Below are 55,788 nucleotides of genomic sequence, written 5' to 3' on the forward strand. Positions count from 1 at the left end.
AGCTCGCGTTGCTCGCCGACGGCGTGCCGCCGAATAAGCTCTATCCGCTCGATCTCGACCGTGCGTTCAAGAAGCTCGACACGATCAAGAGCGACATCGTCTGGTGGAGCGGCGGCGCCCAATCGCAGCAGCTGCTCGCATCGGGCGAGGCACCGATCGGCATGTTCTGGAATGGACGTTTGCATGCGCTCGAGCAAACTGGCGTTCCCGTTGGCATCTCCTGGAATCAAAACCTGACGGCCGCGGATATGCTCGTGATTCCGAAGGGCGCGAAGCATCGCGATGAGGCCATGAAGTACCTGGCCACCGCGACGAGCGCACAGGCACAGGCCAAGTTCGCCGAGGATACGGGCTACGCGCCGGTCAATGTGAAAGCGCCAGAGCTGATGCCCGCGGCGGCCGCCAAGACGCTGCCCGACCAGTACAAGACCTCGCAGATCAATCTCGACATGAAGTACTGGGCGGAGCACCGCGACGAGATTGCGAAGCGCTGGTACGCATGGCAATCGAAGTGAGCGTGTCGCCGGCGTCTCCAGACAGGCGCCGCAAAGTTCAGATTGGGAGTCACCATGCCTGACGTTCTGAGTTCCGTTGCGCATCCGGCGGCGCCGGCCGCGCGGCGGCGACGCGATTGGCGCAGCCTGCGTCTGCTCGCGCCGGCGCTGCTGCTGCTCGCGATCTTCTTCTTGCTGCCGGTGCTTTCGCTGCTGTTGCGCAGCGTGCTCGAACCGACGCCCGGGCTTCAGAACTACGCACAACTGCTGGGCTCGACGACGTATCTGCGCGTGTTCGGCAACACTTTTCTCGTGGCGACCGTGGTGACGGTGGTCACCGTTGCGATCGGTTTCCCCACCGCTTGGTTGCTCGCGATCGCGCCGCGAAGGGTGAGCTCCGTCCTCTTCGCGATCTTGCTGCTGTCCATGTGGACCAATCTGCTGGCCCGCACGTTTGCATGGATGGTGCTGCTGCAAGCGACCGGGCCTATCAACCGGCTGTTGATGGCGCTCGGTTTGATCACCGAGCCGATCGCGCTCGTCAACAATCTCGTCGGCGTCACGATCGGCATGACATACATCATGCTGCCGTTTCTAGTGATGCCGCTGCATGCGACGCTGCGCAGCATCGATCCGTCGACGCTGCGGGCGGCGGCGATCTGCGGCGCGAGTCGCTGGCAAGCGTTCTGGCGCGTGCTGGTGCCGCTCGCACTTCCGGGCGTCGCGTCGGGCGCTTTGATGGTGTTCGTCATGGCGCTCGGCTACTTCGTCACGCCCGCGCTGCTCGGCGGGCCTTCGTACATGATGCTCGCCGAGCTGATCGCGCAGCTCGTGCAGGAGTTGTTGAACTGGGGGCTCGCGGGCGCAGCCGCGCTCGTGCTGCTCGCCGTGACGCTTGGGCTGTATGCGCTGCAACTGCGGTTCACCGGTGGTGCGCGTGCCAGTCTTGGAGACTAGGAATGAAACGACCCCCACGCTCACTATCGTTCGCTGCCTCCTCCCACACGGGGACGGGAGGCTGACATGCTACTCGATTTCGACCGCCTGGGCGCGCTGCGCTGGGGGCTGATGGCCGTCGGCGCGGCCGTCGCCGTGTTCTTGCTGATGCCGATCGCATTTATCGTCGCATTGTCCTTCGGCGATTCGCAATGGCTGATCTTTCCGCCGCCCGGCTGGACGTTGGAATGGTATCGGCAGCTTTTCACCGATACAGGATGGATAGACTCGCTATTGACGAGCGCGAAGCTCGCCGTGATCGTCACGGCGTTGTCGGTCGTGATCGGTTTGCTCGCATCGCTCGCACTCGTGCGCGGAAAGTTCAGCGGGCGCGGTGCGTTGCAGGCGTTCTTTCTTACGCCGATGGTGCTGCCCGTCGTCGTGCTGGCCGTTGCGTTGTACGCCTTTACGCTGCGCATCGGCTTGAACGGCACGATGACGGGCTTCGTGATCGGTCATCTCATCATCGCGTTGCCGTTCTCGATCATTTCCATCAGCAACTCCCTCGTGAGTTTCGACACGGCGCTCGAGGACGCGGCGCTCGTCTGTGGGGCGTCGCCGCTTCAGGTGAAGCTGCGCGTGACCCTGCCCGCCATCAAGCTCGGGCTGTTCGCCGCCGCGATCTTCTCGTTTCTCGCATCATGGGACGAGGTGGTGATCTCGATTTTCATGGCGAGCCCGACATTGCAGACCTTGCCCGTGCGAATCTGGACCACGCTGCGGCAGGACCTGACGCCGGTCATCGCGGCGGCGTCTTCGCTGCTCGTCGGCTTGACGACGGTATTGATGTTGGCGGGCGCGGTACTGCGCCGTGCCCGATAAAGAGGTGGATGAGCCATGACTGCCGCATTTCTTCAAATTCAGCGCCTGCGCAAAACGTACGGGGACGTCGTAGCCATCGACCAAGTCTCTCTGGACGTGCGCAGGGGCGAGTTCATGACTTTCCTCGGGCCGTCCGGCTCGGGCAAGAGCACGACGCTCTACATCGTCGCGGGCTTTCAGGAGCCGAGCGAAGGGCGCGTATTGCTCGACGGCAAGTCGTTGCTGTCTGTCGCCCCCAACAAGCGCAACATCGGCATGGTGTTCCAGCGCTACACACTCTTCCCGCACCTGAGCGTCGGAGAGAACGTCGCGTTTCCGTTGCGCGTGCGTCGGCGTCCCGACGGCGAAATCAAGGCGAAGGTCGAGCAGATGCTGAAGCTCGTGCATCTGTCGGACTGCCGCGATCGCATGCCGGCGCAGTTGTCGGGCGGTCAACAGCAACGCGTCGCGATCGCGCGGGCATTGGCCTACGACCCGCCCGTGCTCTTGATGGACGAACCGCTTTCCGCGCTCGACAAAAAGCTGCGCGAGGAAATTCAGCTCGAACTGCGCCGTATCCATCATGAGACGGGCGTGACGATTCTCTATGTGACGCACGACCAGGAAGAAGCGCTGCGCCTGTCGGATCGCATCGCCGTATTCAACAAAGGGCGAATCGAACAAGTCGGCACCGGAGAAGAGCTCTATGCCAATCCTGCATCGCGCTTCGTCGCGAGCTTCATCGGTAATTCGAATTTTTTGCCTATCCGCGTGACTTCGGACAGCGAGGGCGGCACAAAGGGCGTATTCCCGAGCGGCCATGTGGTGACGACCGGCCATCTTTCTCCGGTGCTCGCGGCGGGGCTCGACGGCACGCTCATGATTCGCCCGGAGCAGATGCGCATTCGCGCGTTGCAAAGCGTGCACGGTAGGGAAGGGCTGCCGGTGACGGTGCGCGACATCACCTATCTCGGCGATGCGATGCACTACGCCGTGGCGACGCCCTGGCAACAGGAGATTTCGATTCGTATGCCGGCCGCCCATCGTCACGACAGCGGGTTGTCGATCGGCACGCAAGCGCTCGTCGAATGGGACGCGCGCGACGGCCGCCTTTTTGCATAAGCATGGCAACGGAATGAGCGGCGTCCTCCCTTCGCCTGGCCGCTCGACTGCGGCGATGTCCGCATCGATCGTGGCAAGACCGATTTTTGTAGTGCCATAGGAAGTTCAACGAAAAGACTGATTGTGAGTTTGGAGCTTTGGATGAAAACATATCGTGGAAATAAATTAGTAGTCCTAACCGGCGTGTGCGCGGTTTTTGGAATCATGATGCCCGGCATCGCCGCCGCACAGTCGTCCGTGGCGCTGTACGGGGTCATCGACGAGGGTATCGATTACGTCAACAACAGCGGCGGCCACTCGCTTTGGCGGATGCGCGACGGAACCTACGACGGCATGTACGGCAGCCGCTGGGGTCTCAAGGGAAGCGAGGATCTTGGCAATGGCCTGAGCGCGATCTTCAAGCTAGAAGCGGGGTTCAGCCTGGAGAACGGTCAGATGCGTCAGGGCGGCAGAGAGTTCGGACGGCAGGCGTACGTCGGGCTTTCCAAGCAGGGGCTCGGCACCGTGACCCTCGGCCGGCAGTATGACTCCGTCGTCGACTATGTTCAGCCGGTCACGGCCGTGGGCCAATTCGGCGGGCCGTTCGTGCGCGGCGGAGACATCGACAACACCGACAACTCGTTCCGTGTCGACAACGCCATCAAGTACGCGAGCCCGTCGATCGTGGGCTTCACGTTCGGCGGGATGTACTCGTTCACGAATTCGACCGCGCCGGGCGCGGGCACCACGGGCATGTGGAGCCTGGGCGCCGCTTATGCGCACGGTGGATTCAACGCGGGCGCCGCCTATTTTTATGCGAAAAACCCGGCGAGCCTCTTCACTGACGGCGATTTCATAGGGAATACGACCGGCGCCGCAATCGGCGCTAGCGGGCCGTTCAGCTACGTTGGCAATCCGCATAATGAACGCATCATCGGGATCGGCGCAGACTACGCCTTCGGCGCGGCAACGGCGGGCGTCGACTACACCAACACGAAGTTCGAGGATGCGAACGGCACGACCAGCGACGTCAGGTTCAGCAACTACGAGGTGTGGGGCTCGTACAGCCTCACGCCGAGCGCGACGGTCGCCGCCGCATACGCCTATACCGACGGCAAGGTGGATTACAACGGCAGCAAGCCCAAGTACCATCAGTTCTCGCTCATGAGCAGCTATTCGCTGTCGAAGCGCACCACGTTGTATGCGATGGGCGCATTACAGCAGGCGGCAGGGGACGCCAAGCGAGCCGATATCTTCGATTTCTCCATCGCCGACGCATCGTCGACCAACCGACAATTGATGTTCCGTGTCGGCGTCCTCCATAAGTTCTAGTCGGCAAAAAAGGGCGATGAAAAGCCTGCCACCCACCGCGAAAGGGCGCTTCGGCGCCCTTCGTCATTTGGAACGGGGCGTTCTCGCCGGCCAGCCTCGTTGCATTTATCCGGAATGCTTCCGCTGGGCGACGACGCGCGACGCGAGCGGGTCCAAAACTTGCTCCATCACGAACGCTCCACCCTGCCAGACTTCGTTAGCGGACGTTTTTGCCACAATGCCAAAACATTGTCTTTCCCCCAGGACCCTTGAAACTGCTGGGAGCGATCGATGAGCACTGACGCGGCAAGCACGCGGATCGCGCGAACCGGTGTGCCCGGGCTCGACGATGTGTTGATGGGAGGACTCACCGAAGGAAACCTTTTTCTGCTGGAGGGCACTCCCGGGACGGGCAAAACGACGATCGCGCTTCGTTTTCTGATCACCGGTGCGCAGGCGGGCGAGCCGGGCCTCTACATCACGTTGTCCGAGACGGAAAAGGAGTTGCGCAACGGCGCGGCCTCGCACGGATGGGTTCTCGACGACAACATCGTGGTGTTCGAGGTCGTCCCTCCCGAGAGCCTGCTCGATGCCGATCAACACCAGACTCTGCTGTATTCGTCCGACCTCGAACTGGGGGAGACCACCAAGCTCATTCTCGGCGCGTTCGAACGCGCCCGGCCGAAGCGGGTTGTCCTCGACAGCCTGTCGGAGATCCGCCTGCTCGCCCAGAGCTCCCTTCGCTACCGTCGGCAAGTCCTGGCCTTGAAGCACTACTTTTCCCGGTACGGTGCAACGGTCCTCCTGATCGACGACCTGAGCTCGGAGGCAGCCGATAAAACGGTTCATAGCATCGCTCATGGCGTGATCAAATTGGAAGAGCTTTCACCCGACTACGGGGCGCAGCGGCGCCGGCTCAAGGTCTCGAAATATCGCGGCCGGGCTTTTCGCGGCGGATATCACGATTTCGCGATTCGAGCGGGGGGCGTTTCGGTATTTCCGCGTCTCGTCGCCGCGGAGCACCGCAGGCGGCTTGCGCGCGCCGATGTCAGCAGTGGCGTCGCGGAGCTCGATTCGCTACTCGGCGGCGGCGTCGAGCAGGGCTCCAGCACATTGATCCTCGGGCCGGCCGGAGCCGGCAAATCCACCTTTGCGCTGCAGTTCGCATCCGCTGCACTGAAGCGTGGCGAGAAAGCGGCGTTGTTCGTCTTCGACGAAGAACTCGGCTTGCTGCTGGATCGCACACAAAAAATGGGGTTCGAATTCGACGCCGCGTCCGAGGCGGGCAATCTTTACCTCGAGCAGATCGATGCGGCCGAGTTGTCTCCTGGCGAGTTTGCGCAGCGGGTCCGCGCCGTCGTGGACGACGCGCAGCTGAGAACGGTGGTGATCGACAGTCTCAATGGTTATCAGGCGGCCATGCCGCAGGAAAACGCGCTCGTGCTTCACATCCACGAGTTGCTGCAATATTTGAATCGGCAAGGCGCGACGACGTTTCTGACGGTCGCTCAGCACGGTTTGGTCGGCGATATGCGGGCTCCCGTGGAAGTCACTTACCTTGCGGACACCGTCATTCTTCTGCGTTACTTCGAGGCGCTCGGTCGGGTCCGGCGTGCCGTATCGGTCATCAAGAAGCGCATGGGGCGCCACGAAGAAACGATCCGTGAGTTCCGCATCGGCCAGGCGGGGCTGACGGTGGGGGCACCCCTCGACGGGTTCCAGGGGGTACTGCACGGCGTGCCGACTTTTGTCGGAACGACCGGACCACTGCTCAAGTCTGTCGCCACCGGCAATGACAACGCCGATTGAAATCGATGGAAGAGCTTTGATCCTGGCGCCACACGGGCGAGACGCCGAGATCGCGGCTGCGCTGTTGCGGCAGTCGGGGACGGAGTCAATCATATGCAGCGATCTCACGCACCTTTCAGCGCTTCTGGGCGATGACATCGGATGCGCTGTCCTGACCCAGGAAGCGCTGTGCGATGCGGACCTGGCCGCGGCGACGGCCTGGGTGGCGAGACAGCCGCCCTGGTCGGATCTTCCGTTCATCGTGCTCACGCAGCGCGGAGGCCTTTCCGATCGAATCGCCGACGCGCAACGCCTATCGGAAGCGCTCGGTAACGTCATCTTTTTGGAACGCCCGTTTCACCCGATGACGTTCGTGAGCGTGGTACAAAACGCACGACGGGGCCGTTACCGGCAATATGAAGCCCGTTCCCGCATGGAGGCGTTGCACGAAAGCGAGGCGCGACTGCGGCGCCTGAACGAGACGCTCGAGGCAAAGGTGGTCGAGCGGACGGCTCAGCTCGAGCGCGCACATGAAGCGGTGCTCGAGGAGATGCAGCAACGCGAGCGCACCGAAGAGGCGCTGCGCCAGGTCCAAAAAATGGAAATGATCGGGCAGCTGACGGGCGGCGTAGCACATGACTTCAACAACCTGCTCATGGCGGTCATGGGCAACCTCGAGCTGCTGCGCAAGCAAGCCTCCAACGAAAGGATCGTGCGACTGATCGATGGCGCGCTCCGGGGTGCCCAGCGCGGCGCATCGTTGACTCAGCGTCTACTTGCATTCACGCGACAGCAAGACCTCAGGATTGAACCGACTCACCTGTCCCATCTCGTTCGCGGAATGATCGATCTGCTGGAGCGCTCCGTGGGGGCGAGCATCGAACTGAAGTTCGAGTTGCCTGAAGATCTGCCGCTTACGCTCGTGGATGCCAACCAGATCGAGCTCGCGGTTCTCAATCTCGTGGTCAATGCGCGTGACGCCATGCCCGATGGCGGAGCGGTCTCGATAGCCGTCGACGCGGTTCACTCGTCAAAATGCGCGGACCTCGAGGGCGGCGACTATGTGCGCCTCACCGTTAGCGATACAGGCCACGGAATGGATGCGAAGACGCTCTCGCGCGCGACGGAGCCTTTTTTTACGACCAAGGAAGTCGGCAAGGGAACGGGCCTTGGGCTCTCCATGATTCATGGGTTGGCTCTGCAATTGAACGGCGCGTTGCGGCTCAGTAGCGCGGCTGGCCGCGGCACGCAGGCCGAGTTATGGCTGCCCGTGACTTCGCAAGCGCTGTCGGTGCCGGCGACCGCGGACGCGGAATCACCGGTAATCGAACCGGCAGTTACCGCGCGAGCCACGATCCTGCTCGTCGACGACGATGCCCTGATCTCGACGAGCACCGCATACCTTCTCGAGGACATGGGGCATGAAGTCATCGAAGTCAATTCGGGCGCCGATGCGCTCAGTGTGCTCGAGCAAGGGCGCAACGTGGATCTCCTGATAACCGACTATGCGATGCCCAAAATGACCGGCGCGCAGTTGGCGCGCGCCGCGCGAGAACTGAGGCCAGGCCTCCCGATCCTCATCGCCACCGGATACGCCGATCTGCCGCAGGCGATGAGCATGGATATTCCACGACTAAGAAAACCGTATCAACAGAAGCAACTTGTGGCGGAAATAGCGAAAGCACTTGGCGGTGCTCGATCCAGCGCCGTTGACGAGCGCCAACAGTCGCCGAGCGGGTAGCGGTTACCGTTGAGTCGACGCCGGGCGCGCGGCCGCGGCGAGCCTTACGCATGTCGCGCCTCGCGCCGCGCGAAACTGATTCCGAGCACGAGAAAAATGACGACGCCCGTCGCAACCTGCTGCCAGTAGAAGTTCCAGCCGATTAAAAGCAGCCCGTTCGCGACCAGGCTCAAGAGCAGCACGCCGAGCAGCGTGCCTGCGACATTTGGCCGGCCCGACACCGACAGTGTCGTGCCGATGAAAGTCGCGCCAATCGCATTCATGAGGTAGCCGTTGCCCGCCTGCGGCACATAGGCTTTCACCGTCGACGAGAGCAGCAGCCCCACCACGCCATAAAGCAGCGCACTGGCGATGAACGTTACGCTGACGATCGCCGGCACGGGGAGGCCCGAGTAGCGAGCAACGCCCGGTTGAGCACCGAGCGCCGCAATCTGGCGGCCGAAAACCGAATGCGAGAGGACGACGTGCAGGGCGAGCGCGAGCCCCCCAACGATCCATAACGGCACGGGGATATGCGCGATTTCTCCGTGAGCGAGCGCGCCGAAAAGCGGCGGCACTGCCACGTTGAGCAGATAGACCGGCTGGCCGCCGTCGGTCGCGAGCTGCTGAACGGTCTGCCCGATGAAAAGCGTGCCGAGGGTCGCGAGAAACGGCGCGATGCCGATGCGCGCAACCAGCACCGCGTTCAGTGTGCCCGTGACGAATGCGGCGGCGAGGCCGCCGAGCGCCGCCAGCCCCAGATTCGCGTGATGTGCGCACAGCAGCACGAACACGAGGCTCGCGACATCGATCGACGTGCCGATCGACAGATCCACCGCGCCGAGCGATACGGCGAGTGTCATGCCGAGTGCGGCAATCGTCAGCAGTGCAAAATTGTTGAGCAGCACGTCCGCGACGTTGCCGGGGCGCGCGAAACCCGGCGCAAATGCCGCGAAGAATGCGATGACGGCGAGCAGCGCGGCGATGAGCCCGAAGCGTCGCAGCTTCGAGAGACGCGCCATAAGTCGTCGGATGAAGCGGGGTTTGTCAGAGTCAGTCATAGACGTTGCTCCCGGCGCGCCTGCGTCGCACGATCGCGGTCGTCGCGACCACGAACAGGATCAGCGCGCCCTCGACGCCGTTGACGTAATAGCTCGACACGTTGTCGAGCTGAAAGCCGTTGACGATCGCGCCCACGAACAGCACCGCGCACAGTGTGCCCGGGATCGTCGGCACGAGCCGCCGCGAAAATACGATGCCGAGCAGTGCCGCCGCGACTACCGCGAGCAGATTGTCGCCGGAGCCGGGGGCGCTGCCGCTCAGCAGCGCAGTCGACGCAAGCGCGGCCAGCGCTGCCGCGATGCCGCTCAGCAGGTAGCTCGCGGCCAGATAGCGCCGCGTGCGCAAGCCGGCCGCTTGCGCGGCATCGCGATGCGCGCCCACCGCCGCGAGCCGCAGGCCGAACGGCGTGTAGTGCACGAGCAAGGTAAAGAGAGTCGCGGCAAGCAACAGCTCATACGCGAGGTGCGGGACGCCGAAAGAGCCAGCGTCGAGTAGCCAGTTCGTCAGCGTCCCGCTCGCCGATATGGAAGTGTTTTGTGTGAGCACGAGTTCCAAGCCGGCGGCAATATTCATCGTCGTCAGCGTCGCGAGCAGCGGCACGATGCGCAGCACGATGACCGCAATCGCGTTGAGCGCGCCGATCGCTGCGCCTGCTGCGAGCGTGAATAAGACAGACAGGGCAGGGCCGCACCCACTGCGCTGCGTCACGGCATAGACGGCTGCGCAGAAACCGAGGTTCGCGGCAACCGAGAGGTCCAGCCCGCCGCGGATCGGATCCGGGCCGCCCGCGATCAGCACGATAGTCAAGCCGAAGCCGAGCAGGCCGACCACGATCGACTGCTGCAGTACGTTCGCGAGGTTGGCAATGGTCAGGAAGAGTGGTGAAGTCAGGGCGAACACGGCCAACACCAAGGCGAACCCGAGGGCGGCACCGCTGCGCAGCATTACGCCACCTCCCTTACGCGTTCCTCGACAGCCTCACGGGCACCGGTCGCCCACGCGAGCACGGATTGCGTGTTCGTCTCGCGCGACACGAGCTCACGCACGATGCGCCCGCGCTTCATCACCAGCACGCGATCAGTGACGCCGAGCAACTCGATGAGATCGCTCGAAAACAGGAGCACGCAAGCGCCGTTTTCCACCAACTCGTCGAGCAGCCGATAGATTTCTCCTTTGGCGCCGACGTCGACGCCAACGGTCGGCTCGTCGAGCAGATAGATCGACGACGAACGGCTCAGCCACTTCGCGAGCGCGACCTTCTGCTGATTGCCGCCCGATAGAGACCGCACCGGGGTTTCGGCGCCAGGTGTGCGGATCCGGAGCGCCGCGACGAGCCGCTTCACGAGATCCGTCTCGCGCCGCCGCGCCAGCAGACCGAAGCGGCTCACGCGCCGAAGGCTTGCAAGCGACGTGTTCTCGCGCACCGAGAGCGCCGTCGCAACACCATGCGTGCGCCGGTCCTCCGGTACGAATGCAATGCCGTTGCGCACCGCGTCGAGCGGCCGGCGCAATCGCACCGGGCGGCCGGCGATGCCGATCGCGCCCGCGGCGCCGCGCTCGAGGCCGAATAGCGCGCGCAGCACGGCCTTGCCGCCGGAGCCGAGCAAGCCGGTGATGCCGACTACTTCGCCGCGCCGCACGTCGAACGAGACGTTTTCGAAACGGCCCGGCGCGGTGAGATCGCGCACGGTGAGCGCCAGGTCGCCGGGTGTGCGCGTCGAGCTCCGCGTGTGCGTGACGACGGGCGCGCCGATCATCGCCTCGACGAGTGCCTCGATCGGTGTCGCGCGCGCATCGAGGTGCGCAACATCGAGACCGTCGCGCAACACGCTCACCTTGTCGCAAATCTGCGCGATCTCGTTCAGGTAGTGCGACACATAGACGACCGTCATACCCCGAGCGCGCAGCGTGTCGATCGTGGCGAGCAGGCGATCCACTTCGCGTGCGACGAGCGCGGCCGTCGGCTCATCGAACACGAGGATGCGCGGCGCGCGCGCCAGCGCACGCGTGATCTGGACGATCTGTTGTTCGGCCACGCTGAGCTCGCCGATGAGCCGGTTCGGCGCAAGCTCGATCCCGAAGTGCTCGCGCAGCGCATCGCGTGCCTGCTGCTTCAGGCGGCGCGCGTCGATCAGCCGCAGAGGCCCGACGACACGCGGTCCGAGCGCCGGTTCGTTGCCGAGCGCGAGCGCTTCGGCGACCGTGGATGTCGGTGACAGCAGGCGTTCTTGATGAATGAACGCGATCTCGGCCGGCGCAACGCCACCGGGCTGAGGCACGCCATGCACCATGACCGTTCCCGCATCGGCGGCGTGGATGCCCGCGAGGATCTTGATCAGCGTCGACTTGCCTGCGCCGTTTTGGCCGATGAGACCATGGACCGTGCCCGGTGCGATCTCGAGCGACGCTCCGCGCAGTGCCGGCACGCCGTCGAAATGCTTGACGATGCCGGAGAGCGCGAGCGCTGCCGGGGTGGCGACTGCACTCATTGCGACGCGATCTGCCCGAGCGTTTGCTGCAGCGATGCCGCGTTGTCCTTCGTGACGAGAATCGACGGCACGTAGGTGTACGGCGGCAGATCGCGCTTGCCGGCGAGATAGCGCGCGACGTTGTCGACGGCGGTCTTGCCGATCAGCGCGGGTTGCTGCGCGACGACGGCGGCCGCGCTTGATTTCGGGTCTTTGACGAGCGTCACGACGTCGGGGCTGCCGTCCACGGCATAGGTCTTGATTTCGCTGCGATGCGCGGCGTCGACGGCCTGCGTGGCGCCGACCTGCGGCACGTCCCACGCCGCCCAAATCGCGGCGACCTGTCCCTTCGGATACTTGGCGAGAAGCTGACTCACCTGCGCATAAGCGCTTTGCACGGTATTCGGGATCACGTCTCGCAACTCAGGCTCGATGATATGGACCTTCGGGTAGTACTTGAGCACGGCTTTCAACTGATCGTAACGGATCGCGCAGACAGGCACGCCATAAAAGCCGTTGAAGACGAGGATGTTGCCTTCGCCGTGGATATCGTTGACGAGCTTGAGAGCCAGTTGCTCGCCGATGAAGAAGTTATCGGATGTCGTGTCGTTGAGGCTGGACGGTGACGCGGTATCGATCGTGAAGAGCGGGATGCCTGCCTGACGGATTTTCTGCAGCCACGGTTCCAGCACCGATGCCGTGCCGAGCTGCTCGACGATCGCATCCGGCTTTTGAGCGATCAGCGTCTGGATCTGCGCGATCTGGCGGTTGTCGTTGCGGCCCGCGTCGAGCGCGATCGGTGTGCCTCCGAGTCGCTTGACTTCATCGATCGCGCCTTGGTATGCCTTGAGGTCCCAGTAATGGTCGGTGCCGGCGGCGGTAATGCCGATTCGCTTACCTTTGAGCGAGGGAATGTTGCTGTCGCTGCCGTTCGCGTCGTCAGGTCCTTGCGCGTGACCGGCCGTAGCAAAACCGGCTAGTGCGATTGCCAGCGCTGCGACTGCGACGAGCGGCGAAAAAATGTGTCCGCGCATGCGCGGAACCGAGGCGAGCATTCGGTGGACCATGATGTGGTGAAAGTAAAGACGCTGTGGTTGTGAAAGAAGGGTCATTCCGCTGTGACTTTACTCAACAATGCCCGCCGACCGAAACAATGGATTTTCGCTATCGATATTGCTTGCGACGCAATTAGCAAATTACCGCGGGGCTGAAATCGATTCGTTGTCCGAATGAATAACCATCTTCCGAAGCCTCATTTGGCCTCGCCAAGGATCGCTGATAGTTTGTGCAAATCATCACCGAGGCGGAGTTTTGCATGGCAGTAATCGACGAACTCATTTCCCCGCATGACGATGCGCCGGCGGCGAACGCCACGCGCATCATTGCAAGCGACGAAGAGGCGGTCGCCGTCGCGCACGACCTTGCGAAGCGCCTCGCTGAAGAGGCCGGGCTGCGCGATCGCGAGCGGCGGTTGCCGCGCAAGGAGGTCGAGTGGTTCTCGCAGTCGGGTCTCTGGGCCATCACCGTGCCGAAAGCCTATGGGGGCGCGGGCGTATCGTTCGTCACATTGACCGAGGTGGTAAAGATCGTTGCCGCGGCGGATCCATCGCTCGGACAGCTGCCGCAGAATCACTTCGGCCTCGTCGACGTGATCGCTTTGACGGGGACAGCCGACCAGAAGCGATTTTTTTTCGCGGAAGTGCTCGCGGGCAAACGCTTCGGCAACGGCTTCTCCGAGAAGGGCACGAAGCATGTGCTAGATCTGAAGACACGCGTGACGCGCGATGGTGACGGCTACTTGGTCGAAGGGACAAAGTTCTATTCGACGGGAGCGCTGTTCGCGCATTACGTTCCGGTGCTCGGCCTCGATGAAGCCAGCAAGGGCTGGCTTGCTTATGTCCCCAAGGGCACGCCGGGGCTGTCGGTGATCGACGACTGGTCGGGCTTTGGTCAGCGCACCACCGCAAGCGGCACCGTGGTGCTCGAAAAGGTGCGCGTGCCTGCGTCGCACGTATTTCCCGCTCATCGGGTATCGGATCTGCCGACGCTGAATGGGCCGATCTCGCAGATCATCCAGGCGGCGGTCGATGCGGGCATTGCGCACGCGGCGCTCGCGGACACACTGCGTTTCGTGCGTGAGCGCGCGCGTCCGTGGATCGACAGCAACGTCGAGCGCGCCGCCGACGATCCGCTCACCGTGCGAGAGATCGGTCGCCTGCATATCCAATTGCACGCGGCGGATGCGCTGCTCGAACGCGCCGCACGCGTGCTCGACGAGATTGCGGCCAAGCCGGAAACGAGCGAGGACGACATCGCGCGGGCGTCGGTTGCGGTCGGCGAGGCGAAAGTGCTGACCACCGAAATCGCGCTCCTCGCGGGGGAGAAGCTGTTCGAGCTTGCCGGCACACAGGCGACGCTTTCCGAGCACAATCTCGACCGCCACTGGCGCAATGCACGTACGCATACGCTGCACGATCCCGTGCGCTGGAAATACCACCTCGTCGGCAACTACTACTTGAACGGCGTGAAGCCCGCGCGCCATCCCTGGAATTGAGGCACGCGTCATGACGAGACAGATCCGCCTCAACGCGTTCGACATGAACTGCGTCGGGCACCAGTCGCCCGGGTTGTGGGCCCATCCGCGCGATAGCTCATGGCGCTACCGCGAGCTCGGCTATTGGACCGATCTCGCCAAGCTGCTCGAGCGCGGCAAGTTCGACGGGCTATTCATTGCCGATGTACTCGGCATCTACGACGTCTATCAGGGCAGCGGTGAAGCGGCGATCCGCCAGGCCGCACAGGTGCCCGTCAACGATCCCATCCTGCTCGTCTCGGCGATGGCGCACGTCACCGAGCATCTCGGCTTTGGCGTGACGTGTTCGCTCTCGTACGAGCATCCCTATCCGTTCGCGCGCCGAATGTCGACGCTCGATCACCTGACCAGCGGCCGGATCGGCTGGAACATCGTCACGTCGTATCTCGACAGCGCCGCGCGCAACGTCGGCCTGCCCGCGCAGGCGAACCACGACGAACGATATGCGCTCGCCGACGAATACCTCGAGGTCTGCTACAAGCTGTGGGAAGCATCGTGGGAAGACGACGCCGTCGTGCGCGATGCGGCGCGGCACGTGTTCACCGAACCGTCGAAAGTGCATCCGATCGGCCATCGCGGCCGCTATTTCGACGTGCCCGGCATTCATCTCAGCGAGCCGTCGCCGCAACGCACGCCGGTGCTGTACCAGGCGGGCGCATCGAAGCGCGGCAAGGATTTCGCTGCGCAGCACGCCGAATGCATCTTCATTGCTGCGCCATCGCGCGTCATCCTGAAGGCGTTCGTCGCGGACATCCGCGCGCGCGTGAAGCGCTTCGGCCGCGACCCGCACGACGTGTTGATCTTCAACCTGCACACCGTGATCACGGGTGCAACCGAGGCCGAGGCGCACGCCAAGCATGCCGACTATCGGCGCTATGCGAGCGACGAGGGTGCGCTCGCGCTGATGTCCGGCTGGACCGGCATCGACCTATCGAAGTACGACCTCGACGAACCGCTCCGGTACGTCGAGAGCAACGCGGTACAGTCGGCCGTCGAAGCGTTGTCGAGCGCGGACCCGACACGTGCGTGGACCGTGCGAGAGATCGCGAAGTGGGGCGGCATAGGCGGGCTAGGGCCGCTCACTGTCGGCGATCCGGTACAGGTGGCGGACGAGCTGCAGTCGTGGGTCGAGGAAACCGACGTGGATGGCTTCAACCTGGCTTATGCGCTGACGCACGAGACGTTCCGCGACTTTGTCGAGCTCGTCGTGCCGGAACTGCAGCGGCGCGGCGTCTACAAGACTGACTATGCGCCGGGTACGTTGCGCGAGAAGTTGCACCGACGCGGCGCGCGGTTATCGGAGCCTCATCCTGGCGCGGGCTACCGAGCGAGACGGGCAGAGCCAGTGCTTTGACGTCACGGCGCGACACCTGACATGCGCGAACGCCGATCCCCGTCACATCAAGCGTGAAGCAGGGCGCGACCTTGGAGGTTGACTGCTCGATGATGGTCCGCTCTTGCGGCGGTTTCGAATTGAACGTCGATCAACGGTATAGCGGTGACAGCCACGGCGACGCCTTTCGACGACGGCAGCAACCCGGCGAACGCGGCGGCTCCGGTGCCGCACGCGACGGTGAGCAAAATGGTGGCGGCTACAACGATCGACCAAGTCCGCATCGATGTCGATTTCCGCGCCCTCATCAAGGCACTCATGATGGCGACCTCCTCTTTCTGTTGTTTCTCTGAGGTTGAATATAACCACCATCGTTGGCCGAAGCTCCCTTGAAAAAGTGACATTTGTAAGCGAATGTCCGGTATGCCGTTCGTCTTCTCATCGCCTGCCCATCGCTCCGGTGACGCCGCAACGATGCTCCTCGACGAGATGCCGTATCAGATCGAGCAACTGCCCCGGCGCGTAAGGCTTTTTCAGGAAGGCATCGACGTGCACCGGCGGCGGAGGCGCCTGCGCGGAATTGAGCACGACGGGGATGTCGGACAGTCGGCCATCGGCTGCCATCTCGCCGACGAGTCCGGGGCCATCCATGACGGGCATCATGACGTCCGAAACGACTACGTCGGGAGGCTGGCCGCGCGCTTTTTCGAGGGCATCCTTGCCATTCTCCGCGGTAACAACCTCGTATCCGCCCGCCGCGACGATCGCTTCGAGCGCGGCGAGCACGTTCGGGTCGTCATCGACGAGTAACACGATGACCGGTTCAAGCGTCGAAAGGGGCGGATGCGGCTGCGACGATCCAACATCGAACGTCTCGGCTTCAGGTCGCCGCATCGAGCCACTACCATCGGCGGGTTTCCCCTCCATTACCGCGCGATGAAACGCCATCACGTCGGCGGTCTCTCGAAGGAGAGTCAATAGGCGTTCCGATGTGACGCCATGCATGCCGCGGCTCTTCGCGCGCTGCACACGGCCTTCCTGGGCGCGTATCAATTGGAGGCATCGTTCGATATGCTTGTCGGCCACCGTCAGATCATATGATTCGCCGCGATTGCGTATCATTACGGTTTCCCTGGCCGGCTCGGCGGCGACCGCCGCTGCCATAGCAGGCTAGTCGTGCCCCAAAGCCGACGAAAATGAGAGCGTTGCGCTGGTTACAACTAGTTAAACATCGCGCGTGCCTGGTCGCGCAAACGCTGGCGCAAGCCGGGATCCTCTGCAGAATACTTGGCGGGCATCTACTGTGCCCGCTCATTCACTGGTGAGCGGGCAGCGCATAGGCCACCACATAATCGCCGAGCTTCGTACCGAACGAGCCATGGCCGCCCGCCGCGATGACGACGAACTGCCGGCCGTTGACCTCGTAGGTCATCGGCGTGGCCTGGCCTCCCGCGGGAAGCCGCGCGCGCCAGAGTTCCTCTCCCGTATCGGTGCTGTATGCACGGATGTAGTTGTCCGCCGTGGCGCCGATGAAGAAGACATGCCCCGCGGTCGTGACGGGACCGCCGAGCATCGGCATCCCCATCTTCAACGGCAGCGGCACGGGCGCGGTATCGCGTGTCGTTCCGATCCTCTTTTTCCAGACGATCTTGTTCGTCTTCAGGTCGATCGCCGCGACGTAACCCCATGCCGGTTCTTTACACGGCAGATTGATCGGGGACATGAACGGATTGAGCGTCACGCCAAACGGCGTGCCGTACTGCGGCTGAATGCCGACCTCGGCGCCGGTACCGCTTTGCCCGGCCGCGGGAGGTTCGATCGGGTTGCCAGGGCCGCGCGGGATCAAGCGCGAAACGAATGGCAGCGCGATGGGATTGGCAATCGCGATCTGCCGATCCGTATCGACGGCGAGTCCGCCCCACTCGAACATGCCGAGATTGCCGGGGAAGACGAGCGTGCCCTGTTCCGACGGCGGCGTGAACGGACCCTGATAGCGCAGGCGGTGAAAAATGACGCGGCATGCGAGCTGATCGTACATAGTCGCGCCCCACATGTCGGCTCCCGTCAGATTCTTGGTGGGGCGAAACGTCAGCTCGGAGTACGGCTGCGTCGGCGAGAGATGATCGCCTTTCGCCGCGCCTTGTGGAACCGGCCGCTCTGGAGCGGGCACGACCAGCGCGCCGGTGCGACGATCGAGGACGAAGATATTGCCCGTCTTGGCGGGCGCATAGACGACCGGAGTCACTTTGCCGTTGCTGTCGGTGATGTCGGCGAGTGTCGGCTGAGCAGGCAGATCCATGTCCCACAGGTCGTGATGGACGGTCTGATAGAACCAGGCGAGCTTGCCCGTCGATGCGTTGAGGGCCAGCAGCCCGCTCGCATAGCGTTCGTCTTCGGGCGTGCGATCGCCCCCCCAGATGTCGGGCGTCGTGACGCCCATCGGCAGGTAGACAAGATCGAGTTTCGGGTCGTAAGCGGCGGGTGCCCATGCGTTCGGCGAATTGTGCACGAAGGTGTGCTGATCGTCGGGGATCGCGTTGGGCGTATCGGAGCCCGGATCGAACGCCCAGACGAGCTTGCCGGTGTCGACATCGAAGCCGCGTATGACGCCCGACGGCTCGCGCGTCGAATAGTTGTCCGTCACCGAACCGGCGACGACGATGATCTTGTTCGTCACGATGGGGGGAGACGTCGGCTCGAACTGCCCCGGCGTCGTGACGGGCTGCAGATGCTGAAGATCGAGGTCGCCGTTATCGGCGAAGCCGGCGCAACGCTGACCGGTTTCGGCGTCGAGCTCGAAGAGATGACCATCATTGACGGGCAGGATGACGCGGCGCGCGCACGGAGCCGAGGTGGCTTGGTCCTTGCCGTTCGCGGCTGACGCTGCCGCGGTCGTTTCGTGATAGGACACCCCCCGGCACGTCACGTGCTGAAAGCTCGGGTCGGGCTTGAGACCGGGATTGAACTTCCATTTTTCCTTACCCGTTGCCGCGTCGAGCGCAAAAAGTATCTGGTGAGGCGAGCAGAGATAAAGCATGTCGCCAACCTTGAGCGGTGTGACTTCGTCCGTGATTTCGACGGGGTCGTGAGGCCCCTTTTTGTCGCCGGTTTCGAAGGTCCACGCGGGTTGCAGATCTTTCACGTTTTGCTGATTGATTTGCGCGAGCGGGGAATAGCGCGTGCCGGCCTGTGTGCGGCCGTAGGCCCGCCAGTCGTCGGGATGCGCCGGAGCTTGTCCGCCGCCCGAGGCTGTCGCACTCGCCGCGATTGTGCCGTTGATCACCTGCGGATCGTTGAACGATGCGTACGCGAGTGCGGCGCCGGTCAGCACGAGGCAGATCGCTAATGCAATCGCGCCAGGGCGCGCGGACGGAGTCGTGGAAAAGCGATAGACGAACGGCAGCAATAACCAGATGCCGAAAATGACGAGGACGTCGATGCGTGGCACGAGCGCCCAAAAGTCGAATCCGATTTCCGCGATCCCCCAGATCAAGGTACCGATGAGCAGCAGCGCATAGAGCCCCAACGCCAATCCGTGACGAAGGTACACGAGAGCCGCGACCACGAGCATGACGATGCCGGCGATCAGGTAGTAAGGCGACCCGCCGACCGCGATCAGCCAGATACCGCCCACAACGAGGTAGAGACCAGATATCCCGGCAAACAGGACAGTCAGCCACGTTGCGAAGCGTCGTGGCGAGGAAGGCGTGTTCATGCATGGACCTCCGATACGTTGGGCGGGGTATGGAGCGCCGTCATCACGGGCAGACCGATGCCGATCGGTCACTGGCTTCTAGCATCGCGTGTGCCGCATCGTCGAAAAGCACGGGAAAACACGCAGGATCTTTATAGACTTCAGCGGTAGACTCTCTCTGCCTCGTTTTCTGATGCGCCTCCGCTGCAATGCCTCCCATGGTGAACCCCACGCACTTCGACCTGCAATCGCTGCGCGTTTTTCTACTTGTCGCCGAACACGGCAGCTTCACGAAAGCGGCCGAACATGGCCAACTGACCCTATCGGCGATCAGCAAGCGCATCGCGGAACTCGAAAGCGTGACCGACTGCGTGCTCTTCGTTCGCCGGCCGCGCGGAGTTGAGCTCACGGCGGCGGGCCGGGGCTTGCTCGAGCATGCAACGCGCGTGTTGGACCACGTCAACAGCATGGCCTATGTCATGAGCGACTACGCCATGGGCGTGCGCGGGCATGTGAGGTTGTGGGCCAATACATCGGCCATCGTCGAGTTCCTTCCAGTCGACCTCGCGCGCTTCCTCAACGCGAACAGGGCCATCAAGGTGAGCCTCGAGGAACGGTTGAGCGACGATGTGGTCGATGCGCTGAAAACGGGAAAGGCGGACCTTGGCGTCTTCGCCGACAACACGCCCGCGCACGGCATCGAGCGGCGCTTGTATCGGCAGGACGAGCTCGTGCTGCTCGTTCCTCAATCTCATCGAATGGCGCGCATGGAAAGCATCGCGTTCGAGCAAACGCTGGACGAGGACTACGTCGGCCTAAGTTCGGGCGCCTCATTGCTCGCCCTGATGACCGACGCGGCATTCCAAGCCGGCCGGCCGCTGAAGCTCAGGATTCAGGTATCGGCTTTCGACGGCATTTGCCGAATGATCGAAGCGGGACTCGGGATCGGCATTCTGCCGCGCGCGGCGGTGAGGCCCGAGCTCGTCGTCACGCGCTTGCGCATCGTCAGGCTGACCGATCGGTGGGCGACGAGAACGCTCTGGATCGGCGCAAACGATTCGGCCCTGTCGTCACCGGACGTCGCCCGCCTCTTCACGTTCCTGTCCGGCTCTACACCGGATTGATTTCATCCTGGCTACGTCGCGTCGTGAGCGGTCCAAGCGTGCGCACGGCGATCGCCACGATCAGCAATGCGACGGAGATGACGCCGAACATTGCCCCGGCACCGTGTTCGTTCAGCACCGGAAGCAGAATGAAAGGCAGCAGGCCGCTCATGATGCGCGACAACGCATAGGTGCTGCCGATTGCCGTGGAGCGCACACGCGAGGGGAAGATTTCGGCCTGATAGACGTGGTAGGCGTTGCTGAACACGTTCGACGCGCACGTCGTCAACACCCCGAACGCAAGGATCAGCGCCGCGTTGCCGGAGTAGGCGAAGCCGAGACCGAACGCCGCGATCGACAAGATGGCCGCGATGACGAGGGTGCGGCGTTCGATCCAGTTGAGCAACGGAATCGACAGCAGTGAGCCGACCGGGTAGCCGAGGAACGAAAGGGCCATGAATAGTGTGCTGTCGGTGACGTTGAAGCCTCTGCTTTTCACGACGAGACTGGCCAGTGTGCCGAAGCCGTAGTAGCCGAACGCCTGGAACAAGTGGAAGACGGTCAGCATCAGATAGCGTTTGCCATAGGGTGCATGCCGCAACACGGCGATGCGCTCGCCGATCATCGTCGCGCGTCGCGCCGCGGGCCCTTCGGAGACGATTGCCGGCAACGTTACGCCTGCACTGTCCGCGAAGCGACGCAGCGTCGCGTGTGCTTCGTCGATGCGGCCGCGTGCGAGCAGCCAGCGCGGGCTTTCCGGCAGCCTGTGCTGAACGAACAGGACGAACACCGCGCCGATGCTGCCGACGGCCAGGATGATGCGCCAGCCCGCTATACCAGCGATGTGCTGGGGATTGAGCCAGACCGCGAGAAAGCCGACGAGCGGCACGGCAAGGTAGGACGCGGTGTATGCCCAAGCGGCCAGCCGGCCTCTGCGTTCCTTGGGCAGAATCTCGGATAGATAGCTGTCGGCGACCGGGTAAATGGCACCGACGCCGATTCCAGTGAGAAACCGGCAGATCACGAGCATTTCGGCGTTGACCGAAAACGCACCGATCAAAGAAAAGGCGCTGTACCAGAGAAGATTGAACACGAATGCCTTGCGTCGACCGATGCGATCGGCCAGGCTGCCGAGACACAACGAGCCGAAAAACATGCCGATGAACGCCGACGCCAGCAGCAGCTTGAAGTCGGCGCTATGCCTGTCGATCCCGAATTGATTTTGCAAGGCCGAGCCGATCGAGCTGACCAGGAAGATCTCGTACATGTCGAAAAAAAGGCCGATGCCGACGACCCATACCACGAACCGGTGCAAGGCCGTTACTGGCATCTCGTCCATCAAGGTGCCGAGTGTCGCGGCGTGGCTGGGCTGGCGTTGCAAGTCCGTCGCAGCGTGATCGCCGGCGAGGGGAGGATGATTGTGGGCCGTCGCGTTGCCGCGCAGATCGAGCGGGTTACTTCCCATGGATGTCTCCTTGATTGATCCGATTTTGAAGGTGATGCCCGGAGTCTTTGCCCCGGTGCGAAAGCAGCAATCGAGAACGCGACGTTACGGTCCTCGGTGCGCGAACGCGTCCTGATCGGGAATGGCGTCGCCCGCGGTGGCAGGCATTGGATGAAGATCGAGGCGGCGGCCGGCTTTGAGGATCTGGCTCGGAACGGCATGCCCGACTAGATCGGGCAGAATCGCCGCGGCATCGATTACGCCTGCGAGATTCACGCCCGTCTCGTAACCGTCGAGCTCGAGCATGTGAACGAGCTCTTCCGTGCAGACGTTCCCCGTGGCGCCCGGCGCATAGGGGCAACCACCGAGGCCGCCGAGCGAGGAGTCGAAGCGGTCGATGCCTGCTTCGATTGCCGCGAGCGTATTGGCGAGCCCCATCCCGCGCGTGTTATGAAAGTGCAGCGTGAGTTCGAGATCTGGAAAGGCTTCAACGACATGACGGCATAGATTCCCGACCTGCGACGGATAGGCCATGCCCGTGGTGTCGCAGAGCGTCATGCCATGCACGTCGAGATCGGCGAAGCGCTGCATCCAGCGGAGGACTTCGGCAATGGATACGTCGCCTTCCATTGGGCAGCCCATCGCGGTGGAGAGCGAGACATTGATGGCAACGTTCGTGTCGCGCACGACTGAAACGACGTCGCGAAGCTGCGTAAACGACTGCTCCCGCGTCATTCGCAGATTGCCGCGGTTGTGGCTTTCGCTGACCGACATGACGAGATTGACTTCATCGACGCCGCAGGACAAGGCGCGCTCCGCGCCGCGCACGTTCGGTACGAGGACTGTGTAAACGACACCGGGAACCCGCGCGATCCGCTGCATGACGGCTTCGGCATCACGCAGCGCCGGGATGGCTTTGGGCGACGTGAACGACGTGACCTCGATCTTGGCGAAGCCGCACTGACTGAGACGGTTCACGAGCGCGACCTTATGGTCGGTATCGATGAATCGCGTTTCGTTTTGAAAGCCGTCTCGCGTGGCGACTTCATGGATGTACAGTCTCTTTCCTGATGCAGGCATCTCTTGATCCCCTGACAAACGTTTCAGATCACACCGCGTCCACGCCAGTCGTTGCGGGTGGCTGCATCGACGCCCAGGTTGTCGAGCACCTCATCGGTGTGCTCGCCCAGCGCAGGCGCACGGTGAACGATGGCGCCGGGCGTTTTGCTGAGCTTCGGCACGATGCCGGGGACTTGCACGGGCGTGCCGTCAGGGAGCTCCGCGTCGACGATCATTCCGCGCGCCTGGTAGTGCGGGTCGGCGGCGATATCGGCGGCGTCGTAGATGCGGCCGGCCGGAATCTTCGCTTCGTTCAGCGCGGCGAGCACGTCTTCGAGCGAATGTCGAGCGGTCCACTCGCCGATTGCCGCGTCGATGCGCTCGACGTCGTTCACTCGGCCGTCGTTCTGCGCGAGCGCCGGATCGTCGGCGAGATCGGGCCGGCCGATCAATCCCATGAGCCTTCGAAAGATGCTGTCGCCGTTACCGGCGATGAGGGCATATCGGCCGTCGCGGCATGGATACGCGTTGGATGGCGCGATGCCGGGCAGGCTGCTGCCCGCGGGCTGTCGGACTGCTCCGAACACCGAATATTCGGGAAGCAAGCTTTCCATCATGTTGAAGACCGACTCGTAGAGGGCAACGTCGACCACCTGGCCCTGCCCGTCGTGCTGGTCCCGGTGCCGAAGCGCGAGCAGGATGCCGATGACGCCGTGCAGCGCCGCGAGCGAATCGCCGATCGATATACCGACTCTGACCGGCGTACGGCCTGGCTCGCCCGAAAGATGCCGCAAACCGCCCATCGCTTCGCCAATCGCGCCGAAGCCGGGCCGATCCCGATAGGGGCCGGACTGCCCATATCCGGAAACGCGCAACATGACGAGGCGGGGGTTGATCCGTTGCAGTTCTTCCCAGCCGAGTCCCCAGGATTCGAGCGTGCCGGGGCGGAAGTTCTCGATCAATACGTCGTTCTGAGCGATCAGCTCGCGAACGACCTGCTGGCCTTCGGGCGAGCGCAGGTTGAGCGTCACCGACTTCTTGTTGCGGGACTGCGCTGCCCACCAGACGGAGGTTCCCTCGTGAAGCAGGCGCCATTTGCGCAAGGGATCGCCGGTTCCCGGCGGCTCGATCTTGATGACGTCGGCACCGAACTCGGCCAACATTTTTGCGGCGAAGGGTCCGGCGATGAGCTGTCCCATTTCGATTATCCGAACGCCTTCCAAAGGACGCTTCATGGCAGTTGTCTCCGTTGATTGGATTGACATCGTGGAGACATGTTGCGGGAATTCGACGCGCGCGAAAATCGACGGATCATCAAGCAGGCTTTCCTGGACGGAAAGGCGCCGTGCTCTTGTGCCGGTCATCGCCTCGCTCGAGCGCTCCTGCGACTCAATGGACCCGCGTGCTACGATTGGCCTTCGTCTGGAGACATTTGATGGATGCCGACCTGGCCCGCCGATTCGATATCGAATTCGCGCCGCGTATCGCACAGACGCTGGCTCGGATCTTCGAAGGAAGAGCACGCGCGGAGGTGGTTCCGTGTGGCGATGCTGAGCATCCCACCGCCATCGTGTTGCGCAGTGCGCCGCACGAGCACATACGCGGCTATGAACATCCGCTCAACATCCGGTTCACGTGGGACCCTGACGAAATCAAAACGCTTGTCGGTCCGCATGGCCGCGCACGCTTCGCGCATTACCTCGAAGCCTTGCCGCGCAAGCTGTCGGCATGGGAGGCCGCACGTGACATCGATTTTGCGTCACGCTCGCAAGCGGAGCCCGCCATCCTGCTCGGCAATCTGGACTTCGAAGGATAAGCATCCGAAATTTGGCGGGCGCTGCTGACGGGCATCGAGCATGCCTGGAGCCGGCTATTCCTCGCAGCTCCTTTCAATATTTCGCTCCGGTGTCTATTCGCCGCACCGAATCTGGCCTAGCCGGTCCGGCTCGCAGTTGCGGTGCAGCCGCAGCACCTTGCCGCGCAATGAGGGATGCCCCTACATTGCATAAATCTTTCAAGATAATTACATTATCGCGACATCAAACTCGCGAGGGGCGGTCTTTCTTCCCGGCGTGCGAGCACGGCGCGGAATTCTCCATTTCTTGAAAAAGGCAATAGCGAAATCTCTATGACGGACCAGTCGACTCAGCTTCTCATCGCCGAAAGCAATACGCGGCGGCGCATCTTTGCCATTGTGGCGGCATCATCGGGCAACTTGGTCGAGTGGTTCGACTTCTACATCTATTCGTTCTGCGCATTGTATTTCGCCCCCGCTTTTTTCCCGGGCGGCAATACCACAACGCAACTGCTCAACACTGCCGGCGTGTTCGCGGCCGGCTTTCTCATGCGTCCAATCGGGGGCTGGTTCTTCGGGCGGCTGGCGGACAGGCACGGCCGACGCACGGCGATGATGGTGTCCGTGTTCATGATGTGCGGCGGCTCGCTCGTGATCGCCGTACTGCCCACCTACGCTCAAATTGGTGTGCTTGCCCCCACGTTGCTGCTGGTCGCAAGGCTTTTCCAGGGGCTGTCCGTTGGCGGCGAGTACGGGACTAGCGCGACTTACATGAGCGAAGTCGCGATGCAAGGGCGGCGCGGTTTCTTTGCTTCATTTCAATATGTGACGCTCATCGGCGGTCAACTTTGCGCCGTGCTCGCGCTCGTTGTCTTGCAGCAGACGCTGAGCACCGAGGACTTGAAGGCCTGGGGGTGGCGAATTCCGTTCGTCATGGGGGCCGTTGCAGCGCTGGTCGCACTCTATCTGCGCAAGTCCCTCGACGAAACCGCCACCACGGAAACCCGCTCGCGCCGGGAGGCCGGTACGATCCGCGGATTGTGGCAGCATCGCGGTGCGTTTCTGACTGTCGTGGGTTTCACGGCAGGCGGATCGCTCGTCTTCTACACGTTCACGACTTACATGCAAAAGTACCTCGTGAATACCGCGGGCATGCATGCAAAGACCGCGAGTACGGTGATGACCGGCGCGCTCTTTATCTATATGCTGATGCAGCCGCTTTTCGGTGCGCTGTCCGATCGCATCGGCCGGCGCCGATCGATGCTGTTCTTTGCTTCTTTCGCGGTTATCGGTACGGTGCCTTTACTTCATGCACTCGCTGGCGTAGCGAGCCCTTATGCGGCGTTTGCCCTGGTCGTGACCGCGCTCGCGATCGTGAGCTTCTATACGTCGATTAGCGGCCTTATCAAGGCGGAAATGTTCCCACCCGAGGTTCGCGCAATCGGAGTCGGCCTCTCGTATGCGGTTGCCAACGCGATCTTCGGCGGTTCGGCCGAGTACGTTGCACTATGGCTGAAACAGGCGGGTAGCGAGTCGATGTTCTACTGGTACGTGACGGCGATGTGCGCATTCGCCGGCATCGTCGCGCTACGCATGCGCGATCCTTCGAAGGAGGGGTACCTGCGCAACGAGCCCTAGGCGGTGGTGCAAGCGCAATGCGATTGCCGAATCGGTGTCTTCGCGTTGCGCGATCGCCAATGGTGTTTCTTACTGGCGCAGCCCGAAAACGCCATGCCACAACGTACTGAACAAGTTGGCATGCGCGTGTTCACCCCGCGTATCGGCGTCCTCGCTCGGCGTTGGCTCCGGGTCCCGCCGCGAGGTGTCCGGTTTCGATTGTGGTTCCGATTGCGGGTCTGGATTCTCGGGTGCCGCCGCCTGCGTCACAGCTTCCTCGTCTAGGGGCGCTCGATCATCCTCGTTCGCATCCCGAGATGGGGCCGATTGTCGCGAGGCATGCAGCGCGGCAACGCTATCAGCGATGCGTCCGGCGAGCTCGACTTCGCAATCGCGCCCCAATAGCACACCAAACAGGACGTCGCGGTTATAGCCGCGTTCGGCGAAGCGCATCGCGAGCGTCACGAAGCGCGCGTACTCGGCCTGGCGCGCCGCCTCACGCTTGGCCTTTAAGCGCTCTTCTTCTTCGCGGCGGCGAGCGAGACGGCTCACCTCCTCGGCATAGACCGAATCGTAGACGCGGCGCTGCACCGGGTCCGACAGGATCGCGTAAGCTTCCTTGATTTCCTGAAATCGTGCGTGTGCTGACGCTTCGCGCCCGACATTGCGGTCCGGATGCGCTTTCATCGCGGCCCTTCGATAGGCGCGCTTGATTTCATCATCAGTGGCGTCTTCGCGCACACCCAACGTCTCGTACAACGTCGCCATCGTTCGCCTGGATCAAATATGCATGCCATCGATCGTAGCATTTGTTCGGCAGCGCCGAGTCACGCGACGACCGACTTTGCGTAGGCCTTGTCCGTTCGACGTAGTGACCCGCGATTCGCTATGGCTTGCGCGAAAAGGTAGCTAGAATCGGCCGGTTGCCATCGGATGAAAAGGGGGGAACATGACCGACGAAGCAACGGCCGAATCCGCGCCGCCGCTCCCGGAGCGTATCAAGCACGTATTTGTGCTGATGCTCGAAAACCGATCGTTCGACCACATGTTCGCGTTGTCGGGCATGCCCGGCATCGTCGCGGCGACTTCCAACGATTCCAACCCGTACGCGAACACGACATACGCGTTCGGCGGAGGTGCGCCCGACCGGATGCCCACCGATCCCGGGCATGAATTTGCGGACGTCGTCGAACAACTATGCGGCGCCGGTGCGCGATTTCAAAGGGGCCAGGCGTACCCCGCGATCAACAACTCCGGCTTTGTCGCGAACTACGCGACGACGCAGACGGAAGGCTCGCCGCCGCAGCCGGCCGACGTCGGCAAGATCATGCTCGGCGCCGACATCGAGAAGCAGGCGCCGTCTCTCTATCGACTGGCGACGGAGTTCGTACTCTGCGATGGCTGGCACTCGTCGATGCCGGGCCCGACGTGGCCGAATCGATTCTTCTTGCACGGTGCGTCATCGGCCGGACTGGACCATTCGCCGACTCGCGCTGAGCTGGCCGAATGGGAGACCGTGGACGGCTTCGGCTATCCGAAGGGTTCGATTTTCGACGCGCTCCGCAAGACCGGTGGGGATAGCTACCGCCTCTATCAGGACGAAACGGGCACGCTCCTGGGACGCGTGCCGCAAGTTGCATCGCTCAGAGGCGTCAGCTTTTTCGATGTCGATAACCTGTCGCACTTCGCTGACGATCTCGCGGCTGGCTATACGGCCCGCTACACGTTTATCGAGCCCGCGTATGGCGACATCGTCCACGATACGTACGAGGGCGGTACGTCGCAGCATCCCATGGATGGTTTGGCCGGTGGCGATCAACTCGCGGCCCGCGTTTATAACGCAATTCGCAATTCACCGATTTGGCAGAACAGTTTGCTCGTCATCCTCTACGATGAGCATGGCGGCTTCTACGATTCCGTCGCGCCCGGCACTGCGGCACCGCCGAACGACGGCGCGCCTGACACGCTGAACGCGAGTGGCTTCACGTTCAACGTCTATGGCGTGCGTGTGCCTGCAATCGTCGTCTCGCCATGGGTTGCTCGCGGCCACGTGGAGCACACCGTTTATGACCATAGTTCCGTTCTTGCAACCGTCGAGCGTCTGTTCGGCCTCGCCCCGTTGACTGATCGGGACAAAAACGCGAACGATCTGCTGTCGCTCGTCACGACGACTTGCCGCACGGACTGCCCCGAAAGGATAGGATCATGAGCCAAAATTCCGCCCCGGATAGGCGCGACGACGAGCCCTTGCGCGATGGTACCAGCCTGATGGCCTACCTCCATGTGCTGAGGAAGGCGCACATCGCTCTGGTGGGGCGCGAGCGGGCGCATGCGCGTTTCCGCCAATTGGCTACGCGTGGCCACGCAAAGCAATACATCGAGGAGCTGATGCCGCTACTGCTGACCGAGCGCGCCAAACATCGCCATCGGCGGAGCCATCATGGTCGCCCTTAACCGGCCGTGCATTCGTACTGACTCAACGTCACTGTACACGGCTCACCCCGTCGACTCGGGCAATACAGCGAGCCATCCGATCACGATGCCGCGCAGCAGCGAAGCAACGCCGGCGCGTCGGCTCCGCCAAAGCATCCGCTTTTCCCGCCAACCTGACTGTCAATGCGCGCGATCGCGTGGCGTCGCGCGATAATCGCGCTACCGCGATCGACTTCACCCGCCCGGTCAGCCGCGTTGGGGGAGTGGGCAAATGAGACTCTCAGCTTGCCTGAGCCGCATCTATGCGCTGCTGTTTGCCGTGCTTTTCGCCAGTTGTGGCGGCGGAGGCAGTTCGAGCTCGACTTCGAGCACAGGCTCCGGGGCGGGCTCGGGAGGAGGCTCGTCGGGAGGGGCTTCGCCAGGAGCGGCTTCGCCGGGTGGCGGTTCCTCGGGGCCGTCGAGTGCGATGGCCGTCGATGTCGCGACTTATCACAACGATATCGCCCGCACGGGCCAGCAGTTGGCCGAGAAGACACTGACGCTTGCCAACGTGAATGCGACGACGTTCGGCAAGATCGGTTTTTTTGCCACGGACGGAAAGGTCGACGCGGAACCTCTCTACCTTGCTTCAGTGCCGATCGCGGGCGGATCCCACAACGTGCTCTACGTCGAGACAGAGCACGCGAGCGTCTACGCGTTCGATGCCGATAGCGGCACGCCCCTATGGCACGTCTCGACGCTCGGTGCCAACGAAACGCCGAGCGACGACTTCGGCTGCTTCCAGATCTCTCCAGAAATCGGCATCACCTCTACGCCGGTGATCGACCGTTCTCGCGGACCGCACGGTGCAATCTATGTGGTCGGCATGTCGAAGGATGCATCGGGCAACTATCACCAGCGCATTCACGCGCTCGACGTGACAACCGGGGCCGAGCTGTTCGGCGGCCCGACCGAAATCGCCGCATCGTTCCCGGGCAACGGTCCAAACAGCGCCGGCGGGGTTCTGACTTTCGACCCGAAGCAATACGCGGAGCGTCAGTCGTTGCTGGAGCTGAACGGCAACATCTACACGGGCTGGACTTCGCATTGCGACCACGACCCATACAACGGGTGGGTGATCGCTTATAGCGCCGATACGTTGAAGCAGACCAGCGTCCTGAACCTCACGCCGAACGGCACCGAAGGGTCGATATGGATGAGCGGTGCCGGCATGGCGTCGGACGGACAATCGATCTATTTCCTCGATGCGAATGGCACGTTTGACACAACGCTCAATGCGAACGGCTTTCCGGCGCTCGGAGATTTTGGCAATGCTTTCCTGAAGCTCAGCACGACGAATGGGCTGGCGGTCGCCGACTACTTCAATCAGTTCGACACCGTTACCGCATCGCAAGCGGACGTCGATCTCGGCTCGGGCGGGGCGCTCGTGCTGCCGGACTTCACTGACGCATCGGGCGTCGTTCACCATCTCGCGATAGGGGCCGGGAAAGATGGGAACATCTACATCGTCGATCGCGATTCGATGGGCAAGTTCAATGCGGGCGCAAACAACATCTATCAGCAGATCAGCGGGCAACTAATCGGCCGGGAATTCGGCATGCCGGCGTATTTTGGCGGCACGGTTTACTACGGCTCGGTCGACGATCACGTCAAAGCATTCACCGCGTCGAATGCGCGTTTTTCCGCAACGCCGACGAGCCAGTCACCGGAAACGTTCGGCGCGCCGGGTACGACGCCGAGCATATCGGCAAACGGCTCGTCGAATGCGATTGTCTGGGCCGCGCAGAACGGCAACATCGCGGGGCTCTACGCGTACGATGCGACGAATCTCGCGAACGAGCTTTATAACAGCAATCAAGCTCCGAATGGACGCGATCAGTTCGGCGCGGGCAACAAGTTCATTACGCCGATGATCGCGAACGGGAAGGTGTACGTAGGGGCGACGAACGGTGTGGCGGTGTTCGGGTTATTGGGCAGCAAGTAGCCATTTGGTTCATCGACGGCGGTAAGGACGACCTATCAAAGCGAGCAGTCGTTGCTCGAGGAAGCCCCCCGGAAGTAGCTTGGCAGACAGGAAACCGCCTAGCGCGGCTTGCTCCTTGTGCTCTTCGTCGCGCTCCTCGTGCTCCCCGAACGAGATGGTTCTTTGCCTGCGGAGACGCCGCCGAGGTTCATCCGTTCCATAGACGTCAATGCTTCGACGTACGACAAAAACTGCCTCAGATAGCCCGGCGATGCTTTTTGCATCAGCGCGAGCGCCCGGTGAACGAGGCTCTCCGAATTGAGTGGGCCGGCATTGTCGGGCACCTGCTCGAGCGACTGCCTCAATTGACTTTCGACGTTGACCTTGGACCAGACTTCTCTGAAGTACCCGAGTGCCTCGAACTCCGCTCCGGGGTGGCGCCAGTGCGCGGGGTCGCCTGTGCGCAAGCTCATGCCGCTTGCCGACGACCGATTGGCAATCGAATCGACGAGCTCGGCGAGTAGCCCACGAGCAGGCTCGCGCGGCGTCATTGCGGCCTCGGTAGGGGTTGTCTGCGACGCGGCGCTCTCGACTTCGTCCGCGTAAGCCTGGATCAATAGGGATAGCCTCTCTTCAAGGAGGCGCCGCGCCTCCCCGCATAGCTCAGCGGTGCGTCTCTCCAATGCCTCGATGAATCTGAAGCGAATGGGGTCATGGCGATCGGCGCCGCACGCTTTCCATCGCCCGAGCCTCGCGCGTGCCTCGGTTGCGGCGCTATTCATGGGACGTCGACGTTGCCTTCGAGGGCTTGGGAACAGGCGCAATTTCCACGCGGCGGTTCTTGGCCCGCCCCACGTTGTCGGAATTCGAGCTCACGGGTTGTTCGGAGCCGAACGCAGCCGCGAAGACGGACGATGCGGGGATGCCCTCGTCGATCAACGCGCGTGTCACCGTCAATGCCCGTTTCGCCGACAGCTCCCAGTTATCCGCGAAGCGCCGATTGCCCTCGCGCACCTGTCGGTCGTCGGCAAAGCCGCTGACCATCAGCATCTCGTCGTGATCGTGCAGATACGCGGAGAGCGGGCCGGCCAGGCTTTTCAGAATGTCGCGGCCCTGCGGCTGCAATTGATCGGAGTTCAGCGCGAAGAGCAGGCTGCCGCTGATGCCGATATGGCCATTGACGAGCGTGACGCGGCCGGCCGCGAGCGGCCCGGCCAGCGCTTGCTCCAACGCATGGCGACGCGCCGCTTCAAGCTGTCGCTCCGTCACCGCTTGTTGCAGCTTCGCCGAAAGCTGCAATTGAACGCCGATGACGCAGACGAGGATCAGCACGAAAATGCCGAGCAGCACCGACATCAGATCGCCGAAGGCGGCCCAGACGGGCGTCGTCGACTCCACGCCTGCGTCGATTTCGTCGATCATGCCGCCGTCTCCCGCCCGGAGAGCTGTTGCATCTCTTCGACGATCCGCTGCTGCGACAGCATGCTGAGCTCGATGACCTCCTTTGCCTGCGCGACGTAGTAGGCGAGCTGCTCGTCGCTGCGCGAGAGGGATTTGTCGAGCGTCGTTTCAATTCGGCTTAGATGCGTCAGCAGCTTATCGTTGGATTCGCCGAACGACTGCACGGCCGCGCCGAACGCTTCGCCGAGGCTCGCCACTTCCACTGCGCTCGCCGTGACTTGCGCCGTCACCGCACCTAGCTTTTCGGCGTGGGCCTGCACGTTGTCAGAGAACTGAGCGCCCACGCGATCGAGCAGGCCGGCAGACGTCGCAATCAACGAGTCGACCGCCTCCCGCTGTTGCGAGGAGGCATGATTGACGGAATCGAGCAGCGTCTGAAGCGTTTCGAGTAAGCGGGTGCGTTCTTCGAGCATCGCCGTGTCGCGGGCCATGCTCTCCGAAAGCTTCTCGCGCAGCTCGCCGATGATTTCCGCCGCTGCCTTCGGCGCTTCCGAGGCCGCCTGCACGAGCCCGGAGATTTCAGCGATGGTGTCGCTCGCGTGCGCCTTGGTTTCAGCCGAAATGTCCTGCGCGGTGCGCGCGAGCGTATCGCAGATCTCCTTTTGCCGACTTGCCGTCAGTGCGTTGATCTGCTCCCATTGCGCGCTCAGCGTCGTGACCATCGAGCGCAACGTTTGCGTCCAATCCGCGAGTCGTTGCCGATCCTGCGATGCCAGGTCCTCTTGCAACTTCCGATGCGACTGATCCACGCCGCCAATCAGCGATGCCGCATTCTGCTCGAACGTGGCGGCCGCGACGGCGAGCGCCCGTTCGTTGCGGTCCGCCAACCGCTCGTTGATTCGTTCTTGTTGCGACAGCGACTGATTCCACGTGCCCGACACGCTATCCGCTGCCGCTTCGAGGCGAGCCGAGACGCCCTCGAGCAGACTACCCGTGCGCTGCGTGAGCGTTTCGTTGAACTGATCGAGCGACAGGCTGAGGCGCGCGGCAAGCGCCTCGCTCGACTTCTGATGCTCCGCGAGCGCCTGGCTCCATACGTTCGCGACGGCGGCGGTGGAAGCTTCGAAGCCGGCCGCTAGACCCTGCAATTGCTGCTCGACGGCATGCCGGATGGTGTCGTGCAATGAAATGGTCTCGCGCGCGAGGCTCTGCATCGTCGTGTCGACGATTGGTTGTAGCGTCGTGCTGGCCACGCGCGCGCTCTCGGCGACGCTCGCCTTGAGCGATTGCGCCACAGAGGAAGCCAGGCGATCGTAAGCGGCCTCGACTCTGTTGTAGAACGCTTCTTGATGGGCGGCCTGTCGCTCGCTCAATGTTTCGTTTTGCCGCTCGATCGTGGCCATCATGGCCTGTAGCCGATCGACGAGAACCGGCATGGCTTCAGCCTGCCGTTGCAGCAGCCGCAGTGTTTCCTCTCGCTGATGCGTTTGCGAATAGGTCCGCAATGTCGTCGCGATCCTCTGATCGAGCATCTGTGCGGCGAGAATGCGCTCGCGCCGGCAGAGCGCCGAAACCAGCCCCAGCATGGCCGATGTAGCCACGCCCGCGATCGAAGTGCCGAACGCGAACCCCAACCCTTTGACCGGTGCGGCGAGGGTTGCGCGGACCGTTTCGATGTCCATTGCGCTTTCGAGTGCGGTTCCGGTTCCGTGCAGCGTGCTGACCATGCCGAGCAGCGTACCGAGCATGCCGAGCAACACCAACAAGCCGACGATATACGGCGCGAGCGTCGGTCCCGGCAACGCTGTGCGTTCGTTCTCGATGCGTTGACGCACCGCGTTGCCGAGGCTCGGATGCAATCGTTCGAGCCATGCAGCGAGGCTCGGCGGTGGGCCGGAGAGCTCCGTGACGGCACGCACGAGCGTGGCCGTCGCCTGCTGATAGCGCTGCAGTTCCCATGCGCCAACAAGATAACAAGCGACGATCAAGGTCGTGACAGCGAAGGCGAGCGGATTCGTGCCGATATAGCCGAAGCCGATCCAGCATGCAACGCAGAGTCCCGCCAGGAACACAACAAGATTGATCAAATTTCTGGACATAACGTCTCGGTCAGCTCGTGCGAAGGGCCGCGAGCAACCCCTCGACCGGTTGAAAACGGAGGCTCAGCTCGGCGAGCAACACGCTGCGCATCTCGTGACGAAAAGCGTCGAGCCACGCATGGTGCGGGGCCGGCGGGTTGCCTCTTTCAGCATGGCCCTCGCGGTCGTGGTCTTGTGCGGCGGCCGCATCCTGACTGGCCTGACGCAGACGCTCGAAACGAACATTGAGCAAGTCGGGGATCGCCGTCAGCAGGTTGTGCTCGCGCGCACTCAGCGCGCGCTCCATGACCGCATCGACAGCCGCGAGCTGGGCCAGCGCGGGCCGTTTTCCCGCCAGCGATCGGCGCAGGCGTTCACGCAGCTTGCCGATGCTCGCGTCCATCGCCTGCTGCATCGACAGATAGCAATGGCGAAAGACGGTGTAGTCGACCACCTCGTCGGCCTCGACGAGGCCTTCCCGGCGAGCCCCGTGCGTCGACGTGCCGCGTTTCTCGATCGCGAGCACGCCGTCGCGAGCGATCGCGTCGGCTAGCGATGCGCGCACGCGCGAACACTCGTTCTCGTCGCTGGCGATGGCGGCTTGCGTATCCGAGACAGGGGCCGGCGTCGCGGCCAACGCCGTGGACATCGCAATGGCGTCGGTCCAGTCGAGCCATTGGCTCAGCCGTTCCGACAGCGATTGAGTCGATTCGGGAATACGGGCGTCCGCCAGGCGAGCGAGCAAGCGAATAAGGGTCTGGCTGCTAAAAGCCGTGTGCTGCGGGGCTTTCACTACCACTGCACCATCTAAGTCGAAAAAGGCAGCAGTTTACACGCCGACGCGATGTCCTGGCCGATTCGTCGAGATGCGCTGAGGGCAGGCGGAATAATTCGAGGCCATGATGGCCGAAGTGGGGCAGCCGATGAGGCGGGGTCGACATCATCACTGCGGCGAAGGTGCCGCAGGCGAATCGATGCAACCGGGCGCGGTGAAGCGTGCATGGCGCCAGACGGTGACTGCTTGCACGCTTCCCGCGGATGCCGCGCTTGCGACAAATGCGCGGGAGAAGCGGGTGGCTTATCAATCGTCGTCGTGATGGCGGCGATGGTGTTTGCCTCTCCGATAACCGCGGTGGTAGTCGTTGGAGTACGAGTTCGATCGCGAGATGTTGCCGCCCACCGCCGCACCTGCGCCGCCGCCTACCGCGGCACCGATGATGCCGCCGCTGCGTCCGCCCATCGCATTGCCGGCGGCGGTGCCGGCGCCGCCGCCGAGCGCACCGCCGATGATGGCGCCTGTGCGCTCCCTGCGATTCGAGGTGAGTGCGCCGCCGGCACCGCCGCCTACGGCGCCGCCGATGACGGAGCCCGTGCTCCCGCCTAACGCGCCGCCGACAGCCGCACCGGCGGCGCCGCCGAGCGCCCCACCGAGCGCATTGTTCAAGTCGCTCGCGAGCGCGGGCAACGACACTGCGGCGCTCAGCGCCGCTGCAGCAACGATCTGAATGATTTTCTTCGACATGTTAGAGGCCTGACGTGTACTTGTTTGAGGCAGCGCGGAGTATAGCGGAGAGTCGAAAGGCTCCTGTAACACGCCGGTTCGGCTTCAGTAAGAGGTGTAACAAAGTTGACTTGCCACGCCTCCGTCGGCAGGACGAGAATGGGCTGAGAGCATTCGCCGCCCGCCCGGCACGCAGGAGAGCGAGATGGACGACCCTTACGACCTTCAGCGCTTTGTCGATGCGCAAAATCCGGTGATCACGCAGGTATTCGAGGAACTGCGCGAGGGCCGCAAGCGCAGTCATTGGATCTGGTTCGTGTTTCCGCAGATCGAGGGCCTTGGGAGCAGCGCGACGGCGGAGCGGTTCGCGATTTCGTCGCTTGCCGAAGCGCAGGCTTATTTGAAGCATCCGGTGTTGAGCGAGCGCCTGCGAGAGGCAACGCGGCTCGTGAACGACGTGGAGCGTCGTTCGATCGAGGAGATTTTTGGCTATCCGGACTACATGAAGTTTCGCTCGTCGATGACGCTGTTTTCGCGCGCGACGGAAGACAACCAAATCTTTCTAGAAGCGCTGCGTAAGTACTTCGCGGGCGAGGCTGATACTAAGACGCTGCAGCGGATTTAGGCGCATTCAGACGTTTGCCTATGCGGCGGCTATCGGCACGACGGCTTCAGTTGGTGGGCAGAGGACCCCTGGAGTGCGCACATTCAGTGCTCGCACCGCACGTCCTGCTTTCGCACAACGATAATGACAGGGTATGTTCCCTGGTCGAGCTCGACACGGGCGACGACGGCCATTGTTGCGCCGCCGGGGTCGTCATACACGCTGACTCTTTCATTGCGAAGGTTTGTGAGTCCGGTGCAGGCGGAAGCGCGGCCCTCGTCGGAAATCCGGCATTGGATCGGGTTATCCGCGAGATAGCGATATTTGCTGTTGTCCGGCGTCGCGAGATATTCGCGAACGCTCTCCGCGGATCCGCCGATGCCTGTGACGTAGCCGATGGCGCACTGCTGCTCGGATGTATCGCTGGCGCCGGATGTCTGGGCTATCGCCGCCGTGCTTGTGGCTGCGATGGCGACTGCGAGTGTTGCCGCAAGGGGAAGTTTCACGATGCGTGGTGGGTTGTGGAGACGAAGTAGGGGATTGTAATGGCACTGGCTATAAGCTAAACGCGAGCATCGAAAGGGACATCACAAAGCCGATTTGCTTCTGCACAGTTGCGCAGGTGGGCTACCGCGCGAAAAAATGGAAGTCCTTCACGGACTGAGAGTGCGCCCGATGCTCAACGCGCGGGTGTCGGCCAGAAGGGACATCAATCTGAGACGCCCAACTCCACCCAACGGGGGCGTCTCCCCAGTTAATCCCTGTCAGCTTGCCGGATTGCGTGCCATGACGATCCACGCCGCGCCGTCGATCATCACCGACCGCTCGCCGGGAAGGCCCGCGAAGGCGGCGCGAACCGCGGCCGACGCGTGGGCGCGGATGTCGTCGGGCTGATCAGCGAGCGCGCGCGACAGCGGGCCGACCTCGAGCGTCATCTTCACCGCTTCGTCGATCGCAGCGTCCCGCGTCCCGCCCTCGCCAAACGGGACGGAAGCATCGAAGGGCGCGATAGCGATATCGGTGAAGCCGGCTGCCGTCAGGATGCGCGACACCCGCCCCCGGTCGCCGAACGAAAATGGGCCGGGCGCTTCGGGATCGGGCGGCGCGCTCGGCGGGAGTATGCCCTTGAGCGCGCCCATGGGCAGGCGCACCCAATCGTTTTCCGCCGTGCCGCGCCAGCAGACGAAAGCGACCCGCCCGCCCGGCCGCAGCGCGCGTCGCATATGGGCGAACGCCGCTATTGGATCGTCGAAGAACATCACGCCGAAACGCGAGAACAGGATGTCGAACGCGCCCTCGGGCATCTCGGCGCTGCTGGCGTCGGCCACCTGGTAAAGGACCGGCGTATCCTGTGGCGCAAGCGCGCGCGCTCGGTCGATCAGCGGTGCGGATATGTCTACGCCCAGCACTTGGCCCCCTGCGCCGACGCGGGCAGCCAGAGCCAGGCTCGATGCACCCGCGCCGCAGCCAATGTCCAGCACGCGCTCGCCCGCCGCGGGCGCGGCGGCTTCTATTGCGGCCTGGCCGAAGGCCGCCACCATGGCGTCGAGCCGGGCCTGGTTAGCGACCCAGCGCTCCCCGCTTTGGCCATTCCAGTCGCCGACATGATCGGCACTTTGCTTTGCCATGATATCTCCGTGTTCTGCTTTGCTCTTAACTAGCTGCCCTTTGTTCGAGGCAAGGGGCAGCCGAACCTGCCAAGGTGCGTATCGTCTCGAACGAACTCGCCTCCACCTGCGATAAGCGGATGCGGTATCCCATGTGCATGATCCGGCGCGGTTATCGGGCCAGCCCGAATGACTTCCTCAGACTGGCGTCGACAGGACCCGCAGGCATGAAGCGACGCAACTTGCTCAGAATCGAAGCCTGTCCGGCTGGCGTGTGGCGCATCCGCCAGCGGCCGAGTGCCGCCTCTATGATCGTGCGGGCCACGCCGTCGGGTTCTGGCCCGTTCTGGACACTCTTCTGAACAGCCCGGAGGGCGAGATCTCGCTCGTCGTCGTAGGCCGAAATTCTGGACGCCGCGTGAGGTGCATTGAGGTCCAGGTTGGTTCGGGTGAAGGACGGTTCGACGAGCGTCACGCGGATTCCGAATTGGCGAGCCTCATGATCCAGAGTCTCGGACATGCCTTCGACCGCATGCTTGGACGCCGAGTAGAGCCCCATATAGGGAGCCGGCAAAAAGCCCACCACCGAGCTGACATTGACGATCCTTCCCGAACCTTGCTTGCGCATGTGCGGCAGCACTGCCTGTGCCGTGCGTAAGACGCCGAGAACATTAGTGTCGAGCAGCGATTGCGCCTCGGCGATCGAAGTTTCCTCCACCGAGCCAAGCAGCATCACGCCCGCGCTATTGACGAGCACGTCGATGTGATCGGCCCGGGAGATGACTTCCTGAACTCCCAGTTGCACCGACGCTTCGTCACGGATATCCATCTGGACGAGCTCGACACCGTTTATATGCTGCGCTTTGGCGGTATCACGCACGGTGCCGAATACCCGGCAGCCCTGCTCGGTAAACTTCACTGCGGTGGCACGCCCGATGCCCGACGACACGCCGGTGACAAGGACGACTTTGGAATTCGGCATGGCAGCTTCTCCGTATGGATGAATGGGGGGCGGCCCACCAGCCTTGCAAGGAAGTGGGCCTGACCTTGAACCAGATGGAGCACATGGCCGGGGGATAAAGGCCAGGATAGTGACGGGGCCGTCGATATCACGGGCTATGCAGGCTGCACCGTAGCTTCGACGACCGCATTGAACGGACCTAATCCTTCCAGTTCATCCGGCCTGCAAGCGAAAAGATTACGGCTTGCGCGCGTCTGCCTTCAGAAAGTCGTTCCGATGCGCACGCACGAAGTCCTCGATCGACATCGGCGACACGCCGGTCAGCAGGTTCACATCGCTCGAGGATCGGTCATATCGGCCCTCCTGGTGCAGCAGTGCCATCGACTCCAAGTGCGCAACCACGTGTGCGGATGCGCCAATGGATCGCAGGCTATCCAGCCACGGTTGCATCGGAATGTTCATGTAGGTGATTGGACGCCCCAAGACTCTTGTGAAATCTTCGGCCACTTCGCGGAGAGTCTCCGCACGGGGACCGGTCAGCTCGTAAACCTTTCCAAGATGAGGGTCGGGATTCGCCAACACCTCTGTCACGCACCGCGCAACATCGTGAGCGGCGATTGGCGACGTCTTTCCTTCTCCGAAGGGCAGCATTAGCGCGTCCTGTGCAGTGACCGTCGGAACGGCAAATCGCCAAAAGAACGCGTCCATAAAGGCGGTCGGACGCATCGTGACTACCGGCAAGCCGCTCCACTGCAAGACCTGCTCGGCCAGCCAGTGCTGCTTGTGCTGCGGGCTGCGCGCGGTCTCACGGATGCTCATCTCCGAGACCGTCATCTGCGACATGTTGACGAACGCTTCGACGCCATGGTGCCGGGCAACCGCCGCCACGTTCGTCGTAGCCTCGAGATACCTGTCGTTGACCGACATGCTGAAGTACAGGCGCTTGCAGCCCTCCACGGCGCGGTGCACCGCGTCCAGGTCGAGCAAATCTCCGACGATCACCTCGGCACCAAGAGCCCTCAGCGATTCCGCCCGGCCGTCATCCTGGCGGACCATGGCGCGCACCTTCAGCCCGCGCTCCAGCAGAGACTTCGTCACGCTCGGTCCGATCGCGCCAACTTGGCCAGCGGCACCGGTGACAAGGATGGGATGGACGTGTTTCATGTCGAGATTTCCGCGAGAGCGATACCGGCGCTCCCGCCGGTGACGAGAATGGTGTGACTGAACAATTTCACTGCGACTCCTGGAATTGGTATTGAACGGGTTGACGGGTCTGTTCGAGGCCGATCGCCTGAAGCGAGCGCTCGGCGCGGTTCACGATGCCACCATGTCGGCGCGAATCGCCTCGACGACCGCGGCGGGGTGGGTCAGTGGGATCATGTGTGCAGCCCCGGGGACAACGATCGTGCGGGCGTCGAACGCCCCCGCGAGCAGACGGCTCACCGACCGCGGAGCGGTCGACGTTCGCTCGCCGACGAGCACTGAGGTCGGCACCGCGGTCGAGGTGAGCTCGACGAGCGTGGTCCGATCGGCTGCGCTGGCGGTCATCTCGAGCTGTAGCCGCGGTGCGAGCCCTGCGACCAGCGCACGCCCCTTCTCGCCTAGCGCGCTCCACGCGCCGGTGCCGCTCCAGTGCTCCACCAACAGGCAGGCGGCCGCATTGTGATCCGGGAACACGCGCATGAACCGATCGCAGAGGGTCTGCACCTCGCGCAGGGCGTCTTCCTCCCCGGGCACGCGCAGCACGCTGACGACCACCGGATCGACCAACGTGAGCCGCGCCACGCGAGACACGACGGCCAGCCGCAGGTGAAGTCCGAAAAATGCCCCGACCGAGTGGGTGACGAGGTGGAACGCGCCGGCACCCTGCATGTCGAGCCAGCCGCGTAGGTGGGCCACCTCGTCCTTTAGCTGCCACGCCTCGCTCGGTGTCGGCGACCGTCCGTAGCCGAGCATGTCGGGTGCCAACACCCTGGCGCCGTGCGCCTCCAGACTCGTGCGGACCGCAGCCCAGGAGTGGGAGCCGGTGGCGGAGCCATGGAGCAGCACAATGGGAAGGTCGGCCGTCATCGGAGATCCTGACTTCGGGAGAATCTGTGCTCTCAAACCAGCATCGACTGCTGGGCGAATATGCCCGCCATCGCGCCCTGCGATGATGCCTGGGTGACCGAGGGCAAGAAGGGCGTGGCGAGGTCGCCGGCGGCGTAGATGCCGGGCATGGTGGTTTGGCGGCGCTCGTCGACCTTGAGAACGATGCCGGTGGGCGTATCGACCGTGTCGAGGCCCAGTGATTCGTGCAGGCTTGCGGACGGCTTGTTGCGCGGATGGGCGAACAGGATGTCGACCGCGACATTGCGGCCGGTATCGAGGTTGACGGTGGCGATATGGCCCGTGTGATGGGCGATCTCGACGATCCGGCCATCGACGACAGGTATCTGGCGGCGCGCCAGATCGGCCTGGATATCGGGGGGAATGTCGTGACTATCGGAGAAAACCGTCAACTTGTCGGTCCAATCGTGGAAAAGCCTGACAGACTGGTGCGACTGCGGGCCGGACCAGACGAGGCCCCAATGCTGGCCGGCGGCTTCAAAGCCGTCGCAATAGGGGCAGGGCACGATGGACGTGCCCCAGCTTTCGGCAAAGCCCGGAACAGCGGGCATCTGGTCGGCGACGCCATAGCTCAGGATCAGGCGGTGCGCCTCAAGGCTTTCGCCATCGGCCGTGAGGACGGAGAAATCGTCGATGGCGCCGGACACGCTCTCGGCCCGGGCATCGACCAGCCTGATCGTGGGATAGCGCGCCAGCTGCTGCCGCGCCTCGGCCAGGATGGCCAGCGGCGGCTTGTGATCGTGGCCGAGCAAGCCATGCGAGTGGCCGGCGAAGCGATTGCGCGGCAGGCCGGTATCGAGAACGGTGACCTTGCGGCGAGCACGGCCCAACTGGAGGGCGGCGGCGAGGCCGGCAAAGCTGCCGCCGATGATAATGACGTCATCCATGGTAATGGGCTCCGTGTTGTGGATGGAGGGGGCAATGGGCTAGCTTTGAAAGAGGCACACCCATTTTCTTTGTGCGTGAGTTTGGCGACGGCGCGAGGCCGCCCGGGACCTTAACCGCGCCAGGCTTGCGGAACCTTCGCACCCAGCCACTGCGCGAGGCTTGCATTAACCTCGACGGGCTTTTCTTGTGCCATCCAGTGCCCTGAGGAGATGCGCTCGATCGTGAGATCGCGACAAAGCGTCTTCATCGGTTCGGTCAAAGGCGAGTTCACGCAGTCGCACGTGTAGTCATATTCCGCCTCCAAAAATAGAATGGGCATGTCGAGATGGCCGTCATTCAATGCCTCGAGTGCATAGCGAGCGTTGGCTGCATGATTCATGTACAGGGACGCCGTGCCATAAAAGCTCGTTCGCTCGTAGGCGGAGACATAGGCATGCAGGTCGGTCTCGGTGATGATCCGCTCATCACGAGGAAGGTTCGGAGCAGCGCCCATTCCGCCGAACCAGCCTCCATCACGTCGAATCTGGGACGACACCCCCGGCTTGCCTTTCCCATCGGGATCGCCCGCGCGAAAAAGCGTCTTGAAGGTTGCTGCGACGTTCGCCTCCATGGCGCTGGTGGCCTTCTCGAAATGCTCTTCGTAGAAGCGCTGGTACTCCCAGTTGCCGAACGGATATTCGCTTTGCGGGTACAGATCGCGGTTGACCAGCCCGACGAGCACATCAAGTCCCCGCTCGAACGTGGCATAGGGTATGCACAGGTTGGCGACCGCGAGGCAACGGTCAGGATGGTGGCTGGCAATGTTCCAGACGACCACCGCTCCCCAATCGTGCCCCACCCAGATCGCCTTTTCCTTACCGAGGGAGTCGAGCAGCTCGATCATGTCGGCGACGATTTCACGCTGGGCGTAGGCGTCGTGCGTGCTGTAGAGCGAGGACCTTCCATGCCCCCGCAAGTCCGGTGCGATCGCCCGGAAGCCGAGGGCACCGAAGATTGGAAGCTGGTGCCGCCAGCTCAATGCAAGTTCTGGCCAGCCATGGACGAAGATGACCGGCGTGCCTTGGCTCGGGCCGCTTGCAAAATAGAAAGTGCTGTTGCGTGAACTGTGGAAAGTGTTCTCTGTAACTTGAACCGGCGACATCGGGGAGCGCTCCTTTCTGAACTGTGCTCTCAAACCAGCATCGATTGCTGGGCGAAGATACCCGCCATCGCGCCCTGCGGTGTTGCCAGGGTGACCGAGGGCAGCGCGGCGGCGAGACCCGCAAAGCTGCCGCCGATGACGTCATCCATGGTGATGGGCTCCGTGTGTGGATGATGGGTTGGGTTCGGGCTAGCCTGCATGTTTTAGATACTTTGTGGTATCCTATTCCATGAATTAGGATACCGTCAAGGACTGTAATTGCCGTGACCGAAAATAGTCAGGCCCGGCGTGGCCGACCCGTCAACGAGGCGCTTCGCCAAACGATCATCGACGCCGCGGGCGAACTCTTTGTGGAATTGGGTTTTCAAGCGACGACATTGGACAAGGTCGCCCAGCGGGCGAAGATATCCAAGCTCAGCATCTATCGGCACTTCGAGAACAAGGAGGCGCTGTTCAGCGCGGCCATCGCGGCCGGCTGCCATCAGCTGTTTGCACCACAGACCCTTCTTGAAGGCGTCGACGGTTCGGTCGAAGATCAGCTCATGGCGGTGGGATCATTACTGCTTCGCACGCTGTTGAGATCAGACGTCCGCAGTGTGGAAGCCATGGTCATGGCCGACAAGACGAATCAAAAGTCGTTAAGTAAGCTCCATTACGAAGCCGGCCCCGCCCATGTCATCGCCCAAATCGAGGCCCTGTTGCGTCAGTTGCACGCGAAGGCGCTTCTGAACGTGCCCGATCCTCTCCGGTCCGCCCGCTTGTTTGCCGCGCTTTTCAAAGGATCCGATCTCCTGATGATCGCTCGCTTCGATCAGGCGAGAGCGGAGGACGACAACGAAATCGAATCCTATTGCCGGTCGGCCGTCGCCATGTTCATCGCCGCGCACGGTGGCAACGACGACGCGGACGGATAGTCTAGTTAAGGACGGATTAGAACAAGCCGGGCGCGCGGGTCCCTTTCGTCTGCTGGCGCGGCATGGCCGAGAACGATTGGCGGCGCTTGCCGATGGGCGCGATTAAGGACATCGTCCCGCCGACGGCGCCGCCCGATCCCGAAGCGCCCGGCCCATTCTCGCTCGCGACCGGGGGCGCGTGGCCCCGCTAGAAATCACGAAACTTCCCCGCTTTGATGTCTTCGATGGTTTGAACGATCAGCGTCCGATGCGCGATCATGGCCTCCCGGGTCGACTGTAAAGTTCTGAGGAGTTCCGCTGCAGCGGCCGTGTCGTGACCATCGCGCTGAAGGTCTGCGATCAACGACGCTTGTCTACGGATCCGCTCGTTTGCATCCACCAGATCAGCATCAGCCTTGGCGAGTGCCGCCTGTTCCTTCAAAAGATCCATTATTGCCTCCCTCCTGCCATATTGGCCCCGTGATCGCTCGTCAAAGCATACGCTGACGCCAAGCCGAGAGCGCGCCGAAGCGGAAGCCACCGTGGACGGCGGCCTAGTGGCGTAAGGCAAAGGACGCAAGGACCATGCTATCTCGCTGATGTTTTTGCGGCGGTCCCAATGGCCACGACATTTCCCGAAAAAATTCCTCCCGCCGTCCACAATATCCACCCATCCCATTCGTCTTCAAGCGCATGGACCCTCCATTCACTTTGGACCCGATGAACGAACGAGACCGCGACATGACCGCGACGTTCATGCGCGAGCGCACCAGGCTCGGGAATTTCATCCGGCGCCGTGTGCGTGACCCGAGCGACGCCGAAGACATCCTGCAGGACGTGTTCCACGAATTCGTGCAAGCCTACCGTCTGCCCGCGCCGATCGAGCAGGCAAGCGCGTGGCTCTTTCGCGTCGCCCGCAATCGCATCATCGACCGCTTCCGCAAGAAGAAAGAACAGCCGCTCGTCGAGCTGTTCGAAGGCGACGCCACCTCGGACGAGGACGACTACAGGCTGGATCTGGCGCTGCCTGCTCACGATGCCGGCCCCGAAGCGCTCTACGCACGGAGCGTCTTGCTGGAGGCGCTGCAAGCAGCGCTCGACGAATTGCCCGCAAATCAGCGCGAGGTGTTTTTCGCGCATGAACTGGAAGGGCGAAGTTTTAAGGACATGGCGGCGCAAACCGGCGTGGCGATCAACACGCTGCTCGCACGCAAGCGCTACGCGGTGCTGCACCTGCGCGCGCGATTACAGGACACCTATGAGGAACTCGATTTCTAACGGAGCCGATCGATGAATTACCGCAATATCAGATGTGCCGGCAAGGCCGCGCTTGTACTCGTGGCGATCGGCGCGCTTGGATGGGGGGTCACGCTCTTGTGGAACTGGGTTATGCCCGCGCTCTTCGTCGGCGCGCGTACGATCGATTTCGCGCATGCGCTCGGCTTGCTCGTGCTGAGCCGAATCCTCTTCGGCGGGTTTCGCGGCCACGGCGGCGGCTGGCGCCACAAGCACCATTGGCGCAAGTGGGAAGCGATGACGCCCGAGGAGCGCGAGCGTTTCCGCTCGGCATGGCATGCGCGGCGCGAAGCGTCGAAAGGGGAATGACATGAGCGATACGTCGACTACTGCCTGCAAGCAGCCGCCGGGCGTGATCGTGCCGACTGTCGATCTGCGCCGCTGCGAGGGTAAGGGAGATTGCCTCGCAGTCTGCCCCGAGAAGGTATTCGAGATCCGGCGTATCGACGAGGCCGATTACCGCGGCCTCGGCGCGCTGCATCGTTTCAAGCTGCGCGTGCACGGCATGCAGGTCGCCTACACGCCGAACGCCGACGCATGCCGTTCGTGCGGACTGTGCGTGACGGCCTGCCCCGAGGGCGCGATCAAACTGACCAGGGCCAGCTGAACGCGCCTTCACGGAGGATTGCGGTCCTCGGCTCACGTCGCGCAGCTATTGCACTTACGTCGCCGACGCGAAGGCTGGCGATCAACTCGTCGTGATTTTCCGTTCTTGGCTCGAGCGCGAGGGTATTGCCGCGCCAGTCCGCCGCGACAGCGCTAGCGTGCCGAGGCTCTAGTGATTGCCCGTCAGTTGGACCATGAAGTCGACAAAAGCTCGGGTCTTTGCCGGCACATGGTGCCGGGATGGGTAGTAGACGTATAGCGGATACCGTTCGTCCGCCCATTCGGGCAAGAGATTGATCAATCGGCCGTCAGTAATCAGTGGCGCGGCACTGAGCAGCAACATCTGCGCAATTCCGGAACCGGCAAGGCAGGCGTTGAGCAGGGCACCCGGATCATTGACCGTGAGACGTCCCCGAGTGTCAACCACAATGCGTTTTCGCTTGCGATGGAATTCCCACGGGAACGGCTTGCCTGTCTCCGGATTGCGAAATTCAAGGCACCTGTGGCTTCGACTTTCAAGGTCCTCAGGTTTGGCTGGGCGCCCCCAGCGAGCAACGTACGAGGGCGACGCGACCGTCACGATGCGGGTATCGAGCAGCTTTCTCGCGATCAGGGTCGACGCTTTGGGCTCGCCGAATCGCACGGCGAGGTCGAAGCCGTCCATGACGAGGTCGCCTAGGCTATCTCGCGCGATGAACTCGATTTCGAGTTCGGGGTGCGCATCCATGAACGCATCGAGTTGTTGCCCGAGAATGGCCCGGTAGACCACCGGGTCCAGATTGACTCTGAGCTTTCCACGAACGGCGGAGGCGCCACCTGCTGCGACAGCGGCGGCTTCCTCCAGCCCGGCCAGATGGGGCATGACCTGCTCGTAAAAGCGGCGACCCTCTTCGGTCAGGGAGACGGAGCGCGTTGTGCGATTGAAGAGCCGGATGTTCAATCTTTTCTCGAGCCTCGCAATCGCCCGGCTGACACCTGGTGGCGTCATTCCGATTACTTCCGACGCGGCCGCAAACGTACCTGCATCCACTACGGCGGCGAACACGCTGATGCTGCCGGAAAGCTTCTCGCTACTGGGTCTCATCGTTGTTCGAGTCAATACAGGGTGACAGATCGCGGCCGATCAACCGAAGGCCAACGCTGTGCCGTGCGGCGGTGCCGGGCATCTCCTTCAGCATGCCGGATTAGTGACGTGTTGTCACTTATCTAATTCCATCCATGTCATTTTGTTTGGCCCGGTGTTTGTCCAGAATGCGTCTCACCGAGGGTCGGCGCTGCGTCACCCTTTGTATCCATACTTGGAGAACGAGCAATGTATGCAATAACAGGAATCACCGGCAAGGTCGGCGGCGCACTGGCTCGCGAACTGTTGGCCAAGGGTAGGCCGGTGCGAGCGGTCGTGCGCGATGCGACGCGCGCAGAGGCGTGGGCAGAGCGAGGTTGCGCGATCGCCACGGCTTTCATGGAAGATGCTTCGTCGCTCGCCGCCGCGTTCGAAGGCGCGACGGGCGTTTTCATCCTCCCGCCTTCGGAGTTCGATCCTCAGCCAGGGTTTCCTGAAGCGCGGAAGGTGATCGAGGCGGTGTCCACTGCGCTCCTGAAGGCGCGGCCCGAAAAGGTCGTTTGCCTGTCGACGATCGGTGCCCAGGCTGAGGAACTCAATCTGCTTACTCAACGCACGCTGATGGAGCATGCACTGCGCGAGATGCCGATGCCGGTGACGTTCCTGCGGCCGGGCTGGTTCATGGAGAACGCCGAATGGGATGTTGCGTCTGCAAGCGACGATGGCGTGATTGCAAGTTACCTGCAGCCGCTCGACAAGCCCGTGCCGATGGTCGCTACCGCGGATGTAGGCCGCGTTGCAGCCGAACTGCTTCAGCAGACGTGGCGTGGTGTGCGCGTCGTCGAACTTGAAGGTCCACGCCGGGTGAGTCCTAACGATCTCGCATTGGCGTTCGCCCGCACGTTGGGTCGTCCGGTACGTGCGGAAGTTGTCGAAAGGCGGACGTGGGAAACGCTGTTCCGCAGGCAGGGGATGAAGCATCCTCTACCCCGCATGCGGATGCTGGACGGCTTCAACGAAGGCTGGATCGATTTCGAAGGCCATTCTGATGAAGTTTTGTGCGGCCAGGTCGAACTTGAGGCGGTTCTGGGCGAGCTGTGTCGCGCCGAATCTGACCAAAGCCGATAGGGCACCGGCGACTTGTTTTCTGCTCTCCCCACATTGTTCGAATGGATCGACATTTCGTGTTGCACTGAAACGTCGATCGATGCGGCACCGCTAAAGTCGTCTCCACACCGGACTTAGCCTGAAAGACGCAACGGGACCGAGCCCGCTACCGAAGACAACCAAGTGGAGAAAAAATGATGCAAGACGTTGCAATCGAACTCGATGATCAGCCGGGCGCGTTGGCGAGGATGGGCGAAATTTTGGGGCAGGCGGACATCAGCATCGAAGGAGGCGGCGTGTGGATCGTGGATGGCGTAGGTGTTGCGCATTTCCTGTTTTCGGACGGGAAGGCTGCGCAGCTTGCACTCGAGAGCGCGGGCATTGCAGTGCGCGCCGTCAACGATGTTCTTGTGCAGCGGTTGCGCCAGGACGTGCCGGGACAGCTCGGAAAAATCGCACGACAGATGGCCGACGCGGAAGTTAATATCGAGGTGATGTACAGCGATCACGATCATCGATTGGTCCTCGTGGTCGACGACTATGCGAAGGGGCTGGCCGTCTCCGAAGCTTGGGAGCGCGAGCGCGCGGCCGCCACTCAGGTTGTCACCGCGGCGGGCATATGACGCGCCATAGATATGCGGTTACGGTCGATTGGACCGGCGCGCGTGGAGTCGGGACGCGAAGCTATACGTCCTACGGCCGCGACCACGTGATCACCGTAGCCGATAAGCCGACTATCGACGGCTCGAGCGACGCGGCTTTTCGGGGCGATGCGTCACGCCACAATCCCGAAGATTTGCTCGTCGCGAGCCTCTCGGCCTGCCATATGCTTTGGTATCTGCATGTGTGCTCGCAGCAGGGATTGATCGTGACGGGCTATCGCGACGACGCATCAGGCACGCTCGAGGTACGGCCCGATGGCGCGGGTGCATTCACGAACGTCACATTGAGGCCGCAGGTCGAGCTCGACGCATGCCACGACGAGGTCGACGCCGCGAAGGCGCACGAGCTACATCAACTCGCGCATCGCCATTGCTTCATTGCGAACTCGGTAAGGTTTGAGGTCGCCATCGAGCCGACTGTTCGGTGTGCTCGGATCAGCGGTTGGCGAACACCGGCTGATTCCTGACGCTCTCACGCTGCAGCATTCTCCCGTACCAGGCGTGAAGTGCCTCATACTCCTCAGGCACCGGCAGCTCCACCAGCATCGCAAAGATCAAACCACCGATGACAGTGATATCGGCCATCGAGAAAGCCTCGCCCGCGACATACGGTTGCCCTTGCAGAACAGCATCAAAGTAGCGCATGCCCCTCAGCGCTTTGTCGCGTTGACGGAACCCCCACTCGGGGTTTTGATATGTTTCCACAGTGGGGCCTAACCCCGGCGTGCCGTGATGGAAATAGACGCTGATGGCATCGAGCAGCTCCAACTCGGCGCGCTTGCTCATCATGTGGACGATGCCTTTTTCGCGCGGTGTGCTTCCCGTGAGCGTAGGTACGCCATCGAGCGCGTCGAGGTATTCGGTAATGGCAGTGCACTCGGCAATACAGGTCCCGTCATCGAGTTCAAGCACCGGCAGCGTGCCCGAATAGTTTTTGCCTGCGATGAACTCGGGCCTTTTATGCTCTCCCTTGTAAAGGTCAACCATCGCGAACTCGACGCGCGATTGCAGCCCTTTTTCGGCCAGGGCGATACGCACGCGCGTTGGATAGGGCCCTGTCGGGAAGTCATAGACCTTCATCACTGGCAGTGACGCTGCATTGAAATTGGCGGTATGGGAAGTCATGCGGGCGCTCAGTAGAGTCAGTTGGTTGCATCGGATCGGGCAACGCGAAGACACGTCACCCGCATCTACCTAACGTTCGTTAGGTTAACCATATAAGGTACAATGCGCGGTGTCAACACCCGTTTCCTGTTTGCGGAGGCTGAAGCAGTGAGGAATGACGCGAGCTCGAACTCGAGAGAGAGAATCCTGGTAGCCGCGACGAGGCTCGCGCAGACACACGGCTACGGCGGGTTGAATTATCGTGATCTCGCGGACGAGGTGGGTATCAAGGCCGCGAGCATCTACCATCACTTCGAGAGCAAGGCCGATCTCGGCGCAGCGGTAGCGAGGCGTTACTGGGAAGAGTCAGCGGCGGCTCTGGATGACATGCTGGCTAAATCGCACGATCCGCTGCACTGCCTGCGTCACTATCCAGATACATTCCGCAAGGCGCTCGAGACCGGCAATCGCATATGCCTTTGCAGCTTCATGGCCGCCGAAACCGACGACCTCCCGGAAGTGGTGATGAAAGAAGTCCGGACCTTCGCCGACGTCAATGTGGCGTGGCTCAGCAAGGTTCTATCCGCGGCGGCAGTAGTCGGCTCGCGGGAGAGCAAACACCGGGCTCGAGCGATCTTTGCCGCGATCGCCGGCGCTCAGCTCATCGCAAGGAGCCGTTCCGATCTCTCCCTCTATGACGCACTGATCGACAACTATCGAAAAGCGGGCCTCTTGCCCGCGTAGCAGTGAAGCACCAATTCAGAATGCTGCGCGACCCCTTCTGCCAGGCGTGATGCGTGACTGCGCTCGGTCCTTGCGATGACTTCAAAGCCGAGTTCGACAAGCTGGTGGACCGCATAGACGCGGCCCGAGACGGCAACGTCGCCGATTTTCTCAAGCAGCCGACTTCGTTGCGGCGTACTCGTCGCCGACCATCATCTTGACCACCGATTCGCCATCGGTTTCGGAAACACGTTTTTCTCCGACCGCCTCACCGCGCCGTAGCACGACGATCCGGTCCGACACACTGAAAATATCGTGCAAATTATGCGAAATCAGGATGACGGAGACGCCTTTCTTCTTGAGCCCAAGGATCAGTTCCATCACTTTTCTCTGCTCGGGCACGCCCAGAGCGGCCGTGGGCTCGTCCATGATCAAGACTCGTGCGTTCCAGTAAATCGCGCGTCCGATGGCGATGGCTTGGCGCTGTCCGCCCGAGAGCATCTTGACGGGCCCGTAGATCTTCTTTTCCGGTATCACGATGTCGAGCTGGTCCAGCACCTCGCGCGCCACTGCGGCCATGCGCGGCCGATCGATCGTGCTTACGCCAAACCGTCGGTTCAACGGCTCACGCCCCAGGAAGATGTTGCTGCCGACGTCGAGATTGTCGGCAAGCGCAAGATCCTGGTAGATCGTCTCGATGCCCTTCGCACGCGCGTCATGCGGATCGTGCATATCGAGTGGTTCGCCATCAAAATAGACTTGGCCTTCGCTGGGCTGATAAACGCCTGAGATGATCTTGATCAATGTCGACTTGCCCGCACCGTTGTCCCCGCACAGTGCGACCACCTCACCCGGATAGACCTCCATCGACACCTTCTTGAGCGCCTCGACGCCGCCGAAGCGAATCGACACATTCCGTACTTCAAGTAGCGGTTGGCTCATGATTAAACTCCGAGACGTTCCTTATACTGGTCGATCAGCACCGAGACAATGATGACGACGCCCACCGCAATGAATTGCCAGAACGCGTCGACGTTGATGAATACGAGCCCGAACTCGATCACGGCGATGATGAGCGCGCCGATTAACGTACCGATCAGATTGCCGGTGCCGCCGAACAAGCTTGCACCGCCGATCACCACAGCGGCGATGGAGTTAAGCAACATCGGTTCCCCGGCGGTGGCCGAGCCTGCGGAGAATCTCGCCGTGTAGACGATGCCCCCGACCGCAGCGAAGGCCGCTGAAAGCATGTAAATCACAATCAGATGCCGACGCACATTGATGCCTGCGCGAGCGGCCGACTGTTCGTTGCCGCCGACCGCATAGGTGTATTGGCCGAAGCGGGTACGAGACAGAATGAAGTGCATCAAACCCAACAACACGCCTGTGACGATCACCGGGTTCCAGCCCGAGCCAAGCCATTGCAGTCCCGGGTTATCAACCGATACCGTCATACCGCTGCCGGCGGCGAGAAACCCAACGCCGCGGGCGATGCCATACATGCCCAGTGTTCCGATAAACGCGGGTACCCGATAGCGTGCAACAAGAACGCCGTTAATCGCACCGGGAATGACGGAGACGGCAATCGTTAGCGGAACCGAAAGGCAAAGCGACCAAGCCGATGCCCCGCCAAGCAGCGTGAACTGTGCCGCGCACACGGCGGCGAGGCCCATCACGAAGCCGACCGACAGATCGATGCCGGCGGTGACGATCACGAACGTCTGCCCAATTGCGAGAAGCATCGGTGCGCTCGCGGCGAGCGCGATCGACTGCAAGTTGTAGGCATTGACGAGAAACGATCTGTGCTGGGTGACTTGTGACCAGACTTCAAAGAAGAGACAGAGCGCCGCGAGAAAGAGCCAAGGCCAGAAGCGCCCGACAAGATCTGCATAATCGACCCTCGCCGTCCACGGTAAGCGCGTTACGGATTGCAGGCCCGGAAGTGAAGGGGACTTTTGCATTGCAATGTCTCCGAATGCCTCAGTGCAAACACCGGACAGCGGTTTCGGGCCGCCGCCGGCGAATATCAGTTGGAATAGATGAATTGCTTGACGTTGGGATTGTCGATGTTCGACTTATCCATAACGACGAAGCCCGTGTCTTTTTCCTTCGGGATCGGTTTGCCACGGATCGCGTCGACCGCGTACTTGACGCCGTAGTAACCCATGTCGGCTGGCCGTTGCGCGATGGCATAGTCGACAAGGCCACTCTTCAAGTCTTTGTCGATGCCCGGCACGGCGTCGAACACGATGAGCTTCACCTTGCCGCTTTTTCCCGCCATCTGCAATGCCTGCGAAACGCCCTTGCCTGAGAAGGTATTCGTTCCAAACACGCCTGAAAGTCCAGGCTCCCGTGCCAACACCCCCGACACATCGGAGACCGCCTTGTTCGCGTCGTCTTCGCTGTAGAGCGTCGGCAGAACCTTGATCTTCGGGTACTTTTTCATTTCCTCCTGGAAGCCCCGCACGCGTGCATCGGTACTCGACACGCCCGGCTTCAGGCTTTCGCAGAAGACGACGCCTTTCTCGCCGATCGCCTTTGCCAGCGTTCGGGCCGCGATGCGTCCGCCTTCCTCGTTGTCAGACGCGATGAATGAGCGCGGAAAATCCGCGTTTCCGCTACCGGTCTGATACCGGCCGGTACCGATGAAGGTGTCCACAGTGATGACCTTGATTCCCGCATTCTTCGCCTCTGTCAGCGGTTCGATCAGTTGCTGCGCGTCGACAGGCGAAATCAGGATCGCATCGGGGTGCTTGGCGATGAACGCCTTGAGGATGGGCACCTGCTCGGTCGTATTCCAACTTTTCGGCAACTGAAACAGCAGTTGAACACCGTCTTCGGCCGCTGCCTTTTGCGCGCCGTGGTACATCGTGAAGTAGAAGGGGTCAACCACGCCCGGCAACAGGGCGACAACGGGGTGGTCCTTCGTCGCATACGCGGAAGGAGAGGCGATGACCGAAAGCATGAGGGCGCCGAATACGGCGCCCAGCGCGCGACGGCGCATACGCAAAAAACGAACTGGAATCGAAGGCTTTTTGGCCATCACTGTCTCCTGTGAATGCGTTTCCGAAGAGGTGCTGCGTGCTAGGGGTCGCAGCTAAACGTTTAGCGAAACGTTTCGCCCACTGTAGGAAGCGTTGCAGTACATGTCAATCAACCGTCGGGTAAACATGGAGACTGTTGCTCTAATCGACCCCTGTTCGCACGTGGTTTTCGCGAGTTTTCGGTAAAAACCCGGATGTCTATGGACCCGCTCACTTGCTATAAAAGGCCCATCGAAACGTTTCGCTAAACGTTTCGCCGACAACGCAACGCAACGCCGAATGGAGACGCGACCTCATGTACACGAAACAAGCGATACGGGAGCTCGGAGTCAGCGACGCGCTCACGAGTGACCAGTTGCGAGACCTGGACGAAAAAGGCTACTTCCTCGTCGAGGATCTTCTGAGCCCGGACGAATGTCGCTCGATGGCCAGGGAATTCGAGCGACTCCATCAAATCGAGCGCCTGACAGGGGGGCATGAAGTGCACGTTGAGCCCGGTGCACGTCGCATATCGAATATCTTCAATAAGAGCCCGGCGTTCGATCAATGCCTGGAGCTTCAGCCGGTGTTGGCCGCGGCGCACCACCTACTCGGCGAGATCAAGGTGCATGGAGCCAACTTGCGGGATCCGATAAAAGGGTTCGGCCATCAACAGCTGCACGTTGACGTGCCCAAGTATTTCGCTGACGACTGGTGGGTGGTCAACGCCATCGTTCTCTTTGACGACATGACGCTGGAAAACGGACCGACCCGAGTCGTGCCGGGTTCCCATAAATGGGCGCCGATCAATGTGCCCGTCGTCAACCAAGGCGACTGGGAGCCGGGGCCCATTTCGGAAGAGGACCGCGAGCGAATTCCCGCGGACCTCGACGCGCCCTATCCGGGTGAAGTTCATCTGACTGGTCGCGCAGGCAGCGTGTTCGTCATGAACGCGTCAGGCTGGCACAGCGGCACGCTGAAAAAGAACGATGCGAACCGCCGCGTGCTGCATCTGACGTACACTCGACGGGATCTTCCCCAACAACTCGTCCAGATTGACCACCTGACGTCTCAGCTCTATGAGCGCATGCCGCCGGCGCATCGGTTCCTGCTCGAGATTGAGCCAACCCGTACCCCGGATGGCGTTCTTCGGCAGCCGAAGCGCGAGCACGCCGGATGGTGGAACTGAACGAGTGAGAAGCCCAGCGCACCACTTCGTGGAACAAGAATCATGGCAACAATGAAGGATGTGGCACGCCTCGCGGAAGTTAGCGTGGCGACCGTCTCGGCGGTCTTGTCCGGCTCGACATATGTGAGCCCGGATCTGACGGCGCGTGTTCGCTCCGCAGTCAAGACGTTGGGATATGCCCCGAATACGATCGCGAGCAGCCTGAAGAAAGGCACAACCAAGCTTCTAGGCCTTGTCGTGCCGGATATCACGAACCCGTTCTTCACCGAGTTGGTCCACTGTATCCAGAAACGCGCGCATGCGCTGGGCTACTCAGTCCTCTTGTTCGACAGCGATCGGGATTTCGAACAGGAGCGTGCCTACTTGCGCATGCTGCGCGCGCATCTGGCCGTCGGCACAATCCTTTGTGCTTCGGCACCTGAACGGTCGTATGACGAGCTCCGCTCCGACTCCGGCTTTATGCCGATCGTGGTAGTCGACCATGTGGTGCTCTCCAATGAGTGGGACTCGGTCGCGCTCGACAACATGGGCGCCGCACGCCTTGCTGTCGAACATATTCTGAAATTCGGTCACAAGCGCATTGCCATCATCGCCGGGCCTACTTATCTCGTGCCCGGTCGCGACCGCTTGCGCGGCTTCGAGCATGCGCTGGCAGCCGCAAACGTGCCGGTCGTGCCCGAGTATGTTCGTCAAGGCGCATTCGGCGAGCCGGAAGCCTACCAAGCCGCGCTTGAGCTCATGGATCTGCCGGAGCCGCCGTCCGCTATTTTTGTTGCCAACAACCAGATGCTGATCGGCACAATGCGAGCACTGGCTGAAAAGCGCGTTGCTTGTCCTGAGGACGTATCGGTTACCGCAATTGACGATTTTCCATGGGCAAGCGCGTTTTCCCCTGCGCTGACGACCGTACGCCAGCCGGTCGACTCGATGGCCCAAGCCGCTCTCCGGATGCTGATCGAGCGCATCAATGGAGACGACCGCAGCCCCCGACACATGGTCTTTTCGCCAGAGCTCGTCGTCCGTCAGTCATGTAAAAGTCCACCCTCGAGGGGCGATT

At 62.2% G+C, this 55,788-nt stretch carries 55 protein-coding genes and 1 pseudogene (2 of these 56 running past the window's edge); 28 read left to right on the forward strand and 28 right to left on the reverse strand.

Features of this window, described 5'->3' with window-relative positions; all coding sequences use genetic code 11:
• From AB4Y31_RS23915 to AB4Y31_RS23945, 7 genes are all read left to right on the forward strand, one after another.
• On the forward strand, window positions 1-515 hold the end of the coding sequence (locus AB4Y31_RS23915) for an ABC transporter substrate-binding protein (protein ID WP_368676139.1). 517 nt of this gene lie to the left of the window's left edge; 515 of the gene's 1,032 nt are visible here — the last part of the coding sequence; its start codon lies off the left edge, out of view; it ends in the stop codon at window positions 513-515.
• 54 nt (window positions 516-569) lie between these two features.
• Complete coding sequence (locus AB4Y31_RS23920) at window positions 570-1,451, forward strand: ABC transporter permease (RefSeq protein ID WP_368676140.1); 882 nt, start codon at window positions 570-572, stop codon at window positions 1,449-1,451.
• A gap of 66 nt (window positions 1,452-1,517) precedes the next feature.
• Window positions 1,518-2,312 (forward strand): ABC transporter permease, encoded by a 795-nt coding sequence (locus AB4Y31_RS23925; protein ID WP_368676141.1) that lies wholly within the window; start codon window positions 1,518-1,520, stop codon window positions 2,310-2,312.
• Window positions 2,313-2,327: 15 nt separating this feature from the next.
• Window positions 2,328-3,413, forward strand: coding sequence for an ABC transporter ATP-binding protein (locus AB4Y31_RS23930; protein ID WP_368676142.1), 1,086 nt, complete (start codon window positions 2,328-2,330; stop codon window positions 3,411-3,413).
• A gap of 141 nt (window positions 3,414-3,554) precedes the next feature.
• A complete protein-coding gene (locus tag AB4Y31_RS23935; protein ID WP_368676143.1) occupies window positions 3,555-4,724 on the forward strand; it encodes a porin in 1,170 nt (389 codons plus the stop codon).
• A 270-nt stretch (window positions 4,725-4,994) separates the two neighbouring features.
• The gene (locus AB4Y31_RS23940; protein ID WP_368676144.1) at window positions 4,995-6,512 is read left to right on the forward strand and encodes an ATPase domain-containing protein; all 1,518 of its coding nucleotides are present in this window, start codon (window positions 4,995-4,997) and stop codon (window positions 6,510-6,512) included.
• Window positions 6,496-8,232: an ATP-binding protein gene (locus tag AB4Y31_RS23945; RefSeq protein ID WP_368676145.1), complete on the forward strand. Its 1,737-nt coding sequence runs from the start codon at window positions 6,496-6,498 to the stop codon at window positions 8,230-8,232. The genes AB4Y31_RS23940 and AB4Y31_RS23945 overlap by 17 nt, the downstream gene beginning before the upstream one ends.
• A 44-nt stretch (window positions 8,233-8,276) precedes the next feature.
• On the opposite strand, the gene AB4Y31_RS23950 is transcribed toward AB4Y31_RS23945, so the two are convergent.
• The 4 genes from AB4Y31_RS23950 to AB4Y31_RS23965 are packed head-to-tail and all read right to left on the reverse strand — an operon-like array spanning window position 8,277 to window position 12,775.
• Window positions 8,277-9,272 carry an ABC transporter permease gene (locus AB4Y31_RS23950; RefSeq protein ID WP_368676146.1) on the reverse strand — a complete coding sequence of 332 codons (996 nt, stop codon included), beginning with the start codon at window positions 9,270-9,272 and terminating at the stop codon, window positions 8,277-8,279.
• On the reverse strand, window positions 9,265-10,218 hold the full coding sequence (locus tag AB4Y31_RS23955) for an ABC transporter permease (RefSeq protein ID WP_368676147.1): 954 nt from the start codon (window positions 10,216-10,218) through the stop codon (window positions 9,265-9,267). The genes AB4Y31_RS23950 and AB4Y31_RS23955 overlap by 8 nt, the downstream gene beginning before the upstream one ends.
• Complete coding sequence (locus AB4Y31_RS23960; RefSeq protein WP_368676148.1) at window positions 10,218-11,762, reverse strand: sugar ABC transporter ATP-binding protein; 1,545 nt, start codon at window positions 11,760-11,762, stop codon at window positions 10,218-10,220. Before AB4Y31_RS23960 ends, AB4Y31_RS23955 begins: the two co-directional genes overlap by 1 nt.
• Window positions 11,759-12,775 carry a sugar ABC transporter substrate-binding protein gene (locus AB4Y31_RS23965; RefSeq protein ID WP_368676582.1) on the reverse strand — a complete coding sequence of 339 codons (1,017 nt, stop codon included), beginning with the start codon at window positions 12,773-12,775 and terminating at the stop codon, window positions 11,759-11,761. The genes AB4Y31_RS23960 and AB4Y31_RS23965 overlap by 4 nt, the downstream gene beginning before the upstream one ends.
• Before the next feature lie 281 nt (window positions 12,776-13,056).
• On the opposite strand from AB4Y31_RS23965, the gene AB4Y31_RS23970 reads away from it, so the two are divergent.
• The 3 genes from AB4Y31_RS23970 (at window position 13,057) to AB4Y31_RS23980 (ending at window position 16,060) form a co-directional block, all read left to right on the forward strand.
• Window positions 13,057-14,295, forward strand: a complete 1,239-nt coding sequence (locus tag AB4Y31_RS23970; protein WP_368676149.1) for an SfnB family sulfur acquisition oxidoreductase — start codon at window positions 13,057-13,059, stop codon at window positions 14,293-14,295.
• Window positions 14,296-14,305: 10 nt separating this feature from the next.
• Complete coding sequence (locus AB4Y31_RS23975) at window positions 14,306-15,688, forward strand: LLM class flavin-dependent oxidoreductase (protein WP_368676150.1); 1,383 nt, start codon at window positions 14,306-14,308, stop codon at window positions 15,686-15,688.
• 144 nt (window positions 15,689-15,832) lie between these two features.
• Entirely contained in the window at window positions 15,833-16,060 is a 228-nt protein-coding gene (locus AB4Y31_RS23980) for a hypothetical protein (protein ID WP_368676151.1), read from the forward strand.
• A gap of 45 nt (window positions 16,061-16,105) precedes the next feature.
• Here the strand turns inward: AB4Y31_RS23980 and AB4Y31_RS23985 are convergent, their stop codons facing one another.
• Together AB4Y31_RS23985 and AB4Y31_RS23990 are read right to left on the reverse strand one after the other, a co-directional pair.
• A complete protein-coding gene (locus AB4Y31_RS23985; protein WP_368676152.1) occupies window positions 16,106-16,789 on the reverse strand; it encodes a response regulator in 684 nt (227 codons plus the stop codon).
• 193 nt (window positions 16,790-16,982) lie between these two features.
• Window positions 16,983-19,382 (reverse strand): glucose/quinate/shikimate family membrane-bound PQQ-dependent dehydrogenase, encoded by a 2,400-nt coding sequence (locus AB4Y31_RS23990; RefSeq protein WP_368676153.1) that lies wholly within the window; start codon window positions 19,380-19,382, stop codon window positions 16,983-16,985.
• Between the two features lie 197 nt (window positions 19,383-19,579).
• Between AB4Y31_RS23990 and AB4Y31_RS23995 the strand changes: the two genes are divergently transcribed.
• Window positions 19,580-20,485 carry a LysR family transcriptional regulator gene (locus AB4Y31_RS23995; RefSeq protein ID WP_368676154.1) on the forward strand — a complete coding sequence of 302 codons (906 nt, stop codon included), beginning with the start codon at window positions 19,580-19,582 and terminating at the stop codon, window positions 20,483-20,485.
• Here the strand turns inward: AB4Y31_RS23995 and AB4Y31_RS24000 are convergent.
• The 3 genes from AB4Y31_RS24000 to AB4Y31_RS24010 form a co-directional block, all read right to left on the reverse strand.
• Entirely contained in the window at window positions 20,472-21,929 is a 1,458-nt protein-coding gene (locus AB4Y31_RS24000) for an MFS transporter (RefSeq protein WP_368676155.1), read from the reverse strand. The two genes, AB4Y31_RS23995 and AB4Y31_RS24000, sit on opposite strands and share 14 nt — an antisense overlap.
• Before the next feature lie 84 nt (window positions 21,930-22,013).
• Window positions 22,014-22,988 (reverse strand): hydroxymethylglutaryl-CoA lyase, encoded by a 975-nt coding sequence (locus AB4Y31_RS24005; protein ID WP_368676156.1) that lies wholly within the window; start codon window positions 22,986-22,988, stop codon window positions 22,014-22,016.
• A gap of 23 nt (window positions 22,989-23,011) precedes the next feature.
• Window positions 23,012-24,202 (reverse strand): CaiB/BaiF CoA transferase family protein, encoded by a 1,191-nt coding sequence (locus tag AB4Y31_RS24010; RefSeq protein ID WP_368676157.1) that lies wholly within the window; start codon window positions 24,200-24,202, stop codon window positions 23,012-23,014.
• A gap of 200 nt (window positions 24,203-24,402) precedes the next feature.
• Here AB4Y31_RS24010 and AB4Y31_RS24015 point away from each other — a divergent pair, with 200 nt between their 5' ends.
• Window positions 24,403-24,783 (forward strand): DUF5594 family protein, encoded by a 381-nt coding sequence (locus AB4Y31_RS24015; protein WP_368676158.1) that lies wholly within the window; start codon window positions 24,403-24,405, stop codon window positions 24,781-24,783.
• 312 nt (window positions 24,784-25,095) lie between these two features.
• Window positions 25,096-26,400 (forward strand): MFS family transporter, encoded by a 1,305-nt coding sequence (locus tag AB4Y31_RS24020; protein WP_368676159.1) that lies wholly within the window; start codon window positions 25,096-25,098, stop codon window positions 26,398-26,400.
• Window positions 26,401-26,469: 69 nt separating this feature from the next.
• On the opposite strand, the gene AB4Y31_RS24025 is transcribed toward AB4Y31_RS24020, so the two are convergent.
• Window positions 26,470-27,147, reverse strand: coding sequence for a DnaJ domain-containing protein (locus AB4Y31_RS24025; RefSeq protein WP_368676160.1), 678 nt, complete (start codon window positions 27,145-27,147; stop codon window positions 26,470-26,472).
• A gap of 181 nt (window positions 27,148-27,328) precedes the next feature.
• Between AB4Y31_RS24025 and AB4Y31_RS24030 the strand changes: the two genes are divergently transcribed.
• The 3 genes from AB4Y31_RS24030 (at window position 27,329) to AB4Y31_RS24040 (ending at window position 30,796) form a co-directional block, all read left to right on the forward strand.
• Window positions 27,329-28,588, forward strand: a complete 1,260-nt coding sequence (locus AB4Y31_RS24030) for an alkaline phosphatase family protein (protein ID WP_368676161.1) — start codon at window positions 27,329-27,331, stop codon at window positions 28,586-28,588.
• Window positions 28,585-28,833 (forward strand): hypothetical protein, encoded by a 249-nt coding sequence (locus AB4Y31_RS24035; RefSeq protein ID WP_368676162.1) that lies wholly within the window; start codon window positions 28,585-28,587, stop codon window positions 28,831-28,833. Before AB4Y31_RS24030 ends, AB4Y31_RS24035 begins: the two co-directional genes overlap by 4 nt.
• A 250-nt stretch (window positions 28,834-29,083) precedes the next feature.
• Window positions 29,084-30,796, forward strand: a complete 1,713-nt coding sequence (locus tag AB4Y31_RS24040; protein WP_368676163.1) for a pyrrolo-quinoline quinone — start codon at window positions 29,084-29,086, stop codon at window positions 30,794-30,796.
• Between the two features lie 98 nt (window positions 30,797-30,894).
• On the opposite strand, the gene AB4Y31_RS24045 is transcribed toward AB4Y31_RS24040, so the two are convergent.
• The 5 genes from AB4Y31_RS24045 to AB4Y31_RS24065 form a co-directional block, all read right to left on the reverse strand.
• Window positions 30,895-31,557: a DUF2894 domain-containing protein gene (locus AB4Y31_RS24045; RefSeq protein WP_368676164.1), complete on the reverse strand. Its 663-nt coding sequence runs from the start codon at window positions 31,555-31,557 to the stop codon at window positions 30,895-30,897.
• Window positions 31,550-32,197 (reverse strand): OmpA family protein, encoded by a 648-nt coding sequence (locus AB4Y31_RS24050; protein ID WP_368676165.1) that lies wholly within the window; start codon window positions 32,195-32,197, stop codon window positions 31,550-31,552. Before AB4Y31_RS24050 ends, AB4Y31_RS24045 begins: the two co-directional genes overlap by 8 nt.
• On the reverse strand, window positions 32,194-34,275 hold the full coding sequence (locus tag AB4Y31_RS24055; protein ID WP_368676166.1) for a DUF802 domain-containing protein: 2,082 nt from the start codon (window positions 34,273-34,275) through the stop codon (window positions 32,194-32,196). The genes AB4Y31_RS24050 and AB4Y31_RS24055 overlap by 4 nt, the downstream gene beginning before the upstream one ends.
• Before the next feature lie 10 nt (window positions 34,276-34,285).
• The gene (locus AB4Y31_RS24060) at window positions 34,286-35,047 is read right to left on the reverse strand and encodes a DUF3348 domain-containing protein (protein ID WP_368676167.1); all 762 of its coding nucleotides are present in this window, start codon (window positions 35,045-35,047) and stop codon (window positions 34,286-34,288) included.
• A 288-nt stretch (window positions 35,048-35,335) separates the two neighbouring features.
• Window positions 35,336-35,776: a hypothetical protein gene (locus AB4Y31_RS24065; RefSeq protein ID WP_102606826.1), complete on the reverse strand. Its 441-nt coding sequence runs from the start codon at window positions 35,774-35,776 to the stop codon at window positions 35,336-35,338.
• Between the two features lie 184 nt (window positions 35,777-35,960).
• On the opposite strand from AB4Y31_RS24065, the gene AB4Y31_RS24070 reads away from it, so the two are divergent.
• Window positions 35,961-36,380 carry a DUF1810 domain-containing protein gene (locus tag AB4Y31_RS24070; protein WP_368676168.1) on the forward strand — a complete coding sequence of 140 codons (420 nt, stop codon included), beginning with the start codon at window positions 35,961-35,963 and terminating at the stop codon, window positions 36,378-36,380.
• A gap of 83 nt (window positions 36,381-36,463) precedes the next feature.
• On the opposite strand, the gene AB4Y31_RS24075 is transcribed toward AB4Y31_RS24070, so the two are convergent.
• From AB4Y31_RS24075 to AB4Y31_RS24105, 7 genes are all read right to left on the reverse strand, one after another.
• Window positions 36,464-36,865: a hypothetical protein gene (locus tag AB4Y31_RS24075; RefSeq protein WP_368676169.1), complete on the reverse strand. Its 402-nt coding sequence runs from the start codon at window positions 36,863-36,865 to the stop codon at window positions 36,464-36,466.
• Window positions 36,866-37,123: 258 nt separating this feature from the next.
• The gene (locus AB4Y31_RS24080; protein WP_368676170.1) at window positions 37,124-37,987 is read right to left on the reverse strand and encodes a class I SAM-dependent methyltransferase; all 864 of its coding nucleotides are present in this window, start codon (window positions 37,985-37,987) and stop codon (window positions 37,124-37,126) included.
• A 151-nt stretch (window positions 37,988-38,138) separates the two neighbouring features.
• Window positions 38,139-38,948 carry an oxidoreductase gene (locus AB4Y31_RS24085; protein ID WP_368676171.1) on the reverse strand — a complete coding sequence of 270 codons (810 nt, stop codon included), beginning with the start codon at window positions 38,946-38,948 and terminating at the stop codon, window positions 38,139-38,141.
• A 216-nt stretch (window positions 38,949-39,164) separates the two neighbouring features.
• The gene (locus AB4Y31_RS24090; RefSeq protein WP_368676172.1) at window positions 39,165-40,091 is read right to left on the reverse strand and encodes an NmrA family NAD(P)-binding protein; all 927 of its coding nucleotides are present in this window, start codon (window positions 40,089-40,091) and stop codon (window positions 39,165-39,167) included.
• A 150-nt stretch (window positions 40,092-40,241) separates the two neighbouring features.
• Window positions 40,242-40,997 carry an alpha/beta fold hydrolase gene (locus AB4Y31_RS24095; RefSeq protein WP_368676173.1) on the reverse strand — a complete coding sequence of 252 codons (756 nt, stop codon included), beginning with the start codon at window positions 40,995-40,997 and terminating at the stop codon, window positions 40,242-40,244.
• A gap of 32 nt (window positions 40,998-41,029) precedes the next feature.
• The gene (locus tag AB4Y31_RS24100; protein WP_368676174.1) at window positions 41,030-41,923 is read right to left on the reverse strand and encodes an NAD(P)/FAD-dependent oxidoreductase; all 894 of its coding nucleotides are present in this window, start codon (window positions 41,921-41,923) and stop codon (window positions 41,030-41,032) included.
• 110 nt (window positions 41,924-42,033) lie between these two features.
• Window positions 42,034-43,065, reverse strand: a complete 1,032-nt coding sequence (locus tag AB4Y31_RS24105; RefSeq protein ID WP_368676175.1) for an alpha/beta fold hydrolase — start codon at window positions 43,063-43,065, stop codon at window positions 42,034-42,036.
• Between the two features lie 263 nt (window positions 43,066-43,328).
• Here AB4Y31_RS24105 and AB4Y31_RS24110 point away from each other — a divergent pair, with 263 nt between their 5' ends.
• The gene (locus AB4Y31_RS24110; protein WP_368676176.1) at window positions 43,329-43,979 is read left to right on the forward strand and encodes a TetR/AcrR family transcriptional regulator; all 651 of its coding nucleotides are present in this window, start codon (window positions 43,329-43,331) and stop codon (window positions 43,977-43,979) included.
• Window positions 43,980-44,166: 187 nt separating this feature from the next.
• On the opposite strand, the gene AB4Y31_RS24115 is transcribed toward AB4Y31_RS24110, so the two are convergent.
• Window positions 44,167-44,409, reverse strand: a complete 243-nt coding sequence (locus AB4Y31_RS24115) for a hypothetical protein (protein WP_146013349.1) — start codon at window positions 44,407-44,409, stop codon at window positions 44,167-44,169.
• 242 nt (window positions 44,410-44,651) lie between these two features.
• Here AB4Y31_RS24115 and AB4Y31_RS24120 point away from each other — a divergent pair, with 242 nt between their 5' ends.
• The 4 genes and pseudogenes from AB4Y31_RS24120 to AB4Y31_RS24135 all read left to right on the forward strand — a co-directional run.
• Window positions 44,652-45,236, forward strand: a complete 585-nt coding sequence (locus AB4Y31_RS24120) for an RNA polymerase sigma factor (protein ID WP_368676177.1) — start codon at window positions 44,652-44,654, stop codon at window positions 45,234-45,236.
• Window positions 45,237-45,248: 12 nt separating this feature from the next.
• Window positions 45,249-45,563: a hypothetical protein gene (locus AB4Y31_RS24125; protein WP_368676178.1), complete on the forward strand. Its 315-nt coding sequence runs from the start codon at window positions 45,249-45,251 to the stop codon at window positions 45,561-45,563.
• Window position 45,564: 1 nt separating this feature from the next.
• Complete coding sequence (locus AB4Y31_RS24130) at window positions 45,565-45,861, forward strand: 4Fe-4S dicluster domain-containing protein (RefSeq protein ID WP_368676179.1); 297 nt, start codon at window positions 45,565-45,567, stop codon at window positions 45,859-45,861.
• 22 nt (window positions 45,862-45,883) lie between these two features.
• A pseudogene (locus AB4Y31_RS24135) lies at window positions 45,884-46,033 on the forward strand (transcriptional regulator); the annotation flags it as partial.
• Here the strand turns inward: AB4Y31_RS24135 and AB4Y31_RS24140 are convergent.
• The gene (locus AB4Y31_RS24140; RefSeq protein ID WP_368676180.1) at window positions 46,030-46,944 is read right to left on the reverse strand and encodes a LysR family transcriptional regulator; all 915 of its coding nucleotides are present in this window, start codon (window positions 46,942-46,944) and stop codon (window positions 46,030-46,032) included. The pseudogene AB4Y31_RS24135 and the gene AB4Y31_RS24140 sit on opposite strands and share 4 nt — an antisense overlap.
• Window positions 46,945-47,172: 228 nt before the next feature.
• On the opposite strand from AB4Y31_RS24140, the gene AB4Y31_RS24145 reads away from it, so the two are divergent.
• The 3 genes from AB4Y31_RS24145 (at window position 47,173) to AB4Y31_RS24155 (ending at window position 49,159) form a co-directional block, all read left to right on the forward strand.
• Window positions 47,173-48,051, forward strand: coding sequence for an NmrA family NAD(P)-binding protein (locus tag AB4Y31_RS24145; protein WP_368676181.1), 879 nt, complete (start codon window positions 47,173-47,175; stop codon window positions 48,049-48,051).
• Between the two features lie 173 nt (window positions 48,052-48,224).
• A complete protein-coding gene (locus tag AB4Y31_RS24150) occupies window positions 48,225-48,653 on the forward strand; it encodes an amino acid-binding protein (protein WP_368676182.1) in 429 nt (142 codons plus the stop codon).
• On the forward strand, window positions 48,650-49,159 hold the full coding sequence (locus tag AB4Y31_RS24155; RefSeq protein WP_368676183.1) for an OsmC family protein: 510 nt from the start codon (window positions 48,650-48,652) through the stop codon (window positions 49,157-49,159). The genes AB4Y31_RS24150 and AB4Y31_RS24155 overlap by 4 nt, the downstream gene beginning before the upstream one ends.
• Here AB4Y31_RS24155 and AB4Y31_RS24160 read toward each other — a convergent pair.
• Entirely contained in the window at window positions 49,128-49,817 is a 690-nt protein-coding gene (locus tag AB4Y31_RS24160; protein WP_368676184.1) for a glutathione S-transferase, read from the reverse strand. The genes AB4Y31_RS24155 and AB4Y31_RS24160 overlap by 32 nt on opposite strands.
• 147 nt (window positions 49,818-49,964) lie before the next feature.
• Here AB4Y31_RS24160 and AB4Y31_RS24165 point away from each other — a divergent pair, with 147 nt between their 5' ends.
• The gene (locus AB4Y31_RS24165) at window positions 49,965-50,540 is read left to right on the forward strand and encodes a TetR/AcrR family transcriptional regulator (RefSeq protein ID WP_368676185.1); all 576 of its coding nucleotides are present in this window, start codon (window positions 49,965-49,967) and stop codon (window positions 50,538-50,540) included.
• Between the two features lie 150 nt (window positions 50,541-50,690).
• Here AB4Y31_RS24165 and AB4Y31_RS24170 read toward each other — a convergent pair whose 3' ends face one another.
• From AB4Y31_RS24170 to AB4Y31_RS24180, 3 genes are all read right to left on the reverse strand, one after another.
• A complete protein-coding gene (locus tag AB4Y31_RS24170) occupies window positions 50,691-51,461 on the reverse strand; it encodes an ATP-binding cassette domain-containing protein (RefSeq protein WP_368676186.1) in 771 nt (256 codons plus the stop codon).
• A gap of 2 nt (window positions 51,462-51,463) precedes the next feature.
• Entirely contained in the window at window positions 51,464-52,480 is a 1,017-nt protein-coding gene (locus tag AB4Y31_RS24175; RefSeq protein WP_368676187.1) for a ribose ABC transporter, read from the reverse strand.
• Window positions 52,481-52,545: 65 nt separating this feature from the next.
• Entirely contained in the window at window positions 52,546-53,562 is a 1,017-nt protein-coding gene (locus AB4Y31_RS24180) for an ABC transporter substrate-binding protein (protein ID WP_368676188.1), read from the reverse strand.
• Window positions 53,563-53,918: 356 nt separating this feature from the next.
• On the opposite strand from AB4Y31_RS24180, the gene AB4Y31_RS24185 reads away from it, so the two are divergent.
• Window positions 53,919-54,731, forward strand: a complete 813-nt coding sequence (locus AB4Y31_RS24185; RefSeq protein WP_368676189.1) for a phytanoyl-CoA dioxygenase family protein — start codon at window positions 53,919-53,921, stop codon at window positions 54,729-54,731.
• A 51-nt stretch (window positions 54,732-54,782) separates the two neighbouring features.
• Window positions 54,783-55,788: the 5' portion of a LacI family DNA-binding transcriptional regulator gene (locus AB4Y31_RS24190; RefSeq protein WP_368676583.1), read on the forward strand. The gene runs 50 nt beyond the window's last position; only the first 1,006 of its 1,056 coding nucleotides appear in the window; the start codon lies at window positions 54,783-54,785; its stop codon lies beyond the right edge, outside the window.

It is taken from the genome of Trinickia sp. EG282A (genome assembly GCF_040965455.1).
Classification (GTDB): Bacteria; Pseudomonadota; Gammaproteobacteria; order Burkholderiales; family Burkholderiaceae; genus Trinickia; species Trinickia symbiotica.

Bases quoted from the DNA above. Each gene is read 5' to 3' on its own strand.
- AB4Y31_RS24055 (WP_368676166.1), bottom strand. From the start codon at position 34,275: ATGTCCAGAAATTTGATCAATCTTGTTGTGTTCCTGGCGGGACTCTGC.
- AB4Y31_RS24115 (WP_146013349.1), bottom strand. From the start codon at position 44,409: ATGGATCTTTTGAAGGAACAGGCGGCACTCGCCAAGGCTGATGCTGAT.
- AB4Y31_RS24000 (WP_368676155.1), bottom strand. From the start codon at position 21,929: ATGGGAAGTAACCCGCTCGATCTGCGCGGCAACGCGACGGCCCACAAT.
- AB4Y31_RS24130 (WP_368676179.1), top strand. From the start codon at position 45,565: ATGAGCGATACGTCGACTACTGCCTGCAAGCAGCCGCCGGGCGTGATC.
- AB4Y31_RS24160 (WP_368676184.1), bottom strand. From the start codon at position 49,817: ATGACTTCCCATACCGCCAATTTCAATGCAGCGTCACTGCCAGTGATG.
- AB4Y31_RS24150 (WP_368676182.1), top strand. From the start codon at position 48,225: ATGATGCAAGACGTTGCAATCGAACTCGATGATCAGCCGGGCGCGTTG.
- AB4Y31_RS24025 (WP_368676160.1), bottom strand. From the start codon at position 27,147: ATGGCGACGTTGTACGAGACGTTGGGTGTGCGCGAAGACGCCACTGAT.
- AB4Y31_RS24040 (WP_368676163.1), top strand. From the start codon at position 29,084: ATGAGACTCTCAGCTTGCCTGAGCCGCATCTATGCGCTGCTGTTTGCC.
- AB4Y31_RS24090 (WP_368676172.1), bottom strand. From the start codon at position 40,091: ATGAAACACGTCCATCCCATCCTTGTCACCGGTGCCGCTGGCCAAGTT.
- AB4Y31_RS23935 (WP_368676143.1), top strand. From the start codon at position 3,555: ATGAAAACATATCGTGGAAATAAATTAGTAGTCCTAACCGGCGTGTGC.
- AB4Y31_RS24050 (WP_368676165.1), bottom strand. From the start codon at position 32,197: ATGATCGACGAAATCGACGCAGGCGTGGAGTCGACGACGCCCGTCTGG.
- AB4Y31_RS23990 (WP_368676153.1), bottom strand. From the start codon at position 19,382: ATGAACACGCCTTCCTCGCCACGACGCTTCGCAACGTGGCTGACTGTC.
- AB4Y31_RS23940 (WP_368676144.1), top strand. From the start codon at position 4,995: ATGAGCACTGACGCGGCAAGCACGCGGATCGCGCGAACCGGTGTGCCC.
- AB4Y31_RS23920 (WP_368676140.1), top strand. From the start codon at position 570: ATGCCTGACGTTCTGAGTTCCGTTGCGCATCCGGCGGCGCCGGCCGCG.
- AB4Y31_RS24035 (WP_368676162.1), top strand. From the start codon at position 28,585: ATGAGCCAAAATTCCGCCCCGGATAGGCGCGACGACGAGCCCTTGCGC.
- AB4Y31_RS24170 (WP_368676186.1), bottom strand. From the start codon at position 51,461: ATGAGCCAACCGCTACTTGAAGTACGGAATGTGTCGATTCGCTTCGGC.
- AB4Y31_RS23995 (WP_368676154.1), top strand. From the start codon at position 19,580: ATGGTGAACCCCACGCACTTCGACCTGCAATCGCTGCGCGTTTTTCTA.
- AB4Y31_RS24085 (WP_368676171.1), bottom strand. From the start codon at position 38,948: ATGCCGAATTCCAAAGTCGTCCTTGTCACCGGCGTGTCGTCGGGCATC.
- AB4Y31_RS24105 (WP_368676175.1), bottom strand. From the start codon at position 43,065: ATGTCGCCGGTTCAAGTTACAGAGAACACTTTCCACAGTTCACGCAAC.
- AB4Y31_RS24175 (WP_368676187.1), bottom strand. From the start codon at position 52,480: ATGCAAAAGTCCCCTTCACTTCCGGGCCTGCAATCCGTAACGCGCTTA.
- AB4Y31_RS23945 (WP_368676145.1), top strand. From the start codon at position 6,496: ATGACAACGCCGATTGAAATCGATGGAAGAGCTTTGATCCTGGCGCCA.
- AB4Y31_RS23955 (WP_368676147.1), bottom strand. From the start codon at position 10,218: ATGCTGCGCAGCGGTGCCGCCCTCGGGTTCGCCTTGGTGTTGGCCGTG.
- AB4Y31_RS24030 (WP_368676161.1), top strand. From the start codon at position 27,329: ATGACCGACGAAGCAACGGCCGAATCCGCGCCGCCGCTCCCGGAGCGT.
- AB4Y31_RS24070 (WP_368676168.1), top strand. From the start codon at position 35,961: ATGGACGACCCTTACGACCTTCAGCGCTTTGTCGATGCGCAAAATCCG.
- AB4Y31_RS24145 (WP_368676181.1), top strand. From the start codon at position 47,173: ATGTATGCAATAACAGGAATCACCGGCAAGGTCGGCGGCGCACTGGCT.
- AB4Y31_RS24095 (WP_368676173.1), bottom strand. From the start codon at position 40,997: ATGACGGCCGACCTTCCCATTGTGCTGCTCCATGGCTCCGCCACCGGC.
- AB4Y31_RS23960 (WP_368676148.1), bottom strand. From the start codon at position 11,762: ATGAGTGCAGTCGCCACCCCGGCAGCGCTCGCGCTCTCCGGCATCGTC.
- AB4Y31_RS23930 (WP_368676142.1), top strand. From the start codon at position 2,328: ATGACTGCCGCATTTCTTCAAATTCAGCGCCTGCGCAAAACGTACGGG.
- AB4Y31_RS24100 (WP_368676174.1), bottom strand. From the start codon at position 41,923: ATGGATGACGTCATTATCATCGGCGGCAGCTTTGCCGGCCTCGCCGCC.
- AB4Y31_RS23985 (WP_368676152.1), bottom strand. From the start codon at position 16,789: ATGATACGCAATCGCGGCGAATCATATGATCTGACGGTGGCCGACAAG.
- AB4Y31_RS24005 (WP_368676156.1), bottom strand. From the start codon at position 22,988: ATGCCTGCATCAGGAAAGAGACTGTACATCCATGAAGTCGCCACGCGA.
- AB4Y31_RS24010 (WP_368676157.1), bottom strand. From the start codon at position 24,202: ATGAAGCGTCCTTTGGAAGGCGTTCGGATAATCGAAATGGGACAGCTC.
- AB4Y31_RS24155 (WP_368676183.1), top strand. From the start codon at position 48,650: ATGACGCGCCATAGATATGCGGTTACGGTCGATTGGACCGGCGCGCGT.
- AB4Y31_RS24140 (WP_368676180.1), bottom strand. From the start codon at position 46,944: ATGAGACCCAGTAGCGAGAAGCTTTCCGGCAGCATCAGCGTGTTCGCC.
- AB4Y31_RS24125 (WP_368676178.1), top strand. From the start codon at position 45,249: ATGAATTACCGCAATATCAGATGTGCCGGCAAGGCCGCGCTTGTACTC.
- AB4Y31_RS23965 (WP_368676582.1), bottom strand. From the start codon at position 12,775: ATGCGCGGACACATTTTTTCGCCGCTCGTCGCAGTCGCAGCGCTGGCA.
- AB4Y31_RS24045 (WP_368676164.1), bottom strand. From the start codon at position 31,557: ATGAATAGCGCCGCAACCGAGGCACGCGCGAGGCTCGGGCGATGGAAA.
- AB4Y31_RS24080 (WP_368676170.1), bottom strand. From the start codon at position 37,987: ATGGCAAAGCAAAGTGCCGATCATGTCGGCGACTGGAATGGCCAAAGC.
- AB4Y31_RS23970 (WP_368676149.1), top strand. From the start codon at position 13,057: ATGGCAGTAATCGACGAACTCATTTCCCCGCATGACGATGCGCCGGCG.
- AB4Y31_RS24015 (WP_368676158.1), top strand. From the start codon at position 24,403: ATGGATGCCGACCTGGCCCGCCGATTCGATATCGAATTCGCGCCGCGT.
- AB4Y31_RS24020 (WP_368676159.1), top strand. From the start codon at position 25,096: ATGACGGACCAGTCGACTCAGCTTCTCATCGCCGAAAGCAATACGCGG.
- AB4Y31_RS23950 (WP_368676146.1), bottom strand. From the start codon at position 9,272: ATGACTGACTCTGACAAACCCCGCTTCATCCGACGACTTATGGCGCGT.
- AB4Y31_RS23975 (WP_368676150.1), top strand. From the start codon at position 14,306: ATGACGAGACAGATCCGCCTCAACGCGTTCGACATGAACTGCGTCGGG.
- AB4Y31_RS23925 (WP_368676141.1), top strand. From the start codon at position 1,518: ATGCTACTCGATTTCGACCGCCTGGGCGCGCTGCGCTGGGGGCTGATG.
- AB4Y31_RS24120 (WP_368676177.1), top strand. From the start codon at position 44,652: ATGGACCCTCCATTCACTTTGGACCCGATGAACGAACGAGACCGCGAC.
- AB4Y31_RS24180 (WP_368676188.1), bottom strand. From the start codon at position 53,562: ATGGCCAAAAAGCCTTCGATTCCAGTTCGTTTTTTGCGTATGCGCCGT.
- AB4Y31_RS24065 (WP_102606826.1), bottom strand. From the start codon at position 35,776: ATGTCGAAGAAAATCATTCAGATCGTTGCTGCAGCGGCGCTGAGCGCC.